The organism is Pseudoalteromonas sp. ASV78 (assembly GCF_047806705.1).
In the GTDB taxonomy this organism is placed as follows: Bacteria; Pseudomonadota; Gammaproteobacteria; order Enterobacterales; family Alteromonadaceae; genus Pseudoalteromonas; species Pseudoalteromonas prydzensis_A.
This window is the reverse complement of the sequence record NZ_JBLOPA010000001.1, coordinates 634,386-692,056: the sequence shown is the minus strand read 5'-3', so window position 1 is coordinate 692,056 and position 57,671 is coordinate 634,386. Positions and strand designations below refer to the sequence as shown.

Annotated in this window: 54 protein-coding genes (2 of these 54 cut by a window edge); 14 read left to right on the top strand and 40 right to left on the bottom strand. The window is 41.7% G+C overall.

The annotated features are described in order from the left end of the window. The 4 genes from ACMVDV_RS03055 to modA all read right to left on the bottom strand — a co-directional run. Window positions 1–450: the 5' end (the start) of a NarK family nitrate/nitrite MFS transporter gene (locus ACMVDV_RS03055; RefSeq protein WP_416157148.1), read on the bottom strand. The gene continues 1,020 nt to the left of window position 1, outside the view; 450 of the gene's 1,470 nt are visible here — the first part of the coding sequence; it begins with the start codon at window positions 448–450; its stop codon lies off the left edge, out of view. Window positions 451–673: 223 nt separating this feature from the next. Next, the gene (locus tag ACMVDV_RS03050; protein WP_416157147.1) at window positions 674–1,699 is read right to left on the bottom strand and encodes an ATP-binding cassette domain-containing protein; all 1,026 of its coding nucleotides are present in this window, start codon (window positions 1,697–1,699) and stop codon (window positions 674–676) included. Then, entirely contained in the window at window positions 1,686–2,378 is a 693-nt protein-coding gene (gene modB / locus ACMVDV_RS03045) for a molybdate ABC transporter permease subunit (RefSeq protein ID WP_416157146.1), read from the bottom strand. Before modB ends, ACMVDV_RS03050 begins: the two co-directional genes overlap by 14 nt. After that, window positions 2,372–3,121, bottom strand: coding sequence for a molybdate ABC transporter substrate-binding protein (gene modA, locus ACMVDV_RS03040; RefSeq protein ID WP_416157145.1), 750 nt, complete (start codon window positions 3,119–3,121; stop codon window positions 2,372–2,374). The genes modB and modA overlap by 7 nt, the downstream gene beginning before the upstream one ends. A 47-nt stretch (window positions 3,122–3,168) precedes the next feature. Between modA and glp the strand changes: the two genes are divergently transcribed. Next, window positions 3,169–4,389 (top strand): gephyrin-like molybdotransferase Glp, encoded by a 1,221-nt coding sequence (glp, locus tag ACMVDV_RS03035; RefSeq protein ID WP_416157144.1) that lies wholly within the window; start codon window positions 3,169–3,171, stop codon window positions 4,387–4,389. Window positions 4,390–4,555: 166 nt separating this feature from the next. Continuing rightward, entirely contained in the window at window positions 4,556–5,398 is an 843-nt protein-coding gene (locus ACMVDV_RS03030) for a substrate-binding periplasmic protein (protein WP_416157143.1), read from the top strand. A 40-nt stretch (window positions 5,399–5,438) separates the two neighbouring features. On the opposite strand, the gene ACMVDV_RS03025 is transcribed toward ACMVDV_RS03030, so the two are convergent. The 8 genes from ACMVDV_RS03025 to ACMVDV_RS02990 all read right to left on the bottom strand — a co-directional run bounded on the left by ACMVDV_RS03025 (window position 5,439) and on the right by ACMVDV_RS02990 (window position 18,684). After that, window positions 5,439–7,310: a hypothetical protein gene (locus tag ACMVDV_RS03025; RefSeq protein ID WP_416157142.1), complete on the bottom strand. Its 1,872-nt coding sequence runs from the start codon at window positions 7,308–7,310 to the stop codon at window positions 5,439–5,441. A 9-nt stretch (window positions 7,311–7,319) separates the two neighbouring features. Next, entirely contained in the window at window positions 7,320–8,411 is a 1,092-nt protein-coding gene (locus tag ACMVDV_RS03020; protein WP_304184497.1) for a hypothetical protein, read from the bottom strand. Window positions 8,412–8,468: 57 nt separating this feature from the next. Continuing rightward, complete coding sequence (locus ACMVDV_RS03015) at window positions 8,469–11,540, bottom strand: hypothetical protein (RefSeq protein ID WP_416157141.1); 3,072 nt, start codon at window positions 11,538–11,540, stop codon at window positions 8,469–8,471. A 421-nt stretch (window positions 11,541–11,961) separates the two neighbouring features. Continuing rightward, window positions 11,962–13,137, bottom strand: a complete 1,176-nt coding sequence (gene prpF / locus ACMVDV_RS03010) for a 2-methylaconitate cis-trans isomerase PrpF (protein WP_416157140.1) — start codon at window positions 13,135–13,137, stop codon at window positions 11,962–11,964. A 9-nt stretch (window positions 13,138–13,146) separates the two neighbouring features. Beyond that, window positions 13,147–15,753 carry a Fe/S-dependent 2-methylisocitrate dehydratase AcnD gene (acnD, locus tag ACMVDV_RS03005; RefSeq protein ID WP_416157139.1) on the bottom strand — a complete coding sequence of 869 codons (2,607 nt, stop codon included), beginning with the start codon at window positions 15,751–15,753 and terminating at the stop codon, window positions 13,147–13,149. 128 nt (window positions 15,754–15,881) lie between these two features. After that, complete coding sequence (prpC, locus tag ACMVDV_RS03000; RefSeq protein WP_416157138.1) at window positions 15,882–17,006, bottom strand: 2-methylcitrate synthase; 1,125 nt, start codon at window positions 17,004–17,006, stop codon at window positions 15,882–15,884. A 33-nt stretch (window positions 17,007–17,039) separates the two neighbouring features. After that, entirely contained in the window at window positions 17,040–17,912 is an 873-nt protein-coding gene (gene prpB, locus ACMVDV_RS02995; RefSeq protein ID WP_064667053.1) for a methylisocitrate lyase, read from the bottom strand. A gap of 67 nt (window positions 17,913–17,979) precedes the next feature. After that, complete coding sequence (locus ACMVDV_RS02990) at window positions 17,980–18,684, bottom strand: GntR family transcriptional regulator (protein WP_192542103.1); 705 nt, start codon at window positions 18,682–18,684, stop codon at window positions 17,980–17,982. 266 nt (window positions 18,685–18,950) lie between these two features. On the opposite strand from ACMVDV_RS02990, the gene rsmF reads away from it, so the two are divergent. Continuing rightward, window positions 18,951–20,387: a 16S rRNA (cytosine(1407)-C(5))-methyltransferase RsmF gene (gene rsmF / locus ACMVDV_RS02985; RefSeq protein ID WP_416157137.1), complete on the top strand. Its 1,437-nt coding sequence runs from the start codon at window positions 18,951–18,953 to the stop codon at window positions 20,385–20,387. 366 nt (window positions 20,388–20,753) lie between these two features. Next, on the top strand, window positions 20,754–21,572 hold the full coding sequence (locus tag ACMVDV_RS02980) for a polysaccharide deacetylase family protein (RefSeq protein ID WP_416157136.1): 819 nt from the start codon (window positions 20,754–20,756) through the stop codon (window positions 21,570–21,572). 15 nt (window positions 21,573–21,587) lie between these two features. Here ACMVDV_RS02980 and ACMVDV_RS02975 read toward each other — a convergent pair whose 3' ends face one another. The 14 genes from ACMVDV_RS02975 to yceD all read right to left on the bottom strand — a co-directional run bounded on the left by ACMVDV_RS02975 (window position 21,588) and on the right by yceD (window position 33,336). Further along, entirely contained in the window at window positions 21,588–23,441 is a 1,854-nt protein-coding gene (locus ACMVDV_RS02975) for a metallophosphatase (RefSeq protein ID WP_416157135.1), read from the bottom strand. Between the two features lie 7 nt (window positions 23,442–23,448). Continuing rightward, window positions 23,449–24,228, bottom strand: coding sequence for a TatD family hydrolase (locus ACMVDV_RS02970; RefSeq protein WP_416157134.1), 780 nt, complete (start codon window positions 24,226–24,228; stop codon window positions 23,449–23,451). An 11-nt stretch (window positions 24,229–24,239) separates the two neighbouring features. Then, window positions 24,240–24,566, bottom strand: a complete 327-nt coding sequence (locus ACMVDV_RS02965) for a PilZ domain-containing protein (RefSeq protein ID WP_304184513.1) — start codon at window positions 24,564–24,566, stop codon at window positions 24,240–24,242. An 8-nt stretch (window positions 24,567–24,574) separates the two neighbouring features. After that, window positions 24,575–25,471, bottom strand: coding sequence for a DNA polymerase III subunit delta' (gene holB, locus ACMVDV_RS02960; protein ID WP_416157133.1), 897 nt, complete (start codon window positions 25,469–25,471; stop codon window positions 24,575–24,577). 1 nt (window position 25,472) lies between these two features. After that, a complete protein-coding gene (tmk, locus tag ACMVDV_RS02955) occupies window positions 25,473–26,102 on the bottom strand; it encodes a dTMP kinase (protein WP_304184517.1) in 630 nt (209 codons plus the stop codon). Window positions 26,103–26,128: 26 nt separating this feature from the next. After that, window positions 26,129–27,130 carry an endolytic transglycosylase MltG gene (mltG, locus tag ACMVDV_RS02950; RefSeq protein WP_416157132.1) on the bottom strand — a complete coding sequence of 334 codons (1,002 nt, stop codon included), beginning with the start codon at window positions 27,128–27,130 and terminating at the stop codon, window positions 26,129–26,131. Next, window positions 27,124–27,927 carry an aminodeoxychorismate lyase gene (pabC, locus tag ACMVDV_RS02945; RefSeq protein ID WP_416157131.1) on the bottom strand — a complete coding sequence of 268 codons (804 nt, stop codon included), beginning with the start codon at window positions 27,925–27,927 and terminating at the stop codon, window positions 27,124–27,126. Before pabC ends, mltG begins: the two co-directional genes overlap by 7 nt. Before the next feature lie 76 nt (window positions 27,928–28,003). Next, a complete protein-coding gene (gene fabF, locus ACMVDV_RS02940; RefSeq protein WP_416157130.1) occupies window positions 28,004–29,242 on the bottom strand; it encodes a beta-ketoacyl-ACP synthase II in 1,239 nt (412 codons plus the stop codon). Window positions 29,243–29,354: 112 nt separating this feature from the next. Next, complete coding sequence (gene acpP / locus ACMVDV_RS02935) at window positions 29,355–29,591, bottom strand: acyl carrier protein (RefSeq protein WP_016707440.1); 237 nt, start codon at window positions 29,589–29,591, stop codon at window positions 29,355–29,357. A 239-nt stretch (window positions 29,592–29,830) separates the two neighbouring features. After that, a complete protein-coding gene (fabG, locus tag ACMVDV_RS02930) occupies window positions 29,831–30,577 on the bottom strand; it encodes a 3-oxoacyl-ACP reductase FabG (RefSeq protein ID WP_416157129.1) in 747 nt (248 codons plus the stop codon). A 12-nt stretch (window positions 30,578–30,589) separates the two neighbouring features. Beyond that, complete coding sequence (fabD, locus tag ACMVDV_RS02925) at window positions 30,590–31,516, bottom strand: ACP S-malonyltransferase (protein WP_304184539.1); 927 nt, start codon at window positions 31,514–31,516, stop codon at window positions 30,590–30,592. Window positions 31,517–31,575: 59 nt separating this feature from the next. Beyond that, window positions 31,576–32,619: a phosphate acyltransferase PlsX gene (gene plsX / locus ACMVDV_RS02920; protein ID WP_304184541.1), complete on the bottom strand. Its 1,044-nt coding sequence runs from the start codon at window positions 32,617–32,619 to the stop codon at window positions 31,576–31,578. Window positions 32,620–32,631: 12 nt separating this feature from the next. After that, on the bottom strand, window positions 32,632–32,802 hold the full coding sequence (gene rpmF / locus ACMVDV_RS02915; protein ID WP_002962381.1) for a 50S ribosomal protein L32: 171 nt from the start codon (window positions 32,800–32,802) through the stop codon (window positions 32,632–32,634). 9 nt (window positions 32,803–32,811) lie between these two features. After that, window positions 32,812–33,336 (bottom strand): 23S rRNA accumulation protein YceD, encoded by a 525-nt coding sequence (yceD, locus tag ACMVDV_RS02910; RefSeq protein WP_301562317.1) that lies wholly within the window; start codon window positions 33,334–33,336, stop codon window positions 32,812–32,814. 142 nt (window positions 33,337–33,478) lie between these two features. Here yceD and ACMVDV_RS02905 point away from each other — a divergent pair, with 142 nt between their 5' ends. Beyond that, window positions 33,479–34,081: a Maf family protein gene (locus ACMVDV_RS02905; RefSeq protein ID WP_416157128.1), complete on the top strand. Its 603-nt coding sequence runs from the start codon at window positions 33,479–33,481 to the stop codon at window positions 34,079–34,081. Here ACMVDV_RS02905 and ACMVDV_RS02900 read toward each other — a convergent pair. Then, on the bottom strand, window positions 34,056–34,721 hold the full coding sequence (locus ACMVDV_RS02900) for an HAD-IA family hydrolase (RefSeq protein ID WP_416157127.1): 666 nt from the start codon (window positions 34,719–34,721) through the stop codon (window positions 34,056–34,058). The genes ACMVDV_RS02905 and ACMVDV_RS02900 overlap by 26 nt on opposite strands. Then, window positions 34,718–35,677 (bottom strand): 23S rRNA pseudouridine(955/2504/2580) synthase RluC, encoded by a 960-nt coding sequence (gene rluC, locus ACMVDV_RS02895; protein WP_304184561.1) that lies wholly within the window; start codon window positions 35,675–35,677, stop codon window positions 34,718–34,720. Before rluC ends, ACMVDV_RS02900 begins: the two co-directional genes overlap by 4 nt. A gap of 623 nt (window positions 35,678–36,300) precedes the next feature. On the opposite strand from rluC, the gene rne reads away from it, so the two are divergent. Beyond that, on the top strand, window positions 36,301–39,681 hold the full coding sequence (gene rne / locus ACMVDV_RS02890; RefSeq protein ID WP_416157126.1) for a ribonuclease E: 3,381 nt from the start codon (window positions 36,301–36,303) through the stop codon (window positions 39,679–39,681). A 124-nt stretch (window positions 39,682–39,805) separates the two neighbouring features. On the opposite strand, the gene ACMVDV_RS02885 is transcribed toward rne, so the two are convergent. The 8 genes from ACMVDV_RS02885 to yejK form a co-directional block, all read right to left on the bottom strand. Continuing rightward, window positions 39,806–40,168: a GFA family protein gene (locus tag ACMVDV_RS02885; RefSeq protein WP_416157125.1), complete on the bottom strand. Its 363-nt coding sequence runs from the start codon at window positions 40,166–40,168 to the stop codon at window positions 39,806–39,808. 31 nt (window positions 40,169–40,199) lie between these two features. After that, a complete protein-coding gene (locus tag ACMVDV_RS02880; protein WP_416157124.1) occupies window positions 40,200–40,538 on the bottom strand; it encodes a DUF3703 domain-containing protein in 339 nt (112 codons plus the stop codon). Between the two features lie 232 nt (window positions 40,539–40,770). Continuing rightward, window positions 40,771–41,229, bottom strand: a complete 459-nt coding sequence (locus ACMVDV_RS02875) for a GFA family protein (RefSeq protein ID WP_416157123.1) — start codon at window positions 41,227–41,229, stop codon at window positions 40,771–40,773. After that, complete coding sequence (locus tag ACMVDV_RS02870; protein WP_416157122.1) at window positions 41,210–41,941, bottom strand: alpha/beta fold hydrolase; 732 nt, start codon at window positions 41,939–41,941, stop codon at window positions 41,210–41,212. Before ACMVDV_RS02870 ends, ACMVDV_RS02875 begins: the two co-directional genes overlap by 20 nt. 65 nt (window positions 41,942–42,006) lie before the next feature. Next, window positions 42,007–42,264 (bottom strand): hypothetical protein, encoded by a 258-nt coding sequence (locus tag ACMVDV_RS02865; protein ID WP_416157121.1) that lies wholly within the window; start codon window positions 42,262–42,264, stop codon window positions 42,007–42,009. A 57-nt stretch (window positions 42,265–42,321) separates the two neighbouring features. Then, a complete protein-coding gene (locus ACMVDV_RS02860; protein ID WP_416157120.1) occupies window positions 42,322–42,522 on the bottom strand; it encodes a hypothetical protein in 201 nt (66 codons plus the stop codon). Between the two features lie 160 nt (window positions 42,523–42,682). Then, the gene (locus ACMVDV_RS02855) at window positions 42,683–43,453 is read right to left on the bottom strand and encodes an alpha/beta fold hydrolase (protein ID WP_416159044.1); all 771 of its coding nucleotides are present in this window, start codon (window positions 43,451–43,453) and stop codon (window positions 42,683–42,685) included. Window positions 43,454–43,782: 329 nt separating this feature from the next. Further along, window positions 43,783–44,796, bottom strand: a complete 1,014-nt coding sequence (gene yejK / locus ACMVDV_RS02850; protein ID WP_304184575.1) for a nucleoid-associated protein YejK — start codon at window positions 44,794–44,796, stop codon at window positions 43,783–43,785. Between the two features lie 62 nt (window positions 44,797–44,858). On the opposite strand from yejK, the gene ACMVDV_RS02845 reads away from it, so the two are divergent. The 7 genes from ACMVDV_RS02845 to ACMVDV_RS02815 all read left to right on the top strand — a co-directional run bounded on the left by ACMVDV_RS02845 (window position 44,859) and on the right by ACMVDV_RS02815 (window position 51,118). After that, on the top strand, window positions 44,859–45,071 hold the full coding sequence (locus tag ACMVDV_RS02845) for a DUF1414 domain-containing protein (protein WP_016707302.1): 213 nt from the start codon (window positions 44,859–44,861) through the stop codon (window positions 45,069–45,071). 5 nt (window positions 45,072–45,076) lie between these two features. Further along, on the top strand, window positions 45,077–46,573 hold the full coding sequence (locus tag ACMVDV_RS02840) for a DUF3413 domain-containing protein (RefSeq protein ID WP_416157119.1): 1,497 nt from the start codon (window positions 45,077–45,079) through the stop codon (window positions 46,571–46,573). A gap of 76 nt (window positions 46,574–46,649) precedes the next feature. Next, window positions 46,650–47,126, top strand: a complete 477-nt coding sequence (locus ACMVDV_RS02835) for a DUF4124 domain-containing protein (RefSeq protein ID WP_416157118.1) — start codon at window positions 46,650–46,652, stop codon at window positions 47,124–47,126. An 82-nt stretch (window positions 47,127–47,208) separates the two neighbouring features. Further along, complete coding sequence (gene aceK, locus ACMVDV_RS02830; RefSeq protein ID WP_416157117.1) at window positions 47,209–48,927, top strand: bifunctional isocitrate dehydrogenase kinase/phosphatase; 1,719 nt, start codon at window positions 47,209–47,211, stop codon at window positions 48,925–48,927. 15 nt (window positions 48,928–48,942) lie between these two features. Then, complete coding sequence (locus ACMVDV_RS02825) at window positions 48,943–49,881, top strand: LysR family transcriptional regulator (protein ID WP_304184582.1); 939 nt, start codon at window positions 48,943–48,945, stop codon at window positions 49,879–49,881. A 174-nt stretch (window positions 49,882–50,055) separates the two neighbouring features. After that, window positions 50,056–50,499, top strand: a complete 444-nt coding sequence (locus tag ACMVDV_RS02820) for a ferritin-like domain-containing protein (protein ID WP_416157116.1) — start codon at window positions 50,056–50,058, stop codon at window positions 50,497–50,499. A 223-nt stretch (window positions 50,500–50,722) separates the two neighbouring features. Next, window positions 50,723–51,118, top strand: a complete 396-nt coding sequence (locus ACMVDV_RS02815) for an ExbD/TolR family protein (protein ID WP_416157115.1) — start codon at window positions 50,723–50,725, stop codon at window positions 51,116–51,118. Window positions 51,119–51,175: 57 nt separating this feature from the next. On the opposite strand, the gene ACMVDV_RS02810 is transcribed toward ACMVDV_RS02815, so the two are convergent. The 4 genes from ACMVDV_RS02810 to ACMVDV_RS02795 all read right to left on the bottom strand — a co-directional run bounded on the left by ACMVDV_RS02810 (window position 51,176) and on the right by ACMVDV_RS02795 (window position 56,680). Next, window positions 51,176–54,175, bottom strand: a complete 3,000-nt coding sequence (locus tag ACMVDV_RS02810; RefSeq protein WP_304184652.1) for a TonB-dependent receptor plug domain-containing protein — start codon at window positions 54,173–54,175, stop codon at window positions 51,176–51,178. A gap of 30 nt (window positions 54,176–54,205) precedes the next feature. Continuing rightward, window positions 54,206–55,282, bottom strand: a complete 1,077-nt coding sequence (locus ACMVDV_RS02805; RefSeq protein WP_416157114.1) for a FecR family protein — start codon at window positions 55,280–55,282, stop codon at window positions 54,206–54,208. Further along, window positions 55,279–55,836: an RNA polymerase sigma factor gene (locus ACMVDV_RS02800; RefSeq protein ID WP_304184591.1), complete on the bottom strand. Its 558-nt coding sequence runs from the start codon at window positions 55,834–55,836 to the stop codon at window positions 55,279–55,281. The genes ACMVDV_RS02805 and ACMVDV_RS02800 overlap by 4 nt, the downstream gene beginning before the upstream one ends. Before the next feature lie 241 nt (window positions 55,837–56,077). Further along, window positions 56,078–56,680, bottom strand: a complete 603-nt coding sequence (locus ACMVDV_RS02795; protein ID WP_304184594.1) for a TetR/AcrR family transcriptional regulator — start codon at window positions 56,678–56,680, stop codon at window positions 56,078–56,080. Between the two features lie 239 nt (window positions 56,681–56,919). Here ACMVDV_RS02795 and ACMVDV_RS02790 point away from each other — a divergent pair, with 239 nt between their 5' ends. Next, window positions 56,920–57,671 carry the 5' portion of an efflux RND transporter periplasmic adaptor subunit gene (locus ACMVDV_RS02790; protein WP_416157113.1) on the top strand. Its footprint extends 451 nt past the window's final position, so 752 of the gene's 1,203 nt are visible here — the first part of the coding sequence; its start codon is at window positions 56,920–56,922; the stop codon falls past the right edge of the window.

The following is a 57,671-nucleotide window of genomic DNA, read 5'->3' as shown; positions in this document are numbered from 1 at the left end:
GTTACCCCAACCACCGTAAATACCTTCGGCGATACCAAGCTCATTAGCAGGAAACCACTCACTGACCATGCGAATGCCGACCACAAACCCAGCGCCAATAAACCCCAGCGCAAAACGTGCTATTGCAGCTTGTTCAAAGGTTGTGGCTGCGGCAAACATAAAGCACGGAATACTACAGCTAATAAGTAAAGCAGAATAAACAATACGCGGGCCATATTTATCGGTGAGCATACCCACCACCACCCGTGCCGGTATCGTTAATGCGACATTCAAAATCAGTAAGGTTTTAACTTCAGCCATACTGATCCCCAGTGATACGGCTATTGCACCTAGCATAGGTGCATGATTAAACCAGACAAAAAATGACACAAAAAAAACCATCCAACTAAGATGAAGCACTTTCATCTTGCCCCGAAATGATAATAAATTGAATCCTGTAGTTTGCTGCATGCGGCACGCTCCTGACGCTATTTTTATTAGAATAAAATCTTAAAATACTTTTAATACTGTTTTTTAGTTCTAAGTAAGTTAAAAGCAGGTAAGAGCGAGCAAATTATAAGCCATAAAATTATTTACAATAATTTCAATAAGGTAGGGTTTTAAAATTATAAAAAGTAAGCCTGTTGCACTATTAAAGGAATATTAATGTGCTGTATCGGTGCAAAATCGCGGGCTAAATTGCGTGCAGTTGTGCATACAGTGTTTGCCCTGTTGTTATTGCCAGTTGCTGCCATGCCAGCGGATTTAGACTGCACAATAAAGTTTGCCCATCAACATCAAGATACAGTAGCGCTTCATGCTGCTGCAGCTGACAACCCACAAACGTACATTGCAGGCTATTTATACAGCTGCTATTTTTTTCCGGCACTGTACTAACACTGATATCATTCGCGTTGACACAAATTTTATAGCTGTTTCGATCATCAAACTGATTGATATAAAGTACTTGTTGGCTTTGGCTAAGAGTGACTTTTGTTAAATTATACTCAGCTAATTGACTAGCTTGCTGAAAATTAATAAAGCTAAAATGTGTAGTGCCCTGTTCATTATTTATATATTGGCTAATAACCTCGGTATCGCCAAATCGAATTATTTTTCCTCGACTTAATTGCAGTAGTTTATCAGCGCAATAACTAAGCTCTTTCAGGGAATGACTGACAATAATAAAGGTAATATTTTTATTCTTTGCTAAGTATTTAATTGCCGAAAGAAAGCGCTGTTTTTTTTGCCAATCGAGCGCAGAAAAAGGCTCATCTAGCAAAATAATACTCTGGCCAAGTAATAACGTTCTCGCAAACACAATTCGTTGCTGCTCTCCCCCAGATAAACTGCCAACCTCACGGTTTAACAAGTCTTCAAGCCCTAATAAAGAGACAATTTCGTCGATTGCTAATTGGTTATTATTTTTAGGTCGATGTTTATAGGCAAAATTTAAATTTCCCTGCACATTTAAATGAGGGAACAACGGACACGCTTGCAATTGTAAGCAAATACCGCGTTTATCTGGTGCAAGCGTTGCTAAATTTAGCTGGTTATTAGTAACAGACTGCACAGCGCTGACACCACTAATTGCAGCTAATAAACTCGACTTACCTGCACCTGACGGACCATAAACGCCAACAATCACGCCCTGTTCAATAGCAAACTCGACATCCAAAACAAAGTTTTTAAGTGGCAGATTAACATTAACTTGCAGCATTCGACCCTCGAAAGCCAAGGCTTGCTCTATTAAACTTAAACAGTAAAACTAAACAAGCAAATGAAATTGCAAATAAAATCAGTGATAACTCATGGGCTGCTTGATAATTAAGCGCTTCAACGTGATCATATAAAGCAATTGAAACGACTTGGGTTTCACCAGGTATATTGCCGCCAATCATTAACACTAAGCCAAACTCGCCAAGTGTATGGGCAAACCCAAGCGAAAAGGCACTTAAAATCGTACTTTTAAGTAACGGGATCAATAAATAGAAAAACCGCTTTGTAGCACTAAAACCAAGCGCAATCGCCGCGTTATTATATTGACTATTTACTTGGTTAAAGCCGACCAATAAAGGTTGCATAACAAAAGGCAGTGAGTAGATCAGTGAGCCTAATACAATCCCCGAAAAACTAAAGGCGAGCTGGTGACCCGTCAGACTTTGCCAAAACTCGCCAAGCAGTGTGTTAGGTGAAAAAGCCACCAGCAAATAAAAGCCAAGCAATGTCGGGGGTAACACGAGCGGTAGGGCAATAACTGCTTCAAAATACGGTTTCAAACGACCTGTATAGTTTGATAATAGCCACGCGATTGGGAAGCAAATAATGAGCAACAATACAGAGGTAATAATCGCTAATTTCACAGTCAAAAATAATGCAGTAAAGTCTGTCTCTAGCATTGGCTACAGGCCTTTTGATAGCCGAGTTCTGTGATCTCACTTTGCACTGCGGGGGAGAGTAAATAGCTCAGTACCTTATTAGCGGCGGCTAAATTGTCAGTTGATTTTAACACCACAACTTGTTGCGTTATGGCTGGGTGCTGCTGATAAGGGAGCACTGTATATGCTAAATATTTATCATTAGCGTGTTGTTGATACGCTGCTTTTAAACTAGCCAAAGCAACGATGCCCTGCCCCGCATTGCCGCTGTCTACAAACTGAAATGCCTGCGTAATATTATGTGCCAATACAAACGATAAGTTGGTTTTAAGATAACGGTCGTTATAATATTTTGCAGCTTCGCCATAAGGTGAAGAGCGAGGATTAGCTATGGCTATATAAGAGTTTGTCGAATTTAGCGCAGGTTGCCAAAGTGCCAGTACGCCAGTTGCGTAAGTACGAATACTCCCCTTAATAATTAACTCTTGTTGCTTTAGTAATGCCGGCCTTTTAGCATCGGCTGAAAGAAACATATCAAAAGGCGCACCATGGATTATTTGCGAATACAATACACCACTTGCGCCAGCTGACAGGGTTATTTCAATTTCATCAGCAAAAGGGGCTTTATTTAAAAGTTGCTCTAAAGGGGCTTTAAAGTTACTGGCAACAGCAATATGCAGGTTTTCTGTTGCCGATACGCTATTAATATTGAGTAATAGCACAAACCAAAAATAGTAACAGACTCTATTGTAAAGCATTGACATTATGAGTATTGTTTTAATTATCTAATGAATATGAAGAATCAATATATATGAATGACTGCTTTAATGCATCCGCTTTATTATCGGTTGAAGACGCAATTGAAAATATCTTATCGACAATAAAACCCATTGCACAATATGAACAGCTCAGCCTTTACAATTCTTTAGATAGGGTTTTAGCCAAAGCGCTGATCTCTGACATAAATGTGCCTATTCATGATAATTCTGCAATGGATGGCTACGCTATTTGTTACCAATCGTCATCTAACAGCTATCAACTTGTGGGAACCGTGCTTGCTGGCGAATACTTTGCGCCGCAGTTACGCCCAGGCGAGTGCGTTAGAATTATGACCGGCGCCCCCATCCCGAAAGGCTGTGATGCAGTCATCATGCAAGAAAACGCCACTAAAGTAGGTAACTGTGTCACTATAAATCAAAAAATAACAATGGCCGATAATATCCGCCGCGCCGGTGAAGACATCACTAAAGGTGAAACCGTTTTAACCATTGGCCATAAGTTAACTCCTGTTGATCTTGGTTTACTTGCCTCGCTGGGCATTGAGCAATTAACTGTCTACAAAAAATTAAAAGTCGCTGTATTTTCAACCGGTGATGAACTAACACTGCCAGGACAACCATTAAAAGCCGGTGCAATTTATGAAAGCAATCGCCCGGTACTTATTTCATCACTGCAAAAGCTTGCGTTTGACGTTATTGACTTAGGGATCATTAAAGATACTAAAACAGCGATAAAAGACGCATTTTTAACGGCTGATGTAACTGCAGATGTCATTATAAGTTCTGGCGGGGTCTCTGTAGGTGATGCAGATTATACTAAGGAAGTGCTGAACGAGATTGGTGAGATCGGATTTTGGAAAATAGCCATGAAACCAGGTAAGCCTTTTGCGTTTGGTAAACTTCCTAACAGCTATTTTTTTGGTTTACCTGGCAACCCAGTCTCTGCAATGGTGACTTTTATGCAACTGGTGTGCCCTGCACTTAATTACCTCTCGGCCCAACCTCGCGCAAAACAAACAAATAGACTCACTGCTATTACCACTACAGCAATTAAAAAACGCCCAGGGCGCACTGATTTTCAAAGAGCGATTGCAACAATTGATAACGAAGGCTTTTACACGGTAAGCGCGCTGCCTTATCAAGGTTCTGGCGTGCTGACATCAATGAGTAAGGCAAACTGCTTTATCGTCCTCCCAGCGGATTCCGCAGATGTAGCTGAAGGCACCCGAGTGGAAATTGAAATGTTTAAATAGATGGGCATTAGCAACTTATTCTTTTTATTAACTTTAGTTATCGCCTTTTTAAGTTGTTAAATGTACATATGCGACTAAGCTGTAAGAATAATTACAAAAACTTATCAAATAAATGAGAAAGTACTTACTCTTTTTATTTTTGTTCAGTGGGTGCACCCACGCGACTATGACCACTGTTGCTTATCAAGTCGGTGAGCAAACGATCATTGCACCAGCTGTACGCTATGAATATGGCTATGCTTATAATATTGAGGCCAAAAAACGTTTAAAGCTAGTCACTTTAAATTGGCCCCCCTATATTGATGAATCACTTTGCAACAATGGCTGGCTTTTTCAACTAACCGTTAAACTACTGCTGCAAAAAGGCTATGGTGTGCATATAGAGTTTTTCCCATGGGCGCGAGCGCTTAGAGCTGCGGAATTAGGCAATGCGGATATTTTGTTTCCTGAGTATTTTATTGATGCTGAAGTTATGTCAGAAAATAGGCAAGGTAAAACACGTAACGACTTAATGGCTTTATCCACGGCTATACCCGGTGGCAACTTGTCACTGATCGGACTAAGCGGCAGAAAGTCAAACTATGACGGCAGTTTAGAGTCAATAAAAGATCAAACTATTGGTGTAGTTCGCTCGTATAAAAACACCCCAGAACTCGACAAACTGATTAACTCAAAACAAATTAGTACCATTGTTGCTAACAATGAGTTCCAGCAAATTCATTTACTCATGAACCTGCGGGTTGACTTGATTGTAGCTGATTTTGACGTGTTAATTGCAAGTATTGAAAAGTCTCAGCTCTTCGAAACAGAAAAACAGCAAATGAAAAATGCGCTGGTGGCATTGTCCCCTGCACTTGCTTACAAGCCTTTATATTACTCGGTAAGTAAAGCCAACCCACAGTGGCAGGAAATTTTAGCCGATCTCAATAACGAGATAAATAAAATGAAAGAGCAAGATGAACTTTTAAGCTATATTGAAGCAAAGAAACACCAGTGTAGCCGCAAATAACTGGGCGCTTAAATGTTCGCAAATAAGCGCCTTTATATTATTAAAACAATGACTCAAATGTGCCATCAGGGAATAAAATACCCGGTACACCTCTTACCGCTGTTACATCTGCGATTTGCGTGTCGCCAAAATATAATCCGCCACTGTAATTACGGCCTTTCTGTTTAACGTCTAACCAACGCCCTTGCGCCCCTTTGATCACTGCGTTGATATTATTTCCTACCGTACGTAGATTGATTTCAAGCGCCCTATTTTTTAATCGTAAGGCAATTTTTGCATTGTTAATCTCAGCTAAACGATTCAAATTGCCCACATACGCAAGCTGAAAATCTTTAGCGCCATTTAATGGCATCATCAATTGCACAGCAAACACCAGGTTTTGTGTTGCTTCATTAATAAATGGCGTTGCTTCTATAGCTTGTAAATTAAACAGGGTTGTTTGACTTGCACTGTCCAACTGCCCTTTAAAATCAAAGCCCGCTAACACAGTCACAAGTTCTTCAAAAGGGGTGACAAAGCGATTAGCCGTTAGATTTATATCACCTGTCAACCTGCTGATCTCATTTTCTAATGTAACGTTTGTTGCAATTGTTAGCTGCCCGGTAGTGTCACTTTGTTCATCTGAGAATGGATCGTCAGTTCCATCAAATGACAGTAATAAGTCACTCACATCTACATTTAATTGCGTATCTTGGCCGGTTACTTTCGCACTCATAACACCGGAGACTTTATTACCCAACAGTCCACTTATTTGCCACTGGGGAATAGTTAAATCTATTTCTACAGCATGGTTGTCATACTGACCACTAATAGCCCAAGAGTAAGGCGATTGTTGATAATCTATAGTTAGCCCTTGTAAAGTATAAATACCTACGTCCGTATCATTTAGTGGCGAAAAATTATAGATAACATCATAAAGTACGTTAGCCAGAACGATCAGCGTCTGTTGCGATTCTTCATCTAAAATGTCTTTAAATTCAGTTAAATTTTGGAGTAGTTCATCACTGTATTTTTGCTCTTGCAGCCGCGCAACACCTAATATATTACGCACATCTTCTAGTAGTTCTTTGGAATGTAATTGCTGCTGACTGAGTTCTCGTTGCGCGATGTTTTCAGCATCACCAATACTTGCCAGTTTTTGTTTAACTTCACCAACCACTGATTGTAGTAACGGGTTACCTTCCACGTTCAGTAAGTTTTCTGACACATAACGATCTGCATAAGTGCGATAAAATGGCAAGCTAACTAACTGGGCTTGTTGTTCGATAACACTATTACCAGTTGTATTTAAATTCTCCTCAATGTCAGCGGCTCTTTTTAAAATAACACCAAAGGTCAATGCGTTAGTTAATAATTCGGCTTCAAGATTATCATTTAACTGACTATGCGTAAGATGATAAAAAGGCGTCGCACTTAAACTCTCTAAGGTAATATCTAAATTATCATCGCTAATTAGTGAACTGACTGGCGATAAATACAGCTTATTTTCCCCTGGGGCTGCAACAAAGTCAGCCCGATAACTCAATGTCATATCCATCACTTCTTGATAATCAATACGCCGGTTGCTGTTTTCATCATACGGGTTATCTCTAAAGGTACGACCACAACCAGCAAAGCTTGGGCAAGGTAGCGTTGTGCCATCTGAGACGAATTCAACGCGATGAAAATTTAATGTTGCGGCTGGTAACGTGACATTATTAATATCTACAACGTCACTATTTTCTACGCTCCCAGTACTATCATTAATAAGCGTTAACGTACCCGATTTAGCCTGCCAAGGTGCAATATAAAAGCTTACCGTTGAAGACGTTTCCAGCATGACAGGTAAAGTATCTCTGGTTTTATCGTCTGACGAGCCACCACAACCAACTAATGACATAAGTAAACTAACTGATATAAGTTTTTTAAACATCACAAGTCCTTAAAATGCTAACTTCACATACCAATTAACATTGGCATAATAGGCTTTATCAATATCAATATTGTCGGTTTGTATAGTTAAACCAAAATAATCATTTTCGATACCAAGCAAAACAGCTTCACTTTTTGTTTCATAACCAGCAATCACGGCCCAATGATCCCAAAAATGCATACGTGCTTTTAATTGCGAAAAGGTATCTTGATCAAACCGTTTAACCATCAACTCTGTCGAGAACACATCGTTAATACGATAATCCGCATAGACTTTTATGCGCACTGGCATATCAAACTTATGCGTCACTTCGTTACCATATTCAGACGTTGCTAAACGTACTGTTGGCTCAGTGACAATATCGCCATCGTCGTTTTCGGTAAACGGCACCTCTGTTGTATAACCATTTGCAAAACCACTGTTTTCATACTCGGTTTCATACAGTAAGTCTTGTGCAAGTATCCCGATGGTTAAATCTTGATTTATTTTCCAATTAACTGCTAAATCAACACTATATCCTAAGCCGGATGGGTTCTCATCAGGAGTAAATCGCTTAAATAAAATATCTTTTGAAAAGTAAGAGTCGACTGTTAATGCGCCTTGGATCTCATCACTGTAAACCGTGCCATCGACTTTCAGATCTTGAAAGTGTGTACTGGCAAAAACGGTTAATTTAGGCGTGATGGTTAATGCCTCAGAATCTAAAAATTGAAAGTCATAAGAAATAAACAATCCATTAGTAGTTGCTTGCTTACCATCAAGGTAATAAACGTAATTTCTATCTTCAAAAGGCAGGTCATTTTTTTCGGTATGCAAATAACGCGCTGTATCAGCATCAAAGTTTAAAACATAGTCAAAACGATTTTGATAACCGACTTTAAAATTTCCATAGCCAACACCAAACTCAAACACATTATAAGTAAATGCGCTGTCGCCTGATGTGAGAGGAGCATCAAAGTCATCAATAAACGCAGTAACGGGTTGTGTTTCAGTATACACTTCTGAATCAAGGGTGGTGAAAATTTGCAATTGCTCTACTGCGTGACTAACTGGGGTGATTAAAAATGCGGAAAATCCTAACGTGAGAATTTTTTTTTTCATACTTATTTCACTTGTTATTATGTAAGAGGGAGAACAACTCTCCCTCTTATTTGTACGTTACTTCGATGAATCTAAGAAACTAATATCTGTGTAATCGATAATTTCACCATCGATATACTCAACAGAAATACCATTGGTAATTTCTGTTACAGTACCGAATTCCGTGATCATACCATTGAAATTGGCATTAACAGACCCAGAGAAATATTCACCATCTGGAGCGCCAATGAACAACTGGTAACCAAACCCAGTATGCAATTGAATTTCTAATCCGTAAAAGTCTTCTTGATAGTTACCATCAATAGAAATAGTTGCGGTAAAGTTAAGGCCTGAAGTTAATCCTGAAGCCGTAATTGCAGCTAAATTAGAGGAGTCGGTTCCTGCTAATGAAAGTGTACCCACAAAACCAGAGTCACCATCAATTATTTCGACTCTGCTCCAACCATTTACAGCTAATACAGTTCCATCAATCGCCGTATCTGAGTTAACTTCTTCCTCAAAGTCAATTGCTAAACATGAGTCAGATTGCTCTTTTGAGATTGCGCCATAGTAAGCATCAACACAATCTTCTAAAGCATCACTCATGTTAGGTAGTGTTTCGATTTTAATAACCGCACCATCTTCGCTTTTTATCATACCACCAAAAGCAAAAATAAGTGCTTTGTTGTTGATGGAGCCATTCACAGTAACCTTTTCGCCTGTTACTGTATTCATAAGATCCAGCTCTAAATCATCTTTATCAAAACTGTAAGTCCAAGCTGGATAGCGAGTTGAAACTACATCGATTCCTTCATCGCCATAATCCCATGCTTCAGTCAATACGTCGTAGATTACTTCTGAAATATCAAATAAAGCTTGGCCACCAGTTTTAGTTATAAGCGTAGCACTACGCGCTTGTTCTGTTCCTGCTTTTACCTTAACTAACAGCTCAAACTTAGCAATTGTGGATTTAGCATTTGTTTCAAGAGTTGTAGCAGTTGTAATAGCAGCAGCGGCTTGATCTGCAAGTTCATTTGCAAACGCAGTACTTAATTTTGCAGCTGCTGATAATTCAGCGGCCATTGTTTCATCACTTTCTTCGGAAGCAATCGCAGCTAACGATGCTGCAGCAGTTTCAGCTTGGGTAGCAGTACTGGTAAGTTCATTTGCTTTCGTACTAAGAGCCATAGCCTGGGTAATTGCAGATTGTGCTGATGCAAAAGCAGCTACAGCATTTTCTTTTGTATCGAGCATTGCTGCATCAACAGCCATCATAGCCATCAATAAATCGGCTTGAGCAACCATTGCAGCTGAATCAGCTGAACCTAGTGCGGTATTAGCAACAATAGCATTACTTTTGGCAGCATCTAGTGCTAATTCAAATGCTGCTACAGCCTCATTGGAACGTGCTTCTTCTTCTGCAATACCTTCAATTAACGTAGCAACGGCTGAAAGTTGTGCTGTTACGGCACTAACTAACGCCTCTGATTTATCTGTTAGTTGCTGATATTCATCCCCTAAACCTGCGGCAGTGCTGACAATTGAAGTGGCTGAATTAAGCGCTGCAGAGAGCTCGACTTGCAACTGGCTATACGCTACTTTATTACCCGATAAAGTGAATACGGCGGAACTGTAAGCAAGTACTTTATCCGTTGTATCTAAACCAGCATTCCCCAATTCTTTAACTGTTTTAAGTTCAGCTGTTCCCGCTGAAACGGAAGTAGCTGCAGTTGCTAATTCAGCTGTCATAGCTGTTACTTGTAACTCTAATTCCGCCGCAACTTTCGCAATAAAATCATCGCCTGCGTCACAGTTGTCATCACAGCCAATTTTCTTAAGTACTTCTTTAAGTTGTTTAGCCGTTTCTTTTAAGTCTTTATCAAGACCTTTTTCTTTTGCTTTTTCCTGAACTTTCTGTACCGCTTTAGTCGCTTTATCTCTTAATTTTGCAATCGCATCAACATCAGTAATACCTAAGTTTTCAGCTACTTTCGCAAAAGCTTCATCAATGCCTTCACCTGTTACTACTGCGGCAAAAATAAGGCTAGTATTCTCAACTGCTTTTTGTAGTTCAGCTGCAATCTTTTGCACAATATCGTTGTCACTGTTGCTTACTTTGCCCGCTTGAACCGCAGCAGATAAACTTGCAAGCAAGTCTTTTAATGAACCATTAGCACCCGCGCCGGCAACAGACTGTAGAGAAACCGCTGTTTGCACTAATGCCAAAGTACCTGCATCAAGCGAATCGCCATCACCAATATCACTGAAATCAACAGCACCACCTAGTGACACATCACCTAACAAAGCTGCGGCTTTAATTGCAGCTTCAGGACCTAATATTTGGATCAAGGTTTTTAAGCTTGCTGCGGCAACGGCTTCATCGGAGACTGCAGAGCCATCTTTAGCGCCATCAAGTAGCATTTTTGCAGCAATACTTGTGTAAAGAGTCACATTAGCAAAATATTGCTCAACACCAGTACCATCACCTTCCGCAAAATTAATACCACGAACACTCGCAGCAACTGGCGATGGCGCCTGAATAAATTTAACAACTTGTAATTCAAGATCGTCTTTATACCATTCGCCAAAATCAATCGCGCTATCACCATTGTTAACCATACCAGCTACATCTGACACTTCAGGTGCGCTGTCATAAGCACCACAGCCAGTGAATGCATCACACTTCACCATGCTGTCGTCACCTTGTTTAGATGTGCTAACCGTAATATAAAGTGGACCAGTAAAACCGTCTTCGAGATAAATGCTATAACCACCAGTCGCTGATGTTATTACATCAGCGGGATTAGCAGCCGTTAGCATAGCAAGTGCTTTTGCATCTGCATCCGCTTGTGAGGTGGTCGACTCAGCAGCATAACTGGCATCTGCTGCCGCTTCTAAACGAAATGCAACCGGCACAGATTCACCCGCATCATTTAAAGTCGATACGGTCACTACCGCATTCATCAACGACCCTTTTACCGCTTTACCTGATACTTGAGTATTGAAATTAGTACTAACTTCGCCTTTATAAACAGTAACTGGATCAGGTGTGTATTTGTTATTATCATTATCAGAACCACAACCAGTTAGGCCGAGAGTCAATGCAACCGAAGCTGCAATTGGGGTAAATTTTATTATTCTTTTCGCCATGAAAATCTCCTTGAGTGCTTGTTAGCAAATATCATTACTGAAATGTAGCCTAGATTATTATCAACAGTATTTTAAGTTAAAATTATGTATCAAACTGTATCAAAAAAAACCTAACAAACTACATTTGTTATTACATATTATCAACCTACCACCAATATATGACAATTAATGGAAAAATGTAATTTTAATTATCGATAGGAAAAATTAACTAACTAAATGCATCGCAGCTAACAAAGTAAAAATAAAACCCTTAACAAACAATCTGTTATGTTGTTAATTTGAATTATTCTACTTTAGAATGAGCAGATACAATGGAGAATTGTTAACTGGATGATACAATTACATACAATGCCGTTTACATTTTTTCACATAAACACAGGGGAAAAGTGGCTTGGCAGCCACTTGCAAGTTTATTTGTACCTTAATTGACTTCAGGCACCCGCACTACACCTTCCATAAGTACTCGAGCGCTTCGACTCATACTGGCTTTTGTTACTTGCCAATCACCATCAATCAGCTGTGCTTTTGCGCCGACTTTTAAAGTGCCTGAAGGGTGGCCAAAGTTCACTTCGCTTAGTTGACCACCGCCCGCAGCAATATTAACGAGCGATCCTGCTATCGCAGCTGCTGTGCCGATTGCAACAGCTGCTGTGCCCATCATGGCATGATGCAGCTTACCCATCGACATAGCGCGAACCAGTAGATCAATACTGTCTTGCCTGATCGCTTTGCCACTTGATGCTACATAGCTGTTTGCCTTACTGACAAAGGCCACTTTTGGTGTATGTTGACGCGCTGCCGCTTCACTAATATGACCGATCAAGCCCATTTTTACGGCACCATGCGCACGAATAGACTCAAGCTTAGCTAACGCTTGTTCGTCATTATTTATATCATCTTGCAGCTCAGTGCCGGTGTAACCAATATCCTGCGCATTAACAAATATGGTGGGAATGCCGGCGTTGATCATGGTCGCTTTTAGTACGCCAAACTCTGCTACTTCGAGGTCGTCAACAATATTGCCTGTAGGAAATAACACGCCATCATCATCGGCAGGATCGATAAACTCAAGTTTTACCTCAGCCGCGGGAAATGTCACGCCGTCGAGTTCAAAGTCACCGGTTTCTTGTACTTCACCATTGCTTATAGGCACATGTACTAAAATGCTTTTTTTGATATTCGCTTGCCAAACCCGCACTACAGCCACACCGTTCTCGGGAATGCGGCTAGCGTCAACAAGGCCATTACTAATTGCAAATGCGCCTACCGCCGAGGTTAAATTACCGCAGTTCCCGCTCCAATCAACAAACGCTTTATCAATAGCAACTTGGCCAAATAAGTAATCAACATCGTGATCAGCTTGCTCACTTTTACTTAAAATAACGGTTTTACTGGTACTAGAAGTAGCCCCGCCCATACCATCGGTCTGTTTGCCATATGGATCTGGGCTACCAATCACACGCAATAACAAGTTATCGCGCGCAGAGCCCGCCACTTGGGCAGCCTCTGGCAAATCAGTTAAATTAAAAAACACCCCTTTACTGGTGCCACCGCGCATATAGGTGGCAGGCACTTTAATTTGTGGTTTAAATGTCATTACAATTCCTTATACGCTTTGCGTGGCTTCTAAAAAGTCTTGCGCAAAGCGTTGTAATACACCGCCTGCGGCATAGATAGATAATTCTTCTTGGGTATCGATTCGGCATTTGGTTGGCACCGTGAGTACTTCGCCATCGACTCGCGTAATGATTAAATTAACGCTTCCACCTGGAGTTAGCTCACCTGCTACGTCGTAACTTTCACTGCCATCAAGCTTAAGCGTTTTACGCGTAGTGCCCGCTGTAAATTCCAGCGGTAATACACCCATGCCGATTAAGTTAGTACGGTGAATGCGCTCAAAGCCTTCGGCCGCGATAACTTCAACACCGGCTAAACGCACGCCTTTGGCTGCCCAATCACGTGAAGAACCTTGGCCATAATCAGCCCCAGCAACAATAATTAATGGTTGTTTACGCTGCATATAGGTTTCGATTGCTTCCCACATCCGAGTAACTGTGCCCTCTGGCTCAATACGCGCATAAGAGCCTTGTTTCACTTCGCCATTTTCAATCACCATTTCATTAAGTAATTTAGGATTAGCAAAGGTTGCCCGTTGTGCCGTTAAATGATCGCCACGGTGCGTGGCATAGGAGTTAAAGTCTTCTTCTGGCACACCCATATGTGTTAAGTACTCACCTGCTGCGCTGTTGGCCATAATTGCATTCGAGGGCGATAAATGGTCCGTTGTTATGTTATCGCCAAGCACCGCTAATGCACGCATGCCTTTCATGGTGCGCTCACCAGCAAGCGCCCCTTCCCAATATGGCGGGCGACGAATATAAGTACTTTGTGGGCGCCAATCGTAAAGTGGGTCGTTATCTTCACCGTAATCAACGGTTAAATTAAACATCGGCTCGTAAACCTTCTTATACTGCTCAGGTTTTACGCTTTGTTTAATAACCGCATCGATTTCTTCATCCGACGGCCAAATATCTTTTAGCGTAACATCGTTACCTTGCTGATCTTTACCCAGTACGTCTTTTTCAATATCAAAACGAATAGTTCCTGCAATGGCATAGGCAACTACTAATGGCGGAGACGCTAAAAACGCTTGCTTAGCGTACGGGTGAATACGGCCATCAAAATTACGATTACCCGAAAGCACTGCCGTGGCGTATAAATCACGATCTATCACTTCTTGTTGAATAACGGGATCCAGCGCGCCACTCATACCATTACAAGTGGTGCAGGCAAAGCCAACAATACCAAAACCAAGTTGCTCTAGTTCTGACAGTAATTTGGCATCTTCAAGATACGATTGCACCGTTTTTGAACCCGGTGCTAATGAGGTTTTAACCCATGGCTTGCGAGTTAAGCCCTTGGCGTTAGCATTGCGCGCAATAAGACCAGCTGCAATGACGTTACGTGGATTACTAGTATTCGTACAACTGGTGATAGCAGCAATAATACAGGCACCGTCCGGCATTAAACCTGCTTCATTTTCAACCACCCCAGAGATCCCTTGCGCTGCCAAGTCACTGGTTGCAACACGACGATGCGGATTTGACGGTCCAGCAATGTTGCGGCCAACGCTTGATAGATCAAATTTTAATACCCGATCATACTGCGCTGTTTTTAAACTATCACTCCACAGACCGGTGGTTTTTGCGTAGTTTTCAACGAGCGCAATTTGCTGTTCTTCACGCCCGGTAAGGCGTAAATAGTCAATGGTCATCTGGTCGATATAAAACATCGCGGCGGTGGCACCAAATTCTGGTGTCATATTTGAGATAGTAGCACGATCGCCTAAAGTCAGTGCATCGGCACCTTCTCCATAAAACTCTAAATAGCTTGATACGACACGCTGGCCACGTAAAAACTCGGTGATCGCAAGCACAATATCTGTTGCCGTAATACCAGGCTGGCGCTTACCACTGAGTTCAACACCGATGATATCAGGCAAACGCATATAAGAGGCGCGGCCAAGCATCACGCTTTCGGCTTCAAGGCCGCCCACACCAACTGCAATCACACCTAACGCATCAACATGCGGTGTGTGGCTATCAGTACCGACTAAGGTATCAGGAAAAGCAATCCCATCGCGGTTTTGGATCACCGGCGACATTTTCTCAAGGTTGATTTGATGCATAATGCCGTTACCCGGTGGGATCACATCAATATTTTTAAACGCAGTTTTGGTCCAATTAATAAAGTGGAAACGGTCATCGTTGCGTCTATCTTCAATAGCGCGGTTTTTTTCAAAAGCATCGGGATCAAACCCTGCGTATTCAACGGCTAATGAGTGATCAACAATCAGCTGTGTTGGTACCACAGGGTTAACTTTGGCTGGATCGCCGCCTTTGGCAGCAATGGCATCGCGCAGGCCTGCTAAATCAACTAAAGCGGTTTGCCCTAAAATATCGTGGCAGACTACCCGCGCGGGATACCAAGGGAAATCTAAATCTTGCTTGCGCTCTATAATTTGTTTAAGCGCATCATTGAGCATATCGGGGTCGCAGCGACGCACTAAGTTCTCTGCTAATACACGGGATGTATAAGGCAATGTTGCATATGCGCCCGGTTTGATAGCATCAACCGCGGCTTGCGTGTCAAAATAATCGACGTTGCTATTTGGTAACGGTTTTCGGTATTGGCTGTTATTAATAATAGTCATGGTAAGACTCGCTAAATTGGGTGACGGTGGCTGCACACAGGTAGCGTGTTTAAGGAAAGTTTGAGAAAAACTGTCAGCTCAAGGCTATGTGCAAAAAACGGTGGGCTCATATGCGCCCACCCTGTGTCTTAACGTAATTCAATCGGCGTATAGCTGCGTGCTTCCGGCCCGGTGTAATCAGCACTTGGACGAATAATACGGTTATTAGCGCGTTGCTCTTTTACATGCGCAGTCCAGCCTGTAACCCGGCTCATCACAAAAATAGGGGTAAATAATTTCGTTGGGATACCCATAAAGTGATACGCCGAAGCATGGAAAAAATCGGCATTACAGAATAATTTTTTCTCACGCCACATAATTTCTTCACAGCGCACTGACACGGGATAAAGTACCTCGTCGCCTACTTCTGCAGCGAGTTTTTCAGACCATTGTTTAATGATCACATTACGTGGATCTGATTCGCGATAAATAGCATGACCAAAGCCCATAATTTTATCTTTACGCGCTAACATGCCCATGATTTCTTGCTCTGCATGATCGGCATCTGTAAAGCCTTCAATCATGTCCATCGCAGCTTCATTCGCGCCGCCATGTAATGGCCCACGTAACGTACCAATGGCACCCGTTACACACGAATGAATATCCGATAAGGTGGATGCACAGACACGACCGGTAAAGGTCGAAGCATTAAACTCATGCTCTGCATAGAGAATAAGCGACACGTTCATCACTTGTGCAAATAATTCAGACGGTGCTTTATCATGTAATAACGTTAGAAAGTGCGCGCCAACTGAATCATCATCAGTTTGCGTTTCAATACGCACGCCATCGTGAGTAAAGCGATACCAGTAACAAATAATACTTGGGAATACCGCAACCATACGATCAATGGCATCATTCGCTTGACTAAAATCATGCTCCATTTCAAGGTTACCCAACATAGAGCAACCGGTACGCATCACATCCATTGGATGCGCGTCTTTTGGAATATTCTCAAGCACTGTTTTCAGTGCTGTTGGCAAGCCGCGTAGGCTTTTGAGTTTTGCTTTATATTCTGCAAGTTCGGCTGCAGTGGGTAGTTCACCACGTGAAAGTAAAAATGATACTTCTTCAAACTGTGCTTTTTCTGCAAGCTCTGCAATATCATAACCGCAGTAAGTTAAACCCGAGCCCGTTTGCCCTACTGTACATAATGCTGTTTGACCGGCAACTTGACCACGTAAACCTGCGCCACCTAATGCTTTATCAACCATCTCTGTTCTCCTTAAATATTGTTATTATTGCGATTATTTATTTGCTGAAAAAAGGCTATCAAGGGTGTTTTCATAGCTGTGATAGTCTAAAAAGTCATACAGTTCAGCACGTGTTTGCATGTTTTCAATTTGGCTTTGTTGTGAGCCTTCATTTAAAATAGCTGAATACACATTTAATGCCGCTTTATTCATCGCTCTAAACGCACTTAACGGGTAAAGCACCAGTTGCACACCCACATCACTTAACTGCTCTTTAGTATAAATTGGCGTTTGCCCAAACTCTGTAATGTTGGCCAAAACAGGCACGCTAAGCGCTTTGGTAAATGCTTGATAATCAGCAAGGTCGTGTACGGCTTCTGCAAATATCGCATCGGCACCGGCTTCAACGCAGGCAGCAGCACGGTCAATCGCGGCATTTAAGCCTTCTTTTTGAAACGCATCAGTACGCGCCATAATGTAAAAATCGCTATCCGTTTTTGCATCAACCGCCGCTTTAATACGGTCAACCATTTCCGCTTGCGAGACTATTTCTTTATTAGGACGATGGCCACAACGCTTTTGTGCTACTTGGTCTTCAATATGAAACCCTGCAGCCCCCGCTTTAGTCATTTCTTTTACTGTACGGGCAATATTAAACGCCCCGCCCCAACCGGTATCGGCATCCACTAACAGTGGCAAGTCACTGGCACCAGTAATACGGCGAATATCTTCCAGCACATTATCAAGGCTGGTCATACCGAGATCAGGCATACCGAAAGAGGCATTCGCCACTCCCGCACCTGATAAGTAAATGGCTTGATGGCCCATTTTTTCAGCCATCATCGCAGTGTATGCGTTGATTGTGCCCACCACTTGCAGTGGATGATTATTGGCAATCGCCTGTTTGAACTTTGATCCTGCTGACATTGCTGTCTCCTTTGAACGGGGTTGCTCTATAACAACTTGTATTTTTTAATGGTTTAATATGACGTTTTTACTGCTCTGCGCGCTCATTTTGCGCGGCATGTAAGTTAAATTTTGTTTGTATGTTGGCTTGCGATGCACTGATATGGCGCTTCATTAATAACTCAGCCAGCTCACCATCGTGATTTTCAATCGCATTGATAATAGCTAAATGTTCATCAAACGCTTTTGATACGCGCGGTCCAACCATGCCCATTTGCACTCGATACATACGAATTAACTGATAAAGCCCGTTACTCAATAAATGAATAAGGTGGTCATTTTTACTGCCTTTAATAATCCGGTAATGAAAATCTAAATCGCCCGCTTCTTGGTAATAAGACTCACCTTCTTTGACTCGCTGAGTTTGTAAATGCTGATTAAGTAATTGTTTTAAACTTTGCACTTCATCGGGTGCCATATTGTCGGCAGCTAAACGACAGGCTAAGCCTTCTAGGGCGCTGCGTACTTGGTATACTTCGATTAACCGCTCAGCGGTCAAGGCAACAACCCGACACCCTACATTGGCTTTTCGCTCAACCAAGTAACAACTTTCAAGGCGGTTTAATGCTTCGCGTAATGTGGCACGGCTTACGCCATAACGCTTTGCCAGCTCCGGCTCAGAAATTTTACTGCCTTGCTCAATGCTGCCTTCAACTATCTCACGGCGCATATCTACAAACACTTGATCTGAGGCTGTGGTAATGAGTGTTTCGCTAAAAGCATCTTGGGTCATTAATCACTTCTTTAAGATTGTCGACAATTCGTATTGACACTATGGTAGTTCGTGCTAACAGAGTCAAGCCTAATTCGGCAGAAAAATCACAAAAACACAATTATTGTCGACATAACTTAAATTTATAATGGTTAATTTGGCCGTTAAATACCGTAAACCAAGAAAACTGTCGACATGGCAAGTACTGTTAAAATCTCTTCTCAGGCGCTGCTCTTGTGCGTTAAAAGTGCTAAAATGCGCTTTTATTTTTATCTGTGAGCTTAGTCTTGGACGCCAACACGTATATTCCCCAGCATTTTATCGATGACGTAAACACCTATATACCTGAGCACTTGGATCTCGCTGATTTTATTAGTGCCTGTCGCAGGCCACTGCGTAAATCAATTCGCGTCAATACCTTAAAAATGTCGGTTGTTGAATTTAAACGTATTGCTGAACAAAAAGGCTGGCAGTTAACACCTGTGCCTTGGTGCGAAGAAGGTTTTTGGTTAGAGCGCCCTGCAGAGGAAGAACAAGCACTGGCACTGGGTAATACCGATTTACATTTAAGTGGTGCTATGTATGTGCAAGAAGCAAGCTCCATGTTGCCAGCTATGGCACTAAAAGAGTCATTAGCCCAGGCACAGCATGTCCTTGATATGGCCTCGGCGCCAGGCTCTAAAACCTCACAGCTCGCCGCACTAATGGATAACCAAGGCGTACTGGTTGCCAATGAATTATCGTCATCACGGTTAAAAGTACTCAGTGCCACCTTAAAACGCATGGGGGTGGGTAATTGTGCCTTATCCCATTTTGATGGAGTGATTTTTGGCGACTACATGTTTGAATGCTTTGACAGTATTTTACTCGACGCCCCCTGCTCAGGCGAAGGTACCGTGCGCAAAGACGCAGATGCGTTAAAAAACTGGTCAATCGAATCAAATATTGATATCGCAAAAGTACAAAAGGATCTGATCAAAAGTGCCTTTTATGCATTAAAACCAGGTGGCACGTTAGTCTATTCAACCTGCACATTGACACCGCTTGAAAACCAACAAGTGTGTGAGTACCTTTTAAATGAGTTTCCTGAGCAATTGGCCGTGCAACCCTTAGATAACTTATTTGCAGGTGCTGAGCGCGCTACAACAGCAGAGGGTTATTTACATGTTTGGCCGCAAACATTCGACAGTGAAGGGTTTTTTATTGCTAAATTTAAAAAGCTTGCCAGTTGCGACAACCCCAATCAAAAAGTTAAAAAAGGTGCATTTCCGTTTCAGCCGTTTGACAAAAAGCCCAGCCAGGCTTTTTACGCTGAATTAAAAAAGCAATTTGGCATCACGGCGCTGAGCGGTTCGTTAATGCAACGGGATAAAGAGCTGTGGTTGTTTCCAGAAGAGTTTGCTGCCATTGAAAATAAAATAAAGTACGCGCGTTTAGGGATCCAGCTAGGCATGATCCATAAAAATGGCGTACGGCTAAATCACGAATTTGCCACTGTGTTTGGCAATCGTTGTAAAAGTAATCGCTTCGCATTGACTGATCAGCAAGCTAATGATTATTTTCAAGGCAAAGATATCCGTTTAGACAAACCAACCAATACCCTAGGTGAAGTAGTTCTCACCTTATGTGGCTGTCCGATCGGGCTGGGTAAATGGCAAAAAAATAAAATTAAAAATTCCCTGCCTCGGGATCTGGTACAAAATAATCAGTTAATAACCTGGTGACAATAAGCTGTGCATAAGCTGACCACAAGCAATGGATAAATTTTGTACTGATACGGTGATTTTTATGCAAATAGCTGTTTTACAAGCAGTATAAAATTTAATCATTTATTGGGCATTTTTACATCTGTTAACTACACTTAATATTACTTTCTACTTCTCCCTTAATGAATTTAGAAGGTGTTTTTAAAGTTAGCGCAGGCTCACTAGAGCCATCCCCTAAGCCCAGAACAATGCGGATCCGTTCTGGGCATTTTTTTGTCTATAAATAAGCTATCGTCTTGAAATTTATTCAGTCACTTAGGTACTCATTGCTTTATTACACATAACTTGTTTCTATATATAGACTAAGAAAGTGTAAGGACTACCATGTTAAAAATATCTTCATTGATCATAACTATTTCAGTACTATCATTCTCTGTTATTGCCAATCCTGAGTCGCAAAAATACCTTGGTTTTAATTACCCGCATAAAGCGCGCAATGCCGTGAGTATCACTTTTGATGATGCCCGCCACAGCCAAGTCGATGTCGGCACCGCTATTTTGGACAAACACCAAGTCAAAGCGACTTTTTATGTTTCCCCTTTTAACGTTAAAGAACGTCTAACTAAATGGCAAGACGCTGTAAAATCGGGCCATGAAATTGCAAACCATACCAGCAGTCATGTCTGTACTGGTAACTTTGAATGGTTACGTAAGCAAAACCTGTCACTGGAAGAAACCACCCTAGCTTGGCTTGAAAATGATATTCTCACTGCGCAAACTTATTTAACACAGCAATTAGGCGTAACGCCACGGGCATTCGCATACCCATGTGGTAACACCTTTGTTGGCCGTGGTGTCGATACCAAAAGCTATGTGCCAATTATTGCTAAACATTTTGACAGTGGCCGTACGTGGTTAGATGAATCAGCAAATAACCCAAATTTTACCGACTTCGCACAGCTAACGGGGCTAAGAATTGACGGTCTGAGTTTTGCCGAAATCATCACTATGCTGGAGCAACTACGAGAAAATAACGCATGGTTAATTTTAGCAGGCCATGAGATTGGTAAAGGGGATCAATACACCACAGATGCTAAAGTGCTCGAGCAATTGCTTGTGTATTTACAAGACCCTGACAATGGATACTGGATTGATACCGTCAGTAATGTGGGTGATTACGTTAGAGCTAACCGTAAAAAGTAGATTAGCTCAAGCCACTTAATTATCATTTAAATCAAACTCTGTGGTGCGGCTATCCGCATGAATAAGTTGATAGCGGACAAGCTTTCCTGCTTTTAGATCAATCAAACTGATCGCGGCATCGCTCACTAAGTATTTTTGGCCATCGCCCTTGGTTTGATGTTTATCGACTTCCATCTGCCAACGTTTGGTAAAAAAGTTCAGTGGGCTTTTCGGGGCATATAAAATCGAGTCGAGCTTATCAAGAATATTAATTAACTTACGGGGAAACTCATTCTTTATGCCGCTGGCGGTTAGTTGCCAAATACGGTTTGGGTGCTTACCAAAGCGTTTTTGCACTGAAAAACAAAATGAATAATGCACATCGCCGGATAAAATCAGTGTTTCTTTGGGAGTATCATCGCGGCGAAAGGTATCGAGTAATTTTTTGGCTGAGCCTTCGTGAGCCATCCAGTTTTCTACATCGACCAGCAAAGGTTGCCCACACATATTAAATAACGCTTGAATAGCTTCAATTGATTTTACCCCAAACACCGGCGCAGGCGATACTATAATAACCTGCTCATGGGTTAGTAGGCTGTTTTCAAGCTCAGTGAGGCGCTCCCAATCAAGCAAGCCTGAAGGTTCATTAAAGTTTTGCTCATTACGCCAGCGATGAGTGCGAGTATCCAATACCACAACTTTAGGCACAGTATTGAGCTCATAATGCCAATGATTAAACTCCAATACCGTTTTATCAAACGCTTTAAATTGCCATTGCTTTTGATTGCTTAAACTGGCTTTAAAATCATCGATTAACGCTCCCGTTTTAACTCCCGCATCATTACCAAAGCCTTGCATCAACCAATAACTGATCAAGCCATTATTAACAATACGCCGACTAACTGGGTGTTGATAAATCACTTGCTCCCAGCCTGCGGTTAAATTCCAATCATCAGTGACATCATGATCATCAAACATCATCAGTGTTGATACATTGGCAAATAATCGCTGTACCTCGTGTAGTCCTTCACTAAATTGCGTTAACGCCTGTTTTTCACTATCGAACAGTTGTTGGCATTTAGCTGTTTTAGCCTGATAGCTGATTGACTGTAAATCAATTAGCGACCAAACAACGGGGCTAAAATTAAGTAAGTACAGCGCGATAAATTCTTCAAATGAGACTAAATGATTGGCTGCTTTTAAGCTAGAGAAGTGTGGTTCGTCTTTTTTTAACCAATAGCCGACACCTATTTTATTACGCTGTTGCCACGGCACTTTAGGCAAGAAAAGATGACGTTGATAAAGTTGTTCTGCTAAATCGCTAGGCAGTGCAATATCCAGTGGCTGCTCTTTGTAAATGCCCAGCAATTCAATCAGCCGATATATGGCGATTAACATTGCTGCGGCTACATCATCAGCATACACTTGATCGCCCGACAACAATAAAATATCAGCCCCCGCCTTACCTTGGCTGCGCTGCGCTGCTTGCCATCGCTGTGCAGCAACTAAACTATCTTGAGCTGGGTGATGCGGATTACGGCACGAGCCATGAAATATTTGCTCTAGTGTTTGTGGGATCACAAACTCCGGGGTTGCTTTGCCATCGTAACAAAAATCACTGAGATCAACTTGCTGCTTATCGTTATACAGGCGATAACCCAGTAGTACATCCGTAGGTAACTTTTCATGAATCGATTTTAACACTATGAAATGCAAAAATAGCTGGTTACCTAGCGCAAGACTGTGATGTTCACTATAAGTTTCAAGGTTATCCAGCTCAATCCGGTATTGCGAAGGGGTGCTGGTGGCAAATTGAAAACACACCCCTTTGGCATCAGCACGACGCACCATAGGCCCCATTAATAATTCAGGGAGTGCTGCTGTGCTCATACGCTACTTAACCTTTAGCTACTAAATTAAATAACGAATAAAAATTCGCCGTAGTCGCCTCGGCCAGTTCTTTGTAACTCACGCCTTTTAGTTCTGCAATATAATACGCGACATCTTGTACATAGGCTGGCTGATTGGTTTTACCGCGATATGGCACCGGCGCTAAATACGGTGAATCAGTTTCAATTAATAGTCTATCAAGGGGAATTTGCTTAACCACGTCTTTAAGCTCAACGGCATTTTTAAAGGTAACAATGCCTGAAATAGAAATATAAAAACCTAAGTCGATGGCCTTTTTCGCCATTGCCCAATCTTCAGTAAAACAATGAAGTACCCCACCACAGTTTTCGGCGTTATGTTCACGCATTAAATTGATGGTATCTTCACGGGCATCGCGGGTATGAATGATCAGCGGTTTTTGTAGCTCGTTGGCGACTTCAATATGACCGACAAAACTGGCTTGCTGCACTGCATGGGTGTCTTTTGCATAATAATAATCAAGCCCTGTTTCACCGATTGCCACCACTTTATCATGGCTGGCAAGCTCAATAAGACGTTGTTTATCTAAGGCATCTTTTTGATCTAACGGATGGACACCACATGATGCAGAGACATCACTGTAACCCTTAATTTTTTCCAGCATATTCGGGAATTGATCAAGTGTAACGCTCACACATAAAAAGTGCTCTACTTGTTTTGCTCTCGCATTATCAAGTACTTGGTCTAAGTTTAAATCAAGTTTATCAAAGTCGAGGCGGTCTAAATGGCAATGAGAATCTACAATCACGGTACTGCTTACTACATGGTATAAGTTGGATTACCAGAGTTTAACATAGTCCCTAGTAGTTTTTCGATCTTCACATTCAGGTTTGTTTTATCATCAATAAAACTAATACCAATCCCCGGTGGATTTGAGCTTTGTGCACCTTGCGGGGTGATCCATGCGACCTTACCTGTTACCACATCATCTTCAAGTGCATCTGGTAAAGTGACTTTAAGTGCTAAAGAATGGCCCATTTCATACCGCATATTAGTACGCACAAATAAGCCGCCGGTTTTTAAATACGGCATATAACAGCGGTATAACTCGTCTAAATCATCTATATCGACTAATAATTCTTGCACAATCTGTCCTACTTATGGCTGTTACGTAAACGATACGCTAAACGCGAAACTGCTAATGGCAGATTCAATCCGAGTATCTGGGTACTGTTTTGCACAAACTCGGCCAAGGCGTTTTGTGCATTTTGATACGAGTCAAAGTCCATTCCAGTGAGCAGTTGTTGTTTTAATTGCTCGCTTAAAAATAAGCTAAATACACGAACACGTTCGTTATCTTTACTAATGATATCAACTAACGCACTGAAATTATGGCCTTGTTTTAACTCAGTTGCAAATTTATAAAGTTGCTCAATCACCTCAAGCTGCTGATCTTGTTGCCAGCGTGCAACTAACAAGGGCTGCTGAGTAAACATCTTTAACCATGGATAAGCAGGCACGTTTAATTGTGCAATCCACTGCATTGCAGCAGCACTATCATGTACTTTCACTTCACTGAGCGCGCAGCGGCTTAAAATAGTTGCTGGTAATTGTGCTGTAGCATTGGTCGTAAGTAGTAAAAATCGCTGTGGGCTTGGCTCTTCTAAGGTTTTTAGCAGTGCATTTGCAGCAGCCGTGGTCATTTTATGGCAATCATTGATCACCACCACTTTATTGGCATTTTGCGCCGCCGATTGATGCATAAAATCACTGACACTACGGATATCGTCAACACCAATACTTTGTCCGTCGGCTTGTACAGTATATTTATCAGGATGAGTAGCGGCTTGATTTAAGTGGCAGCTTTTACACTGCCCACACGCGACTAAATTTTGCGCTGTGCTACACAATAAGGCATTGGCCAGTTGTTCAACTAAGGCGCGTTTACCGACACCTTGTTGGCCATTAAATAATTGCCCATGATGAAAGCGCCCAGCTTGAAAACTGGCGATGAGTTGCTGGTGAATATCGTTGAGCCAAGGGTAAATCATATTACGGGTTACTTTTTACAAATTGCTCAAGCACCGCGATGATGTCTTGATGGACGAGTTCCATACTCTGCCCTGCATTGACTGTTTTAATGCGCTCATCGTTATTGGCAAGTGCTAAGTAGCGCGCTCGAGTGCGTTCAAAAAAGCTTAATGCTTGCTTTTCGATTCTATCAAGCTCGCCACGGCCTTTGGCGCGGGCAAGGCCCACTGCGGGGTCAATGTCTAAATAAATAGTAAGATCCGGCTTTAAACCTTTTAATACAATATCAGCCAGGGCTGTTAAGCTGCTTGTCGCAATTTCTCTACCGCCGCCTTGGTAAGCTTGTGAGGATAAATCATGGCGATCCCCTAATACCCACTGCCCTTTTGCAAGCGCTGGGCGAATTACATTATGTAACAGTTGCGAGCGAGCAGCGTACATCAACAATAACTCAGTTTCGCTGGCAAGATCTTCATCGTGGCTATCTTTAACTATATTACGTAGCGCTTCAGCAATCGGGGTGCCGCCTGGCTCTCGCACATTAACAAAGTCAATATTGTGTTGTGCTAAAAATTGTTGGCAAATAGCAATTGCCGTTGATTTTCCAGCACCTTCAAGGCCTTCAATCACAATAAATTTTGCTGCTGTCATGATCTCTCTTTTTAGTTTTAAATTCTTTAGTCTAATTTGTTTAACTGTTTTAGATGACGTAAATAAGCTTGCACTGCTTTGTTATGTTCTTTTAAGGTTTTCGAAAACTGATGGCTGCCATCACCTTTTGCAACAAAATACACATACTCAGATTCAGGCGGATTGACTGCCGCTAAAATTGCCGCTTTTGATGGCATGGCGATCGGTGTTGGCGGTAAGCCATTTATTCTATAAGTGTTATACGGTGTATAAGCAGTTAAATCTTTACGCTTAATATCACCATCAAAATCAGCGCCCAAACCATAGATAACGGTAGGATCGGTTTGCAAACGCATATTGGAGTTTAAACGATTACTAAATACTGATGCAATCAATGGTCGTTCACTAGCAAGGCCGGTTTCTTTTTCAATAATTGACGCTAAGATCAACGCCTGATATTGGTTTTCATACGGTAATACGTCTGCTCTTTGCGACCACGCATCATCAAGTACGCTCTGCATTTTTTGATAGGCACGCTTTAATACACTGCTGGCAGAATCATTGGCATGATAATGATAGGTGTCAGGAAACAACCAGCCCTCTAAATGCTGTTCAACACCGGTAATTTGCTCGCCAAGCTCCGTTGCCTGTAAATTTTGCTGCAGATGTGGGGCTACTTTTATATTGCTCAGCACATCACGCAACATTTGCCCTTCAATAATAGTGAAACTAAAGCTCACTTGTTGGCCTTGATTAATACGACGAATATTAGCAAGTACAGTGCCCTCATCAAGCTGATATAAACCTGCTTTTAAATCGGTAAGGGTTGGATCAAGTTTGGCAAGTATTTGATAACGAAAACACCCTTCTAGCCACTTTTTAGCCTGCCACTGTTGGCATAGTTGATTAAACCCCGTGCCTTTTTTAACTTCAAAGAACGTACTCGCTGGGGCAGTTAGTGTACTGTTGATAGTGTTTTGTAATTGCTGATAACCAATGCCAGTGACCAGCAACGCTAACAATACAATAGAGATAATCACTCTTAACACGCAGACTCCTTGGCTAATAAACCATGCAATAGTTTTAAACTCGTTGTTAAATCAAACTCAGTATCAGCAATGGCGATAACAGGCACGATTGCCATTAAACTGTTACACAGATACACCGCATCCATTTGCAGTAATTCGGGCAAGGTAATATCAATAAATTCAATCTCCAACTTATCACACAGTGATTGCAGATAAACCCCTTTGATACCACAGTTTTGTAAATTTGGGCTGACAATACGGCCATTGTGAATGGCAAAAATATTCGCAGCAGAGGCTTCAATCACATTGTTTTGGTAATCGCAAACTAAAACATCATCACATGTTTGCGCGTCCATCGCGCGTTTGATCATCACTTGCTCTAAGCGGTTTAAGGTTTTTAAACCCGCAAATAACGGCTGTGAAGCGAGCTTTATAGGACTGACCGCAAGCTTAACACCCTGCAGTGCTTGCTGATTATAGTGCGCTGGAAAAGCTAACTGCGATAACAAAATAGTAGTCTGCGGCTGCTCAGGCAATGCATACCCTCGTCCGCCTTCACCCCGAGTGACAACTATTTTTAACACACCAAGAGAGACTGATTGGATATAATCGTTAACGGCTTGCGTTAATGCGCTGATATCAAGTTCGTCAAACCCCAATCGTGCGGCACACTCTATTAGCCGTGCGCAATGTAACGGCCAGTGTTCAACCTCTGCATTTTGCACTTTTGCGGTAGTAAAAAAACCATCGCCATAATTTAGGCCGCGGTCTTTATTACTAACGGTGCTCGTTGCATCTGTAAATATAATTGTTTGCATCGGTTTTTGTTTTTTTTTGCATATAAAAAAGCCCAGTCACAACTGGGCTATTATTTTGTCTCGTTGTTAAAAAAGATTATACCTTTTTAAATAGCAACGAGCCATTAGTACCACCAAAACCAAACGAGTTACATAATGCGTAATCAAGTTTCGCATCACGAGCGGTGTGTGGAACATAGTCCAGATCACAACCTTCGTCAGGATTATCAAGGTTAATTGTTGGCGTTACTTTTTGCTCTTGTAATGACAAAATCGTGATTATTGATTCAACAGAACCTGCTGCACCCAATAAGTGACCCATCATTGATTTAGATGAACTCACCATCACATCTTTTGCTGCATTACCAAAGATTGCTTTAACCGCTGAGGTTTCAGCTTTATCACCGGCGTTGGTTGATGTACCGTGAGCGTTGATATAACCCACTTGCCCAGCATTTACACCCGCATCATTAAGCGCATTTTCCATCGCAAGTGCGGCACCGGCACCATCTTCAGGCGGTGACGTCATGTGATACGCATCACCACTCATACCAAAACCAACTAACTCAGCGTAGATTTTAGCGCCACGGGCTTTGGCATGTTCATACTCTTCAAGTACGATTACACCTGCGCCATCAGCCAATACAAAACCATCACGGTCTTTGTCCCACGGACGAGACGCCGCTTGTGGGTCATCGTTACGGGTTGATAATGCACGTGCTGCGTTAAAGCCACCCATACCAATCGGTGTCGATGCTTTTTCAGCGCCACCGGCAACCATGGCATCAGCATCGCCATAGGCAATCATACGCGCCGCATGGCCGATATTATGCAAACCTGTGGTACAGGCTGTAACAATTGAAATATTTGGACCACGCAGACCGTGCATAATCGATAAATGACCTGAGATCATATTGATAATGGTCGACGGCACGTAAAAAGGAGAAAGCTTACGTGGGCCACTGTTTAATAGTTTTATGTGGTTCTCTTCAATCAAAGTTAAACCACCAATGCCTGAACCCACAGCAACACCAACGCGCGGTGCGTTTTGCTCTGTGATTTCAAGGCCAGAATCTTGTAGTGCCTGCACACCCGCTGCTATGCCATATTGGATAAACAAATCCATTTTTTTAGCATCTTTAGGTGACATATAGTTAGATGCATCAAAATCATTCAGCAAGCCTGCGAATTTGGTGCCAAAACTTGAAGTATCGAAATGCGTGATAGTCTGAATACCACTTTTGCCATTTAACAAGCCTTGCCAGGTTGATTCAACATCGTTACCTAGCGGTGTCAACATTCCTAAGCCAGTTACGACGACTCGACGTTTAGCCACGGGTTGCCTCCAATAAGGGAATTATTATTTTAGGTGGGTGTGTACTAAATTAATTAGTATCATATTATGGATAGATTAAGGGCAGCGAATGCTGCCCTTAATTTGCGATTGATTACTCAGCGTGAGCTGTTACGTAATCGATTGCAGCTTGTACTGTAGTGATCTTTTCAGCTTCTTCATCTGGGATCTCAGTGTCAAACTCTTCTTCAAGAGCCATTACTAATTCAACAGTATCAAGTGAATCGGCGCCTAAGTCATCAACGAAAGAAGCTTCATGCTTTACTTCTTCTTCTTTAACACCTAGTTGCTCAATGATGATTTTCTTTACGCGTTCTTGGATGTCGCTCATTCTTCTTTCCTTTATTAAAAACGCCAATGCGTTATTTTCAGATTGCGGCGTAGTTTACGGCGCATAATTCTGTGATTCAAGGATTTGCTGATAAATATTTATCTGGTCAAACCTCTTGAGGGTTATTTGTCTCTTTTATCGCTTATTTTCAACGCGAATTCAAGTATGTTTAAAGCAAGATCACAAAAAATTCAACATTTTTCGACAAACTTATTAAAAACAAAAAAGGAACAAAGTTCCTATACCATATACATAGCACCGTTTACATGCAGGGTTTCACCCGACACATACGCGGCTGCATCAGATGCTAAATAGCATACGGCTGCGGCAATTTCATCCGGTTGACCTAAACGCCCAACGGGCACATTAGCAAGCGTAGCTGCTTTTTGCTCATCTGTAAGCTCATCGGTCATATCTGTTTGGATAAAACCAGGCGCTACTACGTTCACAGTAATGCCACGAGAGGCAACTTCACGTGCCAGTGACTTAGAAAAACCAATTACGCCCGCTTTAGCTGCTGCATAGTTAGCTTGCCCTGCATTGCCCATTGTACCAACAACTGAACCGATATTAATAATACGGCCATTTTTCTTTTTCATCATCGGGCGTAAAACAGCCTTCGATAAACGGAAAATAGAGCTTAGATTCGTATCAATAATATCATCCCATTCAGCGTCTTTCATGCGCATAAGTAAATTATCACGGGTAATACCGGCATTATTTACTAATACATCGATATCACCTAAATCCGCTTTTATCGCTGCAAGTGTTGCCTCAATCGATGCAGGTTCAGTTACGTTAAGCGCATAACCTTTACCATTCTCGGCTAAATATTCACTGATATTTGCAGCACCTGACTCACTGGTTGCAGTACCGGCTACTTTAGCACCTTGTGCCACCAGCATAGTTGCGATTGCTTTACCAATACCGCGGCTTGCACCAGTAATAAGGACAACCTTGCCCTCTAATGAAAATAAATTTGCCATTGTTTCCTACTCTTATTTTGCTGCATCAATGCTGGCTTGATCATTTACCGAGCCACACACCATTGCTTTATCAATACGTTTAGCAAGGCCAGTTAGCACTTTACCTGGGCCAAACTCGTAGCTTTGCGTAATACCTTGTGCCACTAATGCTTGGACTGTTTCAGTCCAACGTACTGGGCTGTATAATTGACGAACCAAAGCATCTTTAATTGCATCCGCTGAATTTGCAGCAGTTACATCAACATTATTAATTACATCACACTTAGGTGTACTAAATGTTAAAGCGGCTAAATCAGCAGCTAATTTTTCTGCCGCTGGTTTCATTAACTCACAATGTGAAGGCACGCTTACCGATAAAGGCAAAGCACGCTTTGCACCGGCTTCTTTACATGCTTCTGAGGCTCTGTCTACTGCGGCTTTATGTCCTGCGATCACAACTTGACCTGGAGAATTATAGTTTACTGGTGCAACAACTTCGCCCTGTGCTGAAGCGTCGCATGCAGCCTTGATCTCATCATCACCTAAACCAATGATCGCCGCCATAGAGCCAACGCCTGCAGGCACAGCCTCTTGCATGTATAAACCACGGTTTTCTACCAGCTTTACAGCTTGGGATAAGCTTAGTACATCTGCACAAACCAGCGCTGAATATTCGCCTAAACTATGGCCGGCCATAGTGACTTCTGCATCTGGATTTGCAGCAAGCCATTGGCGGTAAATCGCCACTGATGCTGTTAATAATGCAGGTTGGGTACGATGGGTTTGATTGAGTTGTTGTTCTGGACCATTAAGTACTAACGCTGCCAAATCATAACCAAGTGCCGCTGATGCTTCTGCAAACGTTGCTTTAACAACGTCAGATTGCTCTAAAAGCTCACTTAACATACCCACTGACTGGGAGCCTTGACCTGGAAAAACAAGTGCAATTTTTTGTGCCATACTTTGCTCTTTTAATTAAACAAATAAATAAATGTTTAAGTACACATCTGACAAAGTTATTAATCGTCAGTTGCGACTTTTTTAGTTGAATGTGTTTGCTCGAAGATAGCTGCTATTTTTTCAGGAAGTTGACGTTCGACTTCCCTGACAGCTTCATCGATAGCAGCATGAAATGCTTTAGCTGAGGCATTTCCATGGCTTTTTACGACAATACCGCGCAATCCTACCAGAGAAGCGCCGTTATACTGGTCGGGGTTCACCCGTTTATAGAGTTTTTTTATGACTGGCTGTAGCATAAAAGCCAAACATTTATAAAAAAAGTGTTTCTGAAGGGCTTTGGTAAGCTTAAACATAATAAGTTTGGCAATGCCTTCGCAGGTTTTTAACGCCACATTACCGACAAACCCTTCGCAGACGATCACATCTGACTTACCAGTGAAAATATCGCTGCCTTCACTGTAACCAATATAATTGAGATGATCACATTGCTGCATTAGTTGCGCAGCTTGTTTGATATCTTCATGGCCTTTAATGTCTTCTGAGCCAATATTTAATAAGCTTACTTTCGGGTTATCGCAACCCAGCGCTTGTCCTGCCACCACGGAACCCATAATGCCAAATTGATATAAGGTTTGCGCATCACAATGCACGTTAGCACCTAAATCAAGTAAGTAAACCGGGTTTTTTCGCTCGGTTGGCACCGCCGATATTAATGCAGGGCGTTTTACGCCTGGCAGCATTTTCAATACGTAATGGGCCATGAATAACAATGCACCGGTATTTCCGGCACTCACGCACGCTTGTGCTTCGCCTGATTTAACTAAATCAAGGGCAACGCGCATGGAAGAATCTTTTTTTGATCGCACAGCAGTAGACGGCTCACAGCCATTTGTTACAACTTCACTGCAATGACGAATAATTAGACGAGGATGAGAAAGAGAATCGAGGGACTCGAGTTCTTTAGATATTACTTTTTCGTTACCACATAAGATTAATCTTAAGTTGGCATTGGCATTTACCGCGTTAACGGCTGCGGGGATAGATGAACGGGGGCCATAATCGCCCCCCATCATATCTAACGCAATGGTTAGATTGGTCAGCATAAAAGCAATCTCTTATTTAGAAATTACTTGAACGCCTTTGTAGTAACCATCTGCAGTCACGTGATGACGACGATGAGTCTCACCAGATGTTTGGTCTACAGTTAAAGTTGGACCACTGATCGCATCGTGTGAACGGCGCATGCCGCGTCTTGCACGAGACTTTTTGCTCTTTTGTACAGCCATAGTCTTCTCCTAAGAATCTTTCTTAAGTTGTTTCAAAATATCAAATGGATTTGGTTTATCCTCTTCCGCTTTTAATACACCAAAGCTGGCAGGCTTTGCTGAATAACTGCATGAAGCTTCGTTGTGGGTAGCTACTAATGGCACTGCTAAAATTAGTTCGTCTTCGATTAAATCAAACACGTTAATTTCACCATTTTCATCGACTGCTACTTCATCGTAGTCTTCTGGAAAATTATCTAACTCTGTATCCTCAGCTACTGGGGAATAAACAAAGTCTTGAACCAAATCCAACCCTAAATCACCATTACAACGTTGACAAGTGACAGTTACGTGTGTGGACAAATTGCCTCTAATCACAGCGAAACCTTGCTCATCGTTTTTGCAATGAATTGTTACCGCTATTTCACCTACTTCTTCCTGCACAACTTCCCGTAAACGGACAAGTTTTTCAAGCGGGACAATGCCGTCGTACTTTAAACGGTGTTGCGCTGCTTTGCCTGGATGAAGAGTGATGGGAATTTTCACCTTTTGCATAGGGGCTGCATCATATAGATAGTTACTTGGTTAGTCAAAGTAAAAAACCATTTTTAGCTGGTTTTTCGCGATTCATTCCTTTGTTTTGCCGACGGATCTGATTTATCCTAACTCAATCTGATTTTCATTAGGAAAGCCATCCATGCAGCACCCACTTATTTTAGCCTCAAGTTCACCCTTTCGTCAGTCTTTATTGCAAAAATTTAATCTACCTTTTAGCACTTTTTCACCTGATGTTGACGAAACAGCCGATCCAGAAGAAACCCCACCAGCGCTTGTAGCGCGTCTCAGTGAGCTTAAAGCCCGTGCCGCTGTGCAACATTTTAGCCAAGGTTTAGTGATCGGCTCTGATCAAGTCGCGGTGTTCAACCAGCAAATTCTGGGGAAACCACACAATAAAGCAAATGCCATCAAACAACTGAGTTTGTTTAGCGGCAATACCGTGACATTTTTAACCGGTTTATGTGTTTATGACATTCAAAGCAATAAAACTAAAACCCTTGTTGAGCCATTTAATGTCACTTTTAGAGCACTCACTCAGGCGCAAATAACTGCCTACTGCGATGCAGAGCAACCGTACAACTGTGCAGGCAGTTTTAAAAGTGAAGGCCTCGGTATTTGTTTATTTGAAAAGCTCAGCGGCGATGATCCAAACAGCTTAATTGGTTTGCCGCTGATCAAACTCAGTCAGTTATTGGCTGAATTTGGTTTAGATGTACTTAATCAACAAGCGCAACTGCGTTAATTAAAAGTGCAGACAACTGTTGATACGAGTCAACCGTTGCAATGGGAGCAAATTCGCTAAGCTGTAACGCATTATGCACTCCCATGGTCACACCAAGGCGGTCAATATTGGCCGCTTTTGCCATCGCCATATCTATTTTTGTATCACCAATCATCAGCGCATCTTCATGGCTAATATCAAGCTCTTCAAGCAATTGCAATAACATATCAGGGGCTGGTTTTGACAACGCATCATCACTAGTACGGGTTGCAACAAAATACTTTCTAAGCTTGGTTTCGTCTAACAAACGCTCCAGCCCTGCTCGGCTTTTACCCGTTGCCACCGCTAATAGTGTGCCCTGTGATTGCAACGCTGCTAAAGTGCTTGCAACCGCTGCAAACAACGGCGTGGGTGTTACATCAAGGTATTTATACTGATGCTTATAACCCGCAATTAACTGTGCATGCAGCGCTTGCTGCTCAGCAAATAGCGTCGCGACGGCACACTGCAATGATAAACCAATAATGTTTTTTATTGCTTCATCACTTGGCGGCGTTACGCCGCATGCTAATGCAGATTGGTGCATACAGTTAACGATTTTAGGCACTGAATTCATCACAGTGCCATCCCAATCAAATATAACTAGCTTATATTGTTTCACGATTTTGCGGCACGTAAGGTTTTAATACAGTTAACTAAAGCTTTATCTAGCGGCGCTTCTACGCGCATGGTGGTTTCATTTTTTGGATGATAGAAACTCAAATCATGGGCGTGTAAAAACAAACGACTTAAACCAATGTTACGCATTGCAGCATCAAACGCTTGATTGCCGTATTTATCATCACAGGCAATGGCATGACCACGACACTGAGTATGAACACGAATTTGATGTGTACGACCAGTAACAGGCGATGCTTGTACGAGTGAACATTCAGCAAAACGTTCCAGCACTTTAAAGCGCGTATGAGACGGCTTACCTTCGCTGTTATTAACACGAACTATGCGCTCACCAGATTGCAAGGTGTTCTTCAACAACCCTTCGGTAACATTTTTATCTTTTGAATCCCATTGCCCATCAACCAATGCCCAGTAATTTTTTTCCATGGTTTTTTCACGCAATTGTTCATGCAAGCTGGTCAACACTGAACGGCGTTTCGAGATTAACAAGCAGCCTGATGTATCACGGTCTAAACGATGTACAAGCTCTAAACTGCGCTCATCTGGGCGCAGTACCCGTAATGCTTCAATTAAGCCATAACTGAGGCCACTGCCACCATGCACAGCCATGCCTGATGGTTTGTTAATGACGATAAGGTATTTATCTTCAAATAAAATAGCATCTTCAAGTTTAGTGACTACATCGAGATTTTTAGGCACAAACTCTTCACGTTCAGCTATTTGTATTGGTGGAATACGAACGATGTCATCGAGTTGTAATTTATACACAGGTTTGATGCGTTTTTTATTAACCCGCACCTCACCTTTACGAAGAATTCGGTATACAGCGCTTTTAGGCACCCCTTTTAAATGGGTAATAAGAAAGTTATCAATCCGTTGACCTAAATGGTCTTCGGTAATCGTGACGAAAGATACTTGTAAGCCGGTTTTTTCTGACATTGCCTAATCACTGATTTAAGTAAAATAATTTTAGTTGCTAACACAGTTATAATAATGGGATAATCACCGTCGCAAATATGTATTTGCAAATAACAACGGTGCTTTTTAACACATTAAAACATTCGTGATGCACATTCTGGGTAATTGATCATACAGATCCGAGATAAGTTTTCCAAAGCTTTTATACATACCCAGTTTACACGTGCGTTCAATTAACTCCGATGCGCGTAATATATCGCCAGTTAAGTTTGAGCATGAAGTGTTATTTAATGTTGATGAAAAAAGCAATTTGAACAGATAATTTGTCTGATCGTGACGGCGTACAATACGCCGTTCAGCAGATGTACTGTAAAACACCTAAGTTAATTTAATAAATGGTCGACTCTGGACAGAACTCGAATACGTCACTGTAAAAAACAGCCGATAGTTTTGGCACCATAATAGAATTTAATAACGTGACAACACGTTATTGTCAGCCAGCACCATAAAGATACTTAAAGTACGAATACAGTACCAAGCTCCCCACAGATCCAGTCGTGAGACTGTACAAAAAGAAGCGATGGAGCAACTGAACAGGCGAAAAGTTTCGTCATGTCAGCGACATAACACAGTAGAGTAACAATATGAAACGTATGCTAATCAATGCGACGCAGCAAGAAGAAATGCGCGTAGCACTGGTTGATGGCCAGCGCCTGTATGATTTAGATATCGAAAGCCCGGGTCACGAACAAAAAAAAGCCAATATTTATAAAGGCAAAATCACACGTATCGAACCGTCATTAGAAGCAGCCTTTGTTGATTATGGTGCTGATCGTCACGGATTCCTTCCTTTAAAAGAAATCGCCCGTACTTACTTCCCACAAGGTTATACTTTCCATGGTCGTCCGAATATTCGTGACGTGATCAAAGAAGGTCAAGAAGTGATTGTCCAAGTTGACAAAGAAGAACGTGGCCAAAAAGGCGCGGCGCTTACCACTTTTATCAGTGTTGCCGGTAGCTACCTTGTTTTAATGCCTAATAACCCACGTGCAGGCGGGATCTCTCGTCGTATCGAAGGTGATGAACGCACCGAACTTAAAGAAGCATTAAGCCGTTTAGAACTGCCTAAAGGCATGGGTTTAATCGTACGTACTGCCGGTGTTGGTAAATCGTTTGAAGAACTAAACTACGATTTAAAAGCGCTTTTAGTGCACTGGGATGCCATTCAACAAGCATCAGACAGCGGTAAAGCGCCCTTCTTAATTCACCAAGAAAGCAATGTTATTTTCCGTGCTATCCGCGATTATTTACGCCGTGACATCGGTGAAATTCTGATTGATAAAGCCCGTGTATTTGAAGAAGCTAAAGCGCACATTGAGCGTTTTCGCCCTGATTTCATGAGCCGTGTAAAACTTTATCAAGGTGAAGTACCACTGTTCACTCATTACCAAATCGAAAGCCAAATTGAGTCAGCATTCCAACGCGAAGTACGCTTACCTTCTGGTGGTTCAATTGTTATTGACCCAACTGAAGCACTTACTTCTATCGATATCAACTCATCTAAAGCCACAAAAGGCGGCGATATCGAAGAAACTGCGCTGAATACCAACTTAGAAGCTGCAGACGAAATTGCTCGCCAATTACGTTTACGCGACTTAGGTGGCCTAATTGTTATCGACTTTATCGATATGACGCCACCGCGCCACCAACGTGAAGTAGAAAATCGCTTAAAAGATGCTGTTCGTCCAGACCGTGCCCGTGTACAAATTGGTAAAATTTCGCGTTTTGGTTTACTTGAAATGTCGCGTCAGCGTCTACGCCCTTCACTTGGTGAAGCGAGCCAAGGCCCATGCCCTCGTTGTAGTGGTCAAGGTACTATTCGTTCAAACGAATCGATTGCATTGTCAATTCTACGTTTAATCGAAGAAGAAGCGATTAAAGACAATACCTCACAAGTTAATGCCCAAGTGCCTGTTGCAGTTGCTTCATACCTGTTAAATGAACAACGCCGAAGCGTACATCGCATCGAAAAACGTCACAACTGTGATGTGGTGATCATTCCTAATAAACATATGGATACACCACACTACGAAGTAATGCGTTTGCGTAAAGATGAAACAATTGAAGCAGCAAGCTACGAGCAAATTACAGTACCTGAGCAAGAAGTGTTTGAAACCTCAAAAACACCAACGGTCGCGGTACGTGAAGAGCCAGTGTTAAAAGGCGTGGTTATGCCATCAACACCAGCACCACAAGCTCAAGCAGTCCCGGCAGCGGCACCACAAAGCGTTGCAGCCCAGCCGCAAGTAAGCTTATTTACTGCAATTGGTAATTGGTTTAAAGCTTTATTTGCAACGCCTGCTGAGCAAACAGAAAGTAAAGAGCAACAGCAGCAAAAATCGGCTAGCGAATCTCGTAATAATCAACGTCGTAATAACGATGGTGATACTCGTCGTCGTAATAACCAACGTCGTCGTAATAATAATTCGCGCAATAAACCGCAAAGTGAGCGTACAGAACGCGTAGCTGAAGAAACGCCAGCAGTTGAAAACACGCAAAACAACGAGCAACAGGAAAGAAACGATAACCGTAACAAACGTCGTCGCAATCCTAACTCGCGTAAACGTAATGACACTCGTAGCGATGACGGCAAAGTAGTAGCAGAAAAAACAGCAGCAAAAGCTGACGTAAAAGAAGCTGCACCAAGCCAAGATGTCGTTGTTGAAGCAACTGAGCAAAAACCGAAGGTTCGTCGTCAGCGCCGTAACTTACGCAAAAAAGTTCGCTTGCAAGATAAAAATGCACAACCGGCTACAACCAACAATGACGCAGAGCAACAAGCTGCACCTGTTGTTGATGATAAGCCAGCTAAGCCAGTTGTAACTCAAACTGAAGAAGTTAAAACATCTGTTGAGACTACTTCTGTCGAAACAACGGCTGTTGCAGCGCCTGAGCAAAAAGCTGAACAAACGGCACCAAACGAGCAAGAAGCTGTAACACCAACTGATGAAGAGCAAGGCCAAACGCGTACGCGTTCACGCCGCTCACCACGTCATTTACGTGCTGCAGGACAACGCCGTCGTCGTCCTGAGGGTGAAGAAGCTACATCAACGCAAGGTACACAACCGCCAGCATTTATTCCAGTTGCAGATCAAGCCGCTGCTGAATATGAAGCTGAGTTAAAAGCCAAGCAAGATAAGCAAGCAGCAGAAGTAGTTGAAGAAAAACCTGTGGTTGAAGAACCTACTCCTGAAGTAGTTGAACAAGCACCTGTGGTTGAAGAGCCTGCTCCTGAAGTAGCTGAACAAGCGCCTGTGGTTGAAGAGCCTACTCCTGAAGTAGCTGAACAAGCGCCTGTGGTTGAAGAACCTACTCCTGAAGTAGCTGAACAAGCGCCTGTGGTTGAAGAGCCTACTCCTGAAGTAGCTGAACAAGCGCCGGTGGTTAAAGAACCTACTCCTGAAGTAGTTGAACAAGCACCTGTGATTGAAGAACCTGCTCCAGAAGTAGTTGAAGAAAAACCTGTGGTTGAAGAGCCTGCTCCAGAAGCAGCTGAACAAGCGCCGGTGGTTGAAAAACCTGCTCCAGAAGTAGTTGAACAAGCACCTGTGGTTGAAGAACCTGCTCCAGAAGTAGTTGAACAAGCACCTGTGGTTGAAGAACCTGCTCCTGAAGTAGTTGAACAAGCACCTGTGGTTGAAGAACCTACTCCTGAAGTAGTTGAAGAAAAACCTGTGGTTGAAGAACCTGCTCCAGAAGTAGTTGTTGAAGAAACGGCACCCGTGGCAGAGACTAAGCCTACTGCAAAACCTGTAGCGCACACTAAAACAGTGATCACTTCAGGTAAAGCAAGTGCACCAATGGCACAACCTACTGCGGTTGCAGATAGCGACGTTGCCCATACGCCAAAAGCGATGGCACACGACAAACGTGAAGCGATCCCAGATAGTGGCTTACGTGCCGGTTCTATCAAACCAGCGGGTCGCGCAAATGCTGCAATGACTAAAACCATGAGTGTTGACTAACACTTTTGGTTTAGCTTAAAAGCACAGTAAAAAGCCGCGTTAATGAAAATTAACGCGGCTTTTTGTTTCTCGAATTTTCTTTTATCGAATTAAGTATTTTAGCGGCCAAGCCTTTGCGACTATTTTACCTAAACTGATCACATATTTTTAAGTGATCAATTCGCCACCATTTAGGCAGCTTCGAAATATAAGAATGTGATTGCGGCGCAAAGCTTTGGCGATTTGGAGAGTCAAATGTCCCAAGCGCAAGTGCTACTGTCGGTTTATCGTCAATCGCACCAATTGTACTTCCGCATTTAGAGCAAAAGGCCCTACTCGAGTACTCAGATGAGCGCCACACAGTTGGCAAGCCTCCTGGGCCTGCCCACTCTATTTGATCGTTTGATAGCTCTACCCACACCTGCGTTAAAGAGCCTGAATGACGTTGGTATTGTTTGCACTGAAACCAGCTTTGTAGCAGTAACAAAGGTAGCGGATATTGCCACATAAACACCCACCTTCAAAAACGTTTGGCTGTTTCATTGCTGCAAAACCTTCTTTAAATCTTCAGGAATAGGCATTGGCTTTAACGGATCAACATTTGAGCCACCGGTATTGCCCATTGGCACCCATATTTTAGAAAATAATAGCGATGCTATTATTCTCATTACTTGCCCAAATACATCTCTAAATTTGTGCTGTTTCAAGCCAACTTTAAGCATCCACCAGTGAGATTGAGTATGAGGAGTTATATAACGCTGGCCAAGAATATGAGCTCGCTCTAGATGATAAAAAGCAGCATCAAACTCATTAAGTGTGTACAAACGAATCGCTGCGTCCATTTCGAAGCAATAAGCATCCTTTAGTGTTTGTCGCATTCCATTACCTTGCTAATTATGTGTATTGTAGATAAAAATATTTTTAGTGGCTAAATAATAATCCAGTTCCTATTTTACTTCAATTGCTGATAGTCTGTCCTAATTAGTAGAAATCATAACCAAATCTAACATATTCATATCCTCTTAAAAGGCCATACATGTAAGCATCGTAACGGTACTGGCTTTGTTATAGCTGATTATGCTCGCTGCTGCGCATTTACAAATATTCAGCCTATGCTGGTTTTAACATATATTCATTAAGCAATTCAGGAAACTTTTCTTGCGCTGGAAACTTACAAAAACTGTGCTCTGCCCCCGTACTCGCCCACTCAAGTTTTTCATCGGTGTAAGTTTCAATGAATGGTTTGTAGGTGCGAGAATCATCTAGCATTGTTGCGCGTACATTTACAAAATCATCCAAACCTTCTAGATGGGTAAATAGCCAACTCATGCAATGCCCACAAAAAAAGTGCTGTGTACTGCTATCATGCAGCCCGCCAATAATAGGCGTTCCAGATGTAATTGAAAAGGCAGCTCTTTGAAATAATGAGCTTAAGCTAAATGCGCTAGACGTCATTTTCTGACAGCCAGTGCAATGACAAGCCATAGTGATCATGGGCTGTGCGCTAACTTCAAACTTTGCCTGTCCACAACGACAATGCCCTTTCGTTTTATGGGATGTGCTGTTCATTATAATCTTCCTTTAAGTTCAATTTTATCAACGCTGATGCTGCGTTGAATGCATTACAAATAACCTTAGCGCATGCCACAGGGTTTGATTGCGCTATAAAATGTCCGCCTTCAATCTCAACTTGGCTGAAGCTGGAGCACATTGACGCTAAGTATTTCACCGCACTAGCACTGATCAGTAAATCTCTGCTAGGGCGAATATAAATCACTGGACAAGCTAATACTTGCTGCTGTTTTGAAAGACCAGCTATGTTGCATAACCTTAATTTAAGTTTACGTTTATTCGCTGTTTGCAGTGAAGCAAATACGGGATAAACCAACGTTTGGCCACCCATTAAACTAAAACCAAACAGATAAAGTAGCTTGTTACTTAAAAAACTTACTGACAGAAAACTAACGGGTAAAAGGCCAGCCAATTTAGATAGCAAACAAGGCGCAGAAATAAAGCTGGCCAAAAATACGATACCTTTAACACGACTGCCAAGTAGCTTATAAATCTCATATGCCACCCGTCCAGAATAAGACTCGGCGACAATATAGATATCAGTATCTTCAAAACGCTTCGCAAGTTCTGCACCTTGCTCAGCATAAGTGATGCCTTCAAGTGATTCATATGAAATCACTTCTGTTTCTAAGCATTCAGGAAAGTTTTCCGTCAATTTAGCAAAGAGTAAGCCTGTTCCATCAAGGCCAGGTAGCAGTATGGTTTTCATGCTCACATTTGCTATTTTGTTAGAAAGTGATTATCTGTGACCTTAACTAATTCGCTATACTTCATTTAATCACCTGTTCCAGTGAAATTTGTACTTGTGCTAGCTCCGCCACCGAAAGGCTTAGATGGGCTAATAGACGAATCTTGAGTACGATGAAATAGCCATAATCCTATTGCCGCAAAGAATGGAATTAACCAAACCAGCGCTATTTGCGTTCCCTTTTGAAATGGCTCTAAATCATTCCTTTTAGCTAAAAATACAGAAACAGCTAAATTTATTAAGAATACGATTGCTAAAATGATGTACCAATAAGTAAAATCCACTTAAACCTCCATTGTCTATTACTCGAGCTAAGGCCAAAATGCGTTAGATCTGATTTTTTATTTTGTCTTTTCTTGTAGTGCCGTACCAACTGCAAGGCCAATGCCAGCGCCAACAGCAATGCCAATAGCTAAACTGAAATGCAATATATTAAAGATCACACCAATAGCCACCCCGATAGCAGTGCCAACTCCACACCCTATCGCCATATAGGCACCTAAGGTCATATTCGCTGACTTGCTTTCGTTTTTGTCACTCATATCAGCCCTTAAATCACCACAGCTATTCCAGATTACCGACAAGTCAGAAGCATGACTCGTTTTGATTTATTTTCATTTGTAAACCAACCATAGCCTAGTTCCTATTTTGGTTCAATTATTTGGCAGCGGCAAGTCATGTAAATCAACTCGCTGCACTTACTTAGTCTTTAATTCTCCCTAACAGTTCGATTACTTCTTGCACCACCCTATCTGGTTCATCATTTTGAGGGTAATGATAGCTCTTATCTGTTAATACGGCTTTGCCTTGTGGAAAAGACTCAGCCCAAGCTAAATGTAATTCGCCCCACATCGTTCGGCCTACATCGGTAAAAAAGAGTAATGGTGGATTTTTATACTTTTTCACGGATGCAATAACGGTTACTGGAATATCTGGGATCTGTGGATAATCTGGCAACGGTCTTTTCGCCCAAAAATCAAGATACTGGTTAGATATACCATTAGCCATATCATCCAGTTTCACTTGTGCTATTTCTTGCTCAGCTTTGGCAAGATCAATCTGGCGCATAATATCAACATCATGCTCGGAAGCAGGCTCAATCAGCATAAGAGCTGAAACCCACTCAGGATATGTTGCAGCGAATCGTCTTGCGATATAAGCACCATATGAATGAGCAATATAGACGATTGGTTTTTCAACGTCTAACGCATCAAGTAGCATGCGAGCTTCGTTTGCATACTCTTCAGAGCTATAGTTTTTCCTCAATTGCGCAGAACCGCCGTTACCAATTCTTGAATAACGAATGATGCGGGCTTCCTTTGCAAGCTTTTCAAAAACCGGATCCCAATCAGACAACCCCGCAGAGCCACCCGCTTCTAAAAATACCGTGTGCTTGCCACTCCCCGCCATTTCGTACTCAACATCATAACCATTAACTTTGATAAAACTAGGCTTAGCAAACACACTTGCCATGACAAAAAAACAGCAAAGCAACAATCCAAATTTCACATTTTCTCCTTAAAGAGTAACCAGCCTGTAGATAAACTCGTTTTAGAATTAACTTTTATCAATGAACCATAGCCAAGTTACTATTTTTCTTTAATTATTTCTTATATTAAAAGCTAGAGTAATAATCTTATTCGCGGTGGTTTTATTAGACAACTTAATTAATTTAGTATCGACTGTCACTATACTTCGGCACACAGCAAAAACAAAAAAGCGCGGTGTAAACACCACGCTTTCAACCAACTCAAATCTGCTTAAAACTTACCGCTTATGGCTTAAAGCTGACGGCTAAAGCTCTAGTCTTCACTTTCCATAAACCGTTGCAGTTGGTCTTTAAGATTCGGCGGTATGCCTTTAATGACTAACGTATCGGTGGCTTCGTTGTACATTACCCGTTCGCCTAAGTGTTTGCGCTCAAAGCTGATGCTAACACCGCCGCCAAGGCCGGAAAATTTAACCATGCTGGTGACGGTTTTTTTATCGACCGGGAATGACTCTTCTAAATCATAGCTTTGCTCTTTGCAAAAGCTTTCAAACGGGTTGTCGTCGCCTTTGCTAAGCGTTGCAGATAACTCGCTGACGTTGGCATCTTCACCGGTGGTGACGCAATCATTACAGTAATCAAACACTTGTTTACGTAGATCGTCTTTTTCAGATTTATCAAATTGTTGCTCTGATAAGTAATCTTCAACAGCATTGAGCATTACTTGGCTTTGCTGTTTAGGATCGATGCCTTCTTCACAGCCTAAAAAGTCTAAGAAGAAATCGGCCACTTTACGCCCTGCTCGGCCTTTAATAAAAGAAATATAGCGATTGTCTTCAGCTTGGGTGTCCCACGCCGTTAAATCGATGCGTGCAGCCAGTTGCATACGGGAAATATCTAAGTGACGTGACGATGCTAAATCAAGCTCAGAGGTAATTGAGTAATGCTCTTTGATGTTGATCAATGCTATCAACATGTAGTCGGTGGCCACATATTGGTAGTGGCAAAAAATTAAATAACCGGTTTCGTTAAACGCGTATTTATTTAATTCTTCTTTTAAAACCGTGGTGGCTTGCTCTGTCATGTGCCAAAAGCCAAGCTCGTGATTACGGTAGCTTTGCATGGCTGATGCAACCACAGAGTTTTTATCACCACTAAAAGCACAATACCCTTTACCTGGTTTGCCGTTGTACGCGTGATGAAGTTGCTCGATGAATACAGCGACTTTATCATTCACTGCCATTTCGTCATTGCGCAAATGAATTTGCGTATCGTCGTCTTTTTTGTCTACATAATGAACGACTAACTTTTTAACATCTATTGCCATCTTTGTTTTTCACGCCTCTGGTGTTAAAATGTGAGAATATAACTCTTTTATTGAACCAACTGATGCCAATCTTATCAAAATATTCTAACGATGAAGTAGAACAAATCGTCGATCAGCTCATTGATGTGTTAACTAAGCACAATGCGCCGGTTGATTTAAGTCTTATGTGTTTAGGAAATTCTATCACGCATATCTTAAAAGAGCATGTACCAACAGGGAAAAGACAAGCGGTTGCAGACAATTTTGCCAAAGCACTTGCGCAATCGGTTAAATAGACTTTATGAATTTATCGCAGCACAATCAGTTTTCGTCTAAAGCGAGTCAATTATTAAGTTGGGGACATTGGTTTACATTCGCCAATATCGGCTTAGTGTTGCTTATAAGTTTAAGCTACTTATTTGCCGACTCTCCTCCAACCAGCTTTATAGGTATCCTTTATATGCTAGTGACTTGGCTTAGCCACACTAGTTTTATTACCTTTATTGCCTTTGTGCTGACGGTATTTCCGCTGAGTTTGATATTCCCTTACCCACGCCATATTCGCGGTATGGCGGCGATCCTCGCTACCTGTGGTGCATCATTACTCACGCTCGATGCCTATGTGTATTTTAACTTAGGTTATCACTTAAGTAGCTCTGCACTACCTGAAATTATCACTTTATTGTGGCATCGTTTAACCAGCTCGCCTGCCCTGACTACATTACTTGCAGGCGGAATTGTGATGCTTATTTTTGCGTTTCAATTATTAGCGAGTAACTATACTTGGCATCATTTGGCGCGTTTAAAACAGTATAAGTTTGCCCGTTACGCCAGTTCATTTTTATTAGTGTGTTTTGCACTGAGCCACAGTATTCATATTTGGGCTGATGCCAATTTAAAGTTTGATATAACCAAGCAAGACAATGTTTTACCTTTGTCTTACCCAACAACGGCCAAGAGCTTATTAGCAAAAAATGACTTATTAGATATTGAAAGCTATAAGCAAGCTCACAACGTGAAGCTTAATACACAAAATGTTAATTACCTTACGCCTGCGCCACTTGCTCGCTGTGATGATTTTAGCGCTGCAACAATTGATATTTTAGTATTTAGCACTGCTGCCGCATTGGATAGTTTTGCTGAACAACAAACAAATTTACATAAAACCGCACGGTTTTTACAACCGACTGATCATCAGGATGCCTTGTTTAGCTTAATTTACGGTTTACCCGCTTATTACAAGCCAGCGCTAATGACAGAGCAAACGTTACCTGTTTGGCAAAGTAATCGTCGTAGTATGACCGTCAGTGGCTTTGCTGATTACGACTATATTAATAGTGAAACAACCAGCAATGCAGCAATCCGTATTATACAAGCTGATGAAAATACCACGCTTCGTGAAGGTGTTACTCAGGTATTTGCATTTAGTTTAGCCAGTGCTGAGCAAGGGATTGTGAGTGCTTCATCGCTATATAGCACTGATAAAAAAGTAACCCGTATTGAAGGCTTGATCCAACCAAGTGATCTAATTGCTACCAGTATTGGGCAATATTTAGGCTGTAAGGCTATCGCTAAACAAAGCATGTTAGGTGTTAATTTATATGGCAAAAAAGACGACATTGGCGTTAACTATTCGCAGGGCGTATTTATTGCGTATAAGAAAGACCGCATCACGTTAATTGATTCTGACGGTAATTATAAGAATATTTCTGCGGCTCAGGGTTTTTCTATAGAGCAAGGTTTAGATATTCCGTTTTTAGCACAAAGCATTAAAAAGCTAAAAACCTTTACCGAATAACTGCCACTGGCAATTTACCCAAGTTAGGTTATAGTTTTTATAATTGATTATGTCCTAACTAGGGAAGGCTAGCGTAATGAAACTGTGTACTCTATTAGTTATTTTTATCAGTTTGCTACTCGTTACTAATCCGGTTTCCGCTGCTGAGCAATACTATAAGTGTGTCACCGACAAAGGCACTACTTTTAGCCAGTTTCCTTGTGGCGAGCAAGCCACAGAGCATAAACTTACCGTATCCCCGAATGTTACGCCTTCTAACGTAAATCATGTAAAAGCACTTAACTCTCTTGAACGTGAACAAATTGTTCGCAATCTCAACGCAGAAATTCGCAGCGTTAAACATAAACTCGCCATTTTGAGTCGTGACCGTGACCGCGCTGAATACGAGCAACTGCAACGGCTTAATCGTTTAATGAGTGATGATGATAAAAAAAAGCTTAGTAAAGAGATAAAAAAGCAGCTAAAAGTGATCAATAAAACCTTTGCCAAAAACACCAAAACAACTAACAAACAGCTCTCCACACTAGAAAAAAAACTAAAACGTTATAAATAAGCTATTGGGTTTTACTAGTATTTAGCATACTCTTAACAAGTGTAGAGTATATACTCTATAGGTCATTTTGGAGTACCCGTTCATGCAACCACAAAACATCGCCGAGCTGATTTTAAATGGCTTTAAAAAGCATTATAAATTATTTCAGCAGATCACTGCACAGGCCCCTCTCGCATTTGCCAATAGAGACTGGGCAAAAATGCATGATATCAGTCGCCTGCGAATAACCTATTACGATGATCGGGTAAACGAAACCACTCAACAGCTACAAAATCAGCAATTAGCCAATCAACTTGATGAATCACTGTGGCTGCAAACAAAACAAACTTATCAGCATTTTTTAACGTTTCATCCGCAAGCAGAATTAGCTGAAACTTTTTATAATTCCGTATTTTGCCGATTATTTCATCGGCGTTATTTTAATAATGATTTTATTTTTGTTAAAGCCACTTTAGCCGATGCGCCTGCTCTGCCCGTTGAAGCCGAATACCGTAGCTATTTTCCTGTTGTAGACGGTTTAAAGCCCACCATTAGAAAAATAATCAACCAGTTTGATTTTAAAGCAGATTTTGTTAATTTAGAACGTGATATACGGCTGCTTGTTAAGGCGTTTTACAAACAAGCTCCCGACACTCATCATCGTGCATGGCAAATGCGTTTTGATATTTTACAAACGCCTTTTTACCGTAATAAAGCCGCGTATATTGTTGGCCGAGTAGTCTCGCAAAGTGGTGTACAGCCATTTATTATTGCCGTGTTGCATCACCAAGAGCACGGCCTGTATCTTGATGCGTTACTCACTAACTCATCACAAATGCGGGTTATTTTTGGTTTTGCCCGCGCCTATTTTATGGTTGAAACTCACGCCCCTTCGGCCTTAGTGCGGTTTTTAAATCAACTAATGCCCAACAAAACCTTGGCAGAGCTTTACAATGCCATTGGTTTTCATAAACAAGGTAAAACCGAGTTCTATCGCGAGTTTTTAACCCATTTACAACGCTCCAGCGATGACTTTGTGATTGCTCCTGGTACACCAGGTATGGTGATGATGGTATTTACCCTGCCTTCTTTTGATTATGTGTTTAAAATAATTAAAGATAAGTTTGGTGAAAGTAAACCGTTCGGTCGCGATACTGTACTTAAACGCTATCAATTAGTAAAAAGTCATGATCGGGTTGGCCGCATGGCCGATACCATAGAGTATTCAAACGTCGTATTCCCATTAGCACGTTTTAACGCTACATTGCTTGCACAACTTAAAGCAACCATTGGCTCATCAATGATCATTGAAGGTGATTTACTGATCATCAAGCATATGTATATTGAACGACGTATGACGCCACTGAATTTATATTTAGAAAACGCCAATACCGAAGATGCCGCTGTTGCTATTACAGAATACGGCCAAGCATTAAAAGAGATGATTGCGGTTAATATATTTCCGGGCGACATGCTGTTAAAAAACTTTGGTGTTAGTAAACATAAACGGATCATTTTTTACGATTACGATGAAGTGCAATATTTAACAGATATGAACTTCAGAGCACTGCCTAAAGCAAAAAGCTATGACGACTACTTAACCAATGAACAAAGCTACTCTGTAGCACCGCAGGATGTATTTCCTGAACAGTTATGCACCTTTGTAATGCCTAACCCGCGTTATAAAGCAATTTTTACTCAGGCACACCCTGAGTTACTCGATGTGATATTTTGGCAGCAAGCACAACAAAATGTAAAAAAAGGCATTGTTAGCCATATATACCCCTATCCGGCAGCACAGCGATTTATCCACCAGTGGTAAACGAAAGGACACACAATGAATATCAGTAAAATAGATTTAAACTTACTCGTTTATCTCGATACCTTATTACGCGAATGTAATGTTACTCGGGCCGCACATCAGCTGAGTATTACACAACCGGCCATGAGTAATGGTTTAAAACGCTTACGTAATTTGTTTAACGATCCAATTTTAGTACGCACCAGTGATGGCATGGTGCCTACCGAGCGGGCAATTGAATTACAGCCGGTGATCCGCGGTATATTAATGACCTTAGAAGAAACCCTTGCCCCTAATCGCGAGTTTGAAGCCAGCCAAAGTAAACGGGTATTTCGGATCATGGCCAGTGATTACGCCGCCAGCACTTTAGCGCCCAAGTTATTAAGTAAACTTCACGCAGAAGCACCCGATACCACCTTAGATATTCTAACGCCAAGTGACGTGACCTTTCATGATGTAGAAAACGGCAAAGTCGATATGGCAATTAACCGCTTTGAAAACTTACCGCAATCGTTCCATCATAAGCGAATTTGGAAAGACAGCTTTTGCTGCTTAGTAAAAGCCGACAACCCGATAATCGAAAATTTTAGCTTAGATAGCTATTTAAAAGCCCGCCATATTTGGGTGAGTAAAACAGGCTTTGGGGTCGGCGTTGGTATGGATCCCAAAGATGTGCAAAAACTGGGTTGGGTAGATGAAGCCCTCGCACACTTTGGTAAACACCGTAATATCGCCACCTTTACCCGTAATTATCATGTCGCTATTCACTTAGCGAAAGAGCAAAATTTGGTTGCTACACTGCCTTCAAAAGCCGCCAATATTTATCTAGATGATGCTGGTTTAAAAATACTTGAGCCACCTTTTCCTATTCCGCCATTTGAACTCGATATGATCTGGAGTCCTTTGTTACACCGTGATGCAAGTCATATTTGGTTACGCCAAAAAGTGGCTGAAGTAGCCGATGAGTTAAAGTAACACTCTTACAAAGTCTGTGTAAATTTTGCTTACTGAGCTTAGCTTGGTAAGCAACCCTCTCCCCAGTAGTTATATTTACCCTATAATATACAGAGTGTTATATTAATTTCTCATACTGGAACATGGCTTGCTTTAGTTAATGTGAATTTCACTAAACTTAAAGAGGTCATAATTATGAATACCCATCAAGGACAAGACGTTAATCATATCACTGACATTATCCAAGTAATGAACAGCGGCATCGACTTTTATGAAAAAGCCCAACAAGAAGTGCAAGATCCAGCAATTGGCGCGCTTTTTCAACGTATGATAGATGCGCGTAAAGTGAGTGTTGAAAACCTTCAGCCTTATGCAATCAATGAGCAAGGAGAGCGCGAAGATGGCTCTTCATTTGCTGTTGAAGCTCGCCGTGCGTACACAGCACTTATCACTAAGTTCAGCTCAAATAACGATGAAAATTATGTTAAAGAGCTTGAAGAAGTGGAAGATAAAACACTTGAAGAAATTAAAGCCGCGATGAAAAAGCCACAGCCACAGGACTGCGAAGCCGCACTGGCTAAAGTATTATTAACCATGCAAAGCTGTCATACAGAAATGAGCCGTATGCAAAAACATTAATCACACTCATTAACTCAACGCCCAACCTTGTGTTGGGCTTTTTTATGCTAAAAACCATATTCTCATGAATTTTATAACAAAAAAATGCAAAGAATTAATAAAAATAAAATATTTATTTAACCACGATAGATTTTTATTCTACTAACTTTATAAATAGGTACCTGAGATCCGCTGTGGCGCCGCAGCATTTATTTAAACTTAATAAATATAATAAGGTTCCATTATGAGAAACAAACAACATATAAACCCACAAAACGCTGACGTTGATATGACCCCGATGCTTGATATCGTATTCATATTATTAATTTTCTTTATTGTTACAACATCGTTTGTAAAACCTGTGGCTATAGAGCTACAACGACCTTTAGATAAACCTAACATTGATAAGCAAACTAAAAGTGCCCATTTTAGTATCGACCAAAATAATGCCGTACATTTTGGCGAACGGTTAATTGCGTTAGACCAAGTAGCCACTAACCTTGCCATGTTTGCAGCAAACTATGAAATAACCGCAGTGCAAATTACAGCGAACGAAAACAGTAGCCATCAAACGTTGATGACGGTAATGAATAATATCAAAGAGTATGATAACTACCCCATCACACTGACATCAAATTAAACGCGCAAAAAAAGGGCCTAAGGCCCTTCAAAGCTAAATAACGTAGGAGAAGTTATTTTAGAAGCGGTATTCAGCACCTACATAATAGTAAGCACCGTTAAAACCAAATGGCGCAGAGCGACGTGAGTATTCAAATACCCCAGTGGAACTGACAATGGTATTACCCGATGCATCCACAATTGTGCCGGCACGTGAGTTACCAATGGTGTTTTTATCTGGGTATACGTCAAATAAGTTGTTAGCACCAATATTCAGTGACAGATTATCAGTAACAAAATAGTTTACTTTAATGTCAGTTAGAATTTCAGCACCATAGGTTTGCCGACCACCGTCTTCGACGGTATATTCACCATAACGGTTAAGTGACAAGTTTACCGTCCAATCTTCTAAACGATAGAGCGCACTTAAGTTAACTCTGTCTTGTGGTTGCCACTCTTCGATGATTGAAATTTCTTGTGCAGAAAATACGTCTTCTACAGGAATTGTTTCAAGGCCACTGCCCTGTGGAGTAAATAAGTCCACCACATCGGTTTCAGTAAAGTTAGCTGCAAGTGTAAAATCAAGTGTGCCGCCTAACCCTTCAGTATTCCAAGTCGCAACAAAATCAATACCTTGCGTTTCAGTATCAGCTCCATTTAAGAAAAACTGCCCAGCACCTGCACCAGAGCTAACCAGCGCTGCATCTAAGGTGTCTGCTAAGCCTTTGCCTAACCGATTACTGATCACAATACGGTCATCAATATCAATTGAATAATAATCTAACGTCACATTGATGTTATCAGTCACGTTGTAGACAATCCCCATACTCAGATTTTGCGATTTCTCTTCTTTGAGTTTTGGAATACCGATACTTTGTGCAAGGGTACTGTCATTTCTAAACGTACCAACTTCTTCAGCCACTAAGTTCCCATTAGGACCAACCACAAATTGGGTGCTGATGTTATTAAAATATAACTGCTGCATCGATGGCGCTCTAAAGCCGGTACTCACCGCACCACGTAACGATACATCATCAGTAACCGACCAGTTACCAGCAAGTTTAAAGTTTACCGTATCACCAAAACCTTTATAGTTATCATAGCGAAGTGCGCCTGAAATAATCACATCATCAATAATGTAGGTTTCAGCATCAAGATAAAATGAAATAACATCGCGCGATTCATCCACCGATGACTCTGGCGCAGAGCCGCCAAAACCTTGTGTCCCACCCGCTGCATTTTCGCTGCCAATACCGCCGCTCATACCATCGTAAATATTAACACCATTGTTGGTATCATAATCACGGTATGCGTATTCGCTGCCTTCTAAAATACGGTATTCATCGGTACGTAATTCAGCCCCCATAGCAAGTGAGAAATCGTCATAATCTTGCGTAAAATCAAGGTTAATCGTTTGCAGTGATAGCTCCATACCATACGCATACGCTTGGCGAGGAATAGTGGCACGAATATCATCCGCACTTAAACCTTGTTCATAACGTAGTAAATTAGCGTATGAGCCATTGATAGTGTCACTGGTGGTGTAATCAATGCTGTTTTCACCATAGGTGTATGACAAGTCAAGACTTGAGCTATTATCAAACTCTTTTTTAAAGCCAAAGTTATAAGAAATATCATCAATTGTGGTATTAATTTTTGGTAAGAAGCCCATTGGGATCACTGCATCACCATCTTGCAGTACTGGGTTACCGCCGCCATTGGCGTTTTCACGGAAAAATGCGGCAGATTCATTATCACGGGTTGAGTAAGTGATAAAACCATATAATTCACCACCAGCAAGTTCGTAACCGGTATTCACAGTTAGCGCAAATTGTTGCGAGTCTGCATCACCAATTCGAAAGGTATCACGTGGTGCAGTAAGCTCGCGTGGATCACCCGCTAAAAGCGTGCCATCAGCCAGTTCTGTACAGCCATAAAATTGGCAAGAGCCGTGTAAACCAGCGCGATTAGTCGGCGCACGGTCGCGGTAATTGATCGTGGTATTTAAATAACCATCATCACCTAGCGCAAAACCTTTATTAAAATCAACAGTAACCGTTTCGCCATCACCCTCAGAGTATTGGCCATAATTAACCGCTGCTTTACCGCCTTCATCTGCGTCTTTTAAAACAATGTTAATAACACCCGCGATCGCATCAGAGCCATATTGCGCAGCCGCACCATCACGCAGCACTTCAATACGTTTGATTGCTGCCGCTGGGATCGCATTCATATCAGTACCTGCGGTACCACGCCCTACAGATGAATTGATATGGATAATACTCGCTTGGTGACGACGCTTACCATTGATAAGTACTAAGGTTTGATCGGGCCCTAAACCACGCAACGTCGCAGGACGTAATGCATCGGTGCCATCACTGATCGCTGAGCTTGAAAAGTTAAAAGAAGGTGCAATAGCTTGTAGCATACGACCAACTTCTGTTTGCCCTGTATTTTCCAGTGCTTCCGCACTTAAAATATCAACAGGGACGGGTAAATCTTCAACTGAACGCCCTGCTACACGGCTACCGACGATGGCAATTTTTTCAATGTTTTCTTGCGCGGCTTGTTGTTGTGCGTTTGCCACTTGACTATTGGTCGCCATTAAAAGTGGTAAAACAGCGGCACTGACCCCTGAAAGCTTTCTCATGTTGTTATCATTCCTATTGATTTGTTTGAGTTTTATACTCAGTAAACCATTTTGATCAACAACCGCATCGAGTTCAGTCTGCTGCAACATATTGCTAAGCGCTTCTAACTGAGTGTAATAACCATACACTGATTGAGCTTGGTATTGTTTGGCTAAATCAAACGAAAAAACCACGGTTTGTTCCGTTTGTTTGGCAAATTCAATCAGTGCTAAGTCTGCTCGCTGCGCTTTTATGTCAAATTGTATCATTTGTGATTCAACCGCTGCGCTTTGCACATTAAAACTTAATGCAAGCGGTGCGACGGCTAAAAATCCATAAATTGAATACGTTTGGTTACTGCGCAACTTATATAAACAGTTGAGAAAGAATAATCCGCTATGTAATTTTATCTTTTTATTAATTATTTTGTTACTTTTTGCTTTTACCATTGTAACGTCTGACACTTTTAATCAAAAAGCTTAGCTATGATCGGACTGTTTAAGGCTCACAATATGTTCACCTAAACGTTCATGCTCAATGGCTAAATTTAATCGTAAACTATCGAGCAACCCGACAATATCCCCAGCTTTAAAAACACCCGCGACTTTTAATGAAGCTAAACTAGGATCTGCCAATTCAAAGCGTGTTGCGGTATAACGACTCACTTCTTGTAATGCATCGCCAAGCGGTTCGCCATTAAAAATTAACATCCCTTGTTGCCATGCCAAATCGCGTTGTACGTCGTCTTGCGTTAAACGCGTAATTGGCTTTGTTATACTTTCTTTTATCAATGCTTTTTCACCAGAGATGACAATACTGGCATTAATATTTTTAACTTTTTCGGTATCATTACTGGCGTTTTGCAATTGTACAAAATCATCCGCATTTACAGCGACTGAAGGGTCAGTGATCATCACTTTACCTTCTGTCACCACTAATTCTAGATCTGATGCCGCATTACGTTGCACATTAAACACCGTTCCTAATGCTGTGAATGACTTATCACCCGCCATCACCGTAAAAGGACGTGCCGCATCTTTGGCAACATTAAAACGCCCTTCACCACGACTTAGGATCAGTTGGCGACGATTTTTTGTATATGCCACTTCCAATAAACTATTGGTATTAAGTTGCACTATCGTGCTGTCGGGTAATACAAACGTGGCTTGCTCACCCACTTTAGTGCGGTAAATTTTACTGTACTTGGCTTGTTCTTGTGGTGTTGTTGGCCAATGTTCAATGCCAATAAACATAAAACTGGCAATCAGTAAGGCTGCAAAAATACTTGCTGCAATAGAGAAATTAGCGCCTTTGTGGACTGGTTTATTAATACCATGCTTATTGGGGAATAAACTACTGAGCTCATTTAACACGCTTAATTCGTCCCATAATTGGGCTAATTCGAATACCGCATCTTGATGGGCTTTATTTTCTTGCACCCAAAGCTGAAATTGCTGACGTTCTTGCGCTGATAAGCCTCGATCCATTGCACTGATCCAACGACTGGCTGTTGCTTGAATAGTGTCTTTAGACGAAAACTGATGGATGTTACTCATTTTCCCACCCTCCTGGCAGGTTTAATAGTGGGATTATGCTGTTCACCCAACTGCTCATGCTGCTGCATATAGTGCATCGACTGTAACAACCCTTTAGCGATATGTTTTTCAACCGTGCTTTCACTTAACTTCATATGAGCGGCAATTTCTTTTTGGCTCATGCCATACACTTTCTTTAAAATAAAACATTTTCGTACTGGCTGGCTTAATTGCTCAGTTGCACGACAAAATAATAAAAAGCGCTCTTTTGAGGTCACTTCATCCTCAAGTTGCATTGATTTCAACGACTGCTGATAATCATCCGAGGTGTCTAATGAGTCACACTGTTGATTATCCCATTTTGCAATATGGTTAAGCGCTAAATGCTTGGCAGTTTTTAACATATAACTGCGTGCGTACTTTATATCTTGTTTTAAATCAGCCTGATAGCTTTTTACAAAGGTTTCTTGTACGATATCTTCTACATCATCTGGTTGCACAATACGAGAAACAAACCGACGCAACTGCGAGGACAACTCAAGAAATGTAGTGGATAATGCAAGCTTGCGCGTCATTATTGACTGTACCTTTGTTATTATTATTACGCTAAGAGTACGAGTTTTGACGACAATTACAAGCGCGATTGTTAATTTTGTGGTTATTAACGTTATTTCACTCACAAAGCACTTACAATAGTTTATTTTTCAGCTGCTGGTGAACTCAATAACGATGCCATAAACTCATAACACACTTCAATTTTTCGTGTGATTAAGCTGTTTTAACCAACTCAAACCACATAGTTATGACCGCTTCATTTTATTCCTGTAATTTAATACCGCTAATAAAAAATCGTGATGTTAAGTCAATTAGTTGCTCAATTTTTTCTTCATCAAGTGCTGGTTTCCACTGGATCACTTGCTCCCAGTAGGCCATTTTTTTTAGCCCACCGTAGAAAAAGGCCGCCGCAATATCGGCGGGAATATCATTTAACACACCTGCCGCGTGTGCTTGTGCAAACCAGCCTTGCAATCCTTTGCCGCAATCTAAAAATTTAGCTTCTAGGCGCGCTGCTTGTTGTTTATCACGCATTGACTCAATGATCACAATACGCGACAAAGTTAAATAGTCTTCATCGCTGCCTAAAGAAAGAGACAAACGTGCAAGATCTTTTAGCTGCTCGTAAATTGGTACGTCGCTACGATAATGATAATTTTGTAACTGCTCAATACGTGACAGTAGCAATAACACTACATCATCAAACAAAGCTTGTTTATTGGCGTAATGTTTATAAAGTGTACGTTTAGAAACATTCGCTTTTTTCGCAATGGCTTCCATAGTCGTGCCCACTAAGCCACGCTGTGCAAATTCTTCAATCGCAACGCACAATACATCGTTTTGTTTTGTATTATTTGGTTCCATACTGCCCCCAATATTTATCCAAATATTATACATGAATTTGCAATATAATCGTACTTTCGAAAAAGTAAACGCAAGTGTATACCTTAAACATGAATAGGTATACACTTGCGTTTACTTAGGCTAAATGGATTCTGCATTACGCAATTCAAGTTGATCATAAAATCAACACTGTGTCATGCTATTAACTTAGAAATCATTTACTATTATTCATACTTAACAATTGGAACTGTGGAGTAATCATGCGTCTGTCTTTCGCACCATCAAAATTATCTGTCTCTTTATTTTTATTGACCTCAGCCGCATTGCTACTGCAAGGCTGTAGTGAAGCACCCAAAGCCGAGCAAGCAGCGATGCATCCGGCCGCCGTTGCCACTACAATTGCAAGCTATGAAGATGCTCCATTTACAATTGAACTGCCTGCGACCTTATCTGGCTCTAAAGAAGTGGAGGTTCGTGCCAGAGTAACAGGGATTTTAGAATCTCGTAACTTTGATGAAGGTCAGACCGTTAGCCAAGGGCAGTCGCTTTTCACAGTGGATTTAGCCCCGTATCAACTCGCTGTTGAGAGCGCGCAAGCCGCCTTAGACGGCGCACAAGCCTCATTAGTACAATCTGAGCGTGAGGTTACACGTTTAGCAAAATTACGCGCTGACAAATCAGTATCGCAACGTGACTACGATAACGCCAGTTCTACTAATGATATTGCTAAGACCACTTTAGCGGCCGCTAAAGTGGCACTAAAAGAAGCCCAGCTCAATTTAGAGTATGCACAAGTAAAAGCCCCCGTTGCTGGGGTGATGGGCCGTGAATTTGTCTCTGAGGGCACCTATGTTTCAGGCCCTGATTTACTACTAACGCAAATAACTCAACTTGATCCTATTCGGTTACGATTTGGTATTTCTGAGCGTGAGCAGTTACAAATGCGACAAGATGTCGCGAATGGTTCATTAACCTTGCCAGAAAAAGGTCAATGGCACACGAGCATTAAATT

Bases quoted from the DNA above. Each gene is read 5' to 3' on its own strand.
- ACMVDV_RS03050 (WP_416157147.1), bottom strand. From the start codon at position 1,699: ATGCTGCAAGTTAATGTTAATCTGCCACTTAAAAACTTTGTTTTGGAT.
- modB (WP_416157146.1), bottom strand. From the start codon at position 2,378: ATGCTAGAGACAGACTTTACTGCATTATTTTTGACTGTGAAATTAGCG.
- modA (WP_416157145.1), bottom strand. From the start codon at position 3,121: ATGTCAATGCTTTACAATAGAGTCTGTTACTATTTTTGGTTTGTGCTA.
- glp (WP_416157144.1), top strand. From the start codon at position 3,169: ATGAATGACTGCTTTAATGCATCCGCTTTATTATCGGTTGAAGACGCA.
- ACMVDV_RS03030 (WP_416157143.1), top strand. From the start codon at position 4,556: ATGACCACTGTTGCTTATCAAGTCGGTGAGCAAACGATCATTGCACCA.
- ACMVDV_RS03025 (WP_416157142.1), bottom strand. From the start codon at position 7,310: ATGTTTAAAAAACTTATATCAGTTAGTTTACTTATGTCATTAGTTGGT.
- ACMVDV_RS03020 (WP_304184497.1), bottom strand. From the start codon at position 8,411: ATGAAAAAAAAAATTCTCACGTTAGGATTTTCCGCATTTTTAATCACC.
- ACMVDV_RS03015 (WP_416157141.1), bottom strand. From the start codon at position 11,540: ATGGCGAAAAGAATAATAAAATTTACCCCAATTGCAGCTTCGGTTGCA.
- prpF (WP_416157140.1), bottom strand. From the start codon at position 13,137: ATGACATTTAAACCACAAATTAAAGTGCCTGCCACCTATATGCGCGGT.
- acnD (WP_416157139.1), bottom strand. From the start codon at position 15,753: ATGACTATTATTAATAACAGCCAATACCGAAAACCGTTACCAAATAGC.
- prpC (WP_416157138.1), bottom strand. From the start codon at position 17,006: ATGGTTGATAAAGCATTAGGTGGCGCAGGTTTACGTGGTCAAGTTGCC.
- prpB (WP_064667053.1), bottom strand. From the start codon at position 17,912: ATGTCAGCAGGATCAAAGTTCAAACAGGCGATTGCCAATAATCATCCA.
- ACMVDV_RS02990 (WP_192542103.1), bottom strand. From the start codon at position 18,684: ATGACCCAAGATGCTTTTAGCGAAACACTCATTACCACAGCCTCAGAT.
- ACMVDV_RS02980 (WP_416157136.1), top strand. From the start codon at position 20,754: ATGTTAAAAATATCTTCATTGATCATAACTATTTCAGTACTATCATTC.
- ACMVDV_RS02975 (WP_416157135.1), bottom strand. From the start codon at position 23,441: ATGAGCACAGCAGCACTCCCTGAATTATTAATGGGGCCTATGGTGCGT.
- holB (WP_416157133.1), bottom strand. From the start codon at position 25,471: ATGATTTACCCTTGGCTCAACGATATTCACCAGCAACTCATCGCCAGT.
- tmk (WP_304184517.1), bottom strand. From the start codon at position 26,102: ATGACAGCAGCAAAATTTATTGTGATTGAAGGCCTTGAAGGTGCTGGA.
- pabC (WP_416157131.1), bottom strand. From the start codon at position 27,927: ATGCAAACAATTATATTTACAGATGCAACGAGCACCGTTAGTAATAAA.
- acpP (WP_016707440.1), bottom strand. From the start codon at position 29,591: ATGAGCGACATCCAAGAACGCGTAAAGAAAATCATCATTGAGCAACTA.
- fabG (WP_416157129.1), bottom strand. From the start codon at position 30,577: ATGGCAAATTTATTTTCATTAGAGGGCAAGGTTGTCCTTATTACTGGT.
- fabD (WP_304184539.1), bottom strand. From the start codon at position 31,516: ATGGCACAAAAAATTGCACTTGTTTTTCCAGGTCAAGGCTCCCAGTCA.
- plsX (WP_304184541.1), bottom strand. From the start codon at position 32,619: ATGCTGACCAATCTAACCATTGCGTTAGATATGATGGGGGGCGATTAT.
- rpmF (WP_002962381.1), bottom strand. From the start codon at position 32,802: ATGGCTGTACAAAAGAGCAAAAAGTCTCGTGCAAGACGCGGCATGCGC.
- yceD (WP_301562317.1), bottom strand. From the start codon at position 33,336: ATGCAAAAGGTGAAAATTCCCATCACTCTTCATCCAGGCAAAGCAGCG.
- ACMVDV_RS02905 (WP_416157128.1), top strand. From the start codon at position 33,479: ATGCAGCACCCACTTATTTTAGCCTCAAGTTCACCCTTTCGTCAGTCT.
- rluC (WP_304184561.1), bottom strand. From the start codon at position 35,677: ATGTCAGAAAAAACCGGCTTACAAGTATCTTTCGTCACGATTACCGAA.
- rne (WP_416157126.1), top strand. From the start codon at position 36,301: ATGAAACGTATGCTAATCAATGCGACGCAGCAAGAAGAAATGCGCGTA.
- ACMVDV_RS02885 (WP_416157125.1), bottom strand. From the start codon at position 40,168: ATGTGGCAATATCCGCTACCTTTGTTACTGCTACAAAGCTGGTTTCAG.
- ACMVDV_RS02880 (WP_416157124.1), bottom strand. From the start codon at position 40,538: ATGCGACAAACACTAAAGGATGCTTATTGCTTCGAAATGGACGCAGCG.
- ACMVDV_RS02875 (WP_416157123.1), bottom strand. From the start codon at position 41,229: ATGAACAGCACATCCCATAAAACGAAAGGGCATTGTCGTTGTGGACAG.
- ACMVDV_RS02870 (WP_416157122.1), bottom strand. From the start codon at position 41,941: ATGAAAACCATACTGCTACCTGGCCTTGATGGAACAGGCTTACTCTTT.
- ACMVDV_RS02860 (WP_416157120.1), bottom strand. From the start codon at position 42,522: ATGAGTGACAAAAACGAAAGCAAGTCAGCGAATATGACCTTAGGTGCC.
- ACMVDV_RS02855 (WP_416159044.1), bottom strand. From the start codon at position 43,453: ATGGCAAGTGTGTTTGCTAAGCCTAGTTTTATCAAAGTTAATGGTTAT.
- yejK (WP_304184575.1), bottom strand. From the start codon at position 44,796: ATGGCAATAGATGTTAAAAAGTTAGTCGTTCATTATGTAGACAAAAAA.
- ACMVDV_RS02845 (WP_016707302.1), top strand. From the start codon at position 44,859: ATGCCAATCTTATCAAAATATTCTAACGATGAAGTAGAACAAATCGTC.
- ACMVDV_RS02840 (WP_416157119.1), top strand. From the start codon at position 45,077: ATGAATTTATCGCAGCACAATCAGTTTTCGTCTAAAGCGAGTCAATTA.
- ACMVDV_RS02835 (WP_416157118.1), top strand. From the start codon at position 46,650: ATGAAACTGTGTACTCTATTAGTTATTTTTATCAGTTTGCTACTCGTT.
- aceK (WP_416157117.1), top strand. From the start codon at position 47,209: ATGCAACCACAAAACATCGCCGAGCTGATTTTAAATGGCTTTAAAAAG.
- ACMVDV_RS02825 (WP_304184582.1), top strand. From the start codon at position 48,943: ATGAATATCAGTAAAATAGATTTAAACTTACTCGTTTATCTCGATACC.
- ACMVDV_RS02820 (WP_416157116.1), top strand. From the start codon at position 50,056: ATGAATACCCATCAAGGACAAGACGTTAATCATATCACTGACATTATC.
- ACMVDV_RS02815 (WP_416157115.1), top strand. From the start codon at position 50,723: ATGAGAAACAAACAACATATAAACCCACAAAACGCTGACGTTGATATG.
- ACMVDV_RS02810 (WP_304184652.1), bottom strand. From the start codon at position 54,175: ATGGTAAAAGCAAAAAGTAACAAAATAATTAATAAAAAGATAAAATTA.
- ACMVDV_RS02805 (WP_416157114.1), bottom strand. From the start codon at position 55,282: ATGAGTAACATCCATCAGTTTTCGTCTAAAGACACTATTCAAGCAACA.
- ACMVDV_RS02800 (WP_304184591.1), bottom strand. From the start codon at position 55,836: ATGACGCGCAAGCTTGCATTATCCACTACATTTCTTGAGTTGTCCTCG.
- ACMVDV_RS02795 (WP_304184594.1), bottom strand. From the start codon at position 56,680: ATGGAACCAAATAATACAAAACAAAACGATGTATTGTGCGTTGCGATT.